The organism is Capnocytophaga canis (genome assembly GCF_043187445.1).
Classification (GTDB): Bacteria; Bacteroidota; Bacteroidia; order Flavobacteriales; family Flavobacteriaceae; genus Capnocytophaga; species Capnocytophaga canis.
The window spans coordinates 574,833-632,503 of sequence record NZ_CP171121.1; the positions used below are offsets into that span (position 1 = coordinate 574,833).

A 57,671-nucleotide genomic window follows, 5' to 3' on the forward strand; every position below is an offset into this window, starting at 1 on the left:
TCTAACCTTTCCATTAACAGGAACGTTTCCTGAATTTTGTTGCGTTCCAATGATTTGCCCCGTAGCAGTGTTTACCAAACGAATAGCAAATATTGGTGGTTTACATGAAGTACAGTGACATAGGTTGTAAACGTACATTTCAAAACGAATTTCCTGATCTGGAATTACATCGTTTACCTCTTTATAGTAAATTGGCTTGTTAAATCCTACACTTCCCACATTCATTGCTAAATACCTTCCTGTAGGATCTGATGGCGAGGTATGGTCTGTTGGAGCTGTCCAACAGCCATTAGCCAACGGACCTGAAGTAGGGTGAGTAATAGTACCCGCTGGCATAACAACATATTGCCCATCAGCTATGGTTGAGGTATATTTGTATGTATAATTAGGATGTACGTTGGGGTTAGGTGTATAACTTCCGTACCCAAAGTCTTCTTTTATCAAAATACTGGGCGTGGGAGCCGTTGGATCAGCATATTTGATAGTAATTGTATGTGTCCCTGGTGGTAATCCTGAAATGGTGGACGAAGTATATGTATTTCCGTTATATTCATAGGTATAAAGAAACCCACTTTGGTTATTGTTAACCGTAATGCTTCCTCGTCCTTCACAGTCATACGCCACAGAAGTCGTAAAATTTGGGGCTACAGGACGGTTTGGCACATTTACTTCCATAGGACCAAACTCACACTCATTGACCTTATCGCGTACAAACACATTATGTGTACCGGCTGGTAACCACGCCTCAGATGTGGTTACCCAAGTTGCTTTATTGTCGAAACTGTATTGGTAGTTGCCTGAGCCTCCTTGCACGTTGGTTACACGCACTTTGGCTTTATCCACATTCACTCCCTGACCGCAACCAATCAACTCGGTTACTCCCGCAAAGGCTGCCGTAATTTTAGCGTTGTTCACAGGTGGTAAAGTTACCGTTGAAGTGAGTGTACAAGTAGCTGAACCTGAAGAAATTACCAAAGAAGGCGTATAAGTTCCTCCCGCCACAAGCCCTGCAAAAGTGTTTGCCACCTGTGATGTAAGTCCTCCGTCTATGCTGTAACGAATTTGGAAATTCGATGGATTGCTCGTCACATTTATCTGCAATGCTACTTTTTGTCCACAATCGGTTAATCGAGATGTGGTGGTAAATGTTGGGTGTGTCAAAGCATTGACGGTAACCGATGTATTAACACTACAATTGTTAGCATCGGTTACTTTAACGTTATAAGTTCCTGTTGCCGTTACCGTAAATTCATAGAATTTACCCGTGTAGTTATACACATAAGTAGTTCCACCATCAATGCTATATCCATAGCTCGTACCAGGTGTTCCTCCCTGTGCTTCCACTCGAATCACCGCCTCACCACACATCAAATGACGTTTCACCGTAGCTGTGGCTTTTAATTCAGGGAGTTTATTAATTGTTATAGCTTGGCTCAATGCACAACCATCGGGAGAAGTTACCTGTACATAATAGTTTCCATCATTCAAATTAGGTACAGTGATGTTGGTGGTATCCGTAGCATTCACTTGGTAGACTACTGCCCCTGAAGCAGATGCATTTCTTACAACATAGGTGTAAGGTGGGAACATATCCGATACGCTAATTTGCAAACTACCTTTGGAATTCTGACATGCCAACGGTGTTGCTGCTACAGCCAGATTCGGATTTTTACGTATAATTGAAGCAGGAAGCTCAAAGATACAGGGAGTGTAAGTCGATCCTGCTGGTAATGCCTGACGAATCAAGACTGTATAAGAATCTGGATTCGTAACAGTAAATTTATTTGAATTCTGATAATTAACTACAATGTTTCCATCACTACCTCGCAAAGCATATTGATAACCTGAAGTTGGATGAGTTACAGTGATTTCACCTTGTTTTGTACAAATGATGTCACGTGTGGTTACCGTAGGGGTAAGCTCCGTTTTAGTTACTCTAAAATAGAATACCTGCACACAACCTCCCGCGTAATTAATTTCAACTCGATAATCTCCCCCTTGTCTAACATTGTAAGAACTTCCTGTGTGTACTGTATTCCATGTACATCCGTAGTTATCCAGTACGGGGCAAGTATCAGGATGCGTGGTAGGAATGGTACAGTTATTGCGTTTCTGCCAATTGTAACTAACTGCTCCTGCGGTGTTTAACTGCAACAGTTTGGTCGCAGAAGTACCACAAAGATAAATTTGCGGATAGTCCGAACCGTCATTACCGCAAGTCAGCACCAAAGAAGCATACTGATTGATTGGATTGGTTGCCTGAGCATCTGAGTGCAAAACTACTTCTATTTCTTCACGCATATCAGCACAACCCGTTTTTTTCTTTAAAACCTTATAAGTACCAGTCTCTGTAACTTTTAACGTTTGTGATGTTCCAATGATTGTTGAGCTACCTTCTTTTGTCCAAGCATAGGTCTCAAAATCTGCACCCGCTACCAAATCAAGCGTTTTCTGACAAAGAGTTTCTTTTCTTTTACTCACACAAGTTTTTAAATCAGCAATGAAAGTTGAAGGTCCTTCAATACCATTTAAACATGTTCCAAAACTGCTTGAACTTTGTGCTTGAAAATCCGAAGGATTATAACTCCCTTTATAAGTTGCCTCTATAATATTTCCGATTCTATTGGAACAAGCATTTCGCAATCCGTTACAATCATTGGGAACCTTAACCTCAAATGAAATTTTATTCCATGTCGTTTGTTCTTTTTTCACAACATGATTTGGAACATTGAATTTAATAGTGTGGTTTGCAGGATTATAAACATAGTCAACCCCCGCTACAGGATTCGAATTCCACCCGAATTTAACAGATGAAATAATGTCTGTATATATTAAATTTTCAGACAGTACGTCTGTAAGCTCCAAATTTTCAGCATCATCATTTCCCGCATTCCTGAATTTGATTTCATAACGTAACTTATCGCCTAAATTAACCGTACCTCCTGTTACATCAGCCTCTCCATTGACTTTATATATTTTCTTTTCTATCAATATTTTGGGAGCAATCACATCAATCCCAAAAGCAAACATATAGGGATAGATTACATCCCTCCCTGTGGTAATTATCAATTGGGTAGCTGTTTGATTATTTGCTAATATGTCATTGTTTGAATTGTCTACCTTGAAAATACCTGCATCATATCCAAACAAGTTAGTACTATTGGGTCTTTTGTGATTATACATTCCGTTAACATCGGTAATTTTACTATTAAAAAAATCATACCGAGTTGACAAACCAATAGCTGTTGGTTCTCTGCTAGGGGCTGTCAATGTACGAACCTGTTGTGCACCATTCACTATTTGGAGTACGTCGTGAGGCTTACGCTCTCCTTCTAATGCACTAAACGCAATTTTAGCATGTACAGGTCCCCTAGGAATTGTTCTAAATCCAGAAATAGGAATGTTAAGAATTCCATTATTTTTAACTACAGAAAAACCATCAAATAAAGTAATATGTTTGCTGGATAAAGTTGAATTTTCATATACTACATACAATGTCCAACCTCCTGCAAATCCTACATCAGAATCTCTTCCATGAGCAGCTCTCAGGTCTGCTACCATATATTCTCCTAAAAAATTTCCCCTAGCTATTTCAGTCTGCTTCAATAATTCTGTTACATCGGCAACGTAAACATAAGCTCGTTGATGATTTCCATCATTAGCATTGTATGACAGTACATCTCCTCCATCATATACCTTTTCTCCTGTAAGTATATGATAACCCGAAGATGAAGGAGTCTTAAACTTTACCTCTTTAAATTTCGCTTTTTGCAACTCAGGTTGCGTTGGAGCTAATTTCTGATTCATATAAACAGCACTCCAATAGAGATATGCCTGTTTCACCTTTGAACAAGGAACAAGTCCACTTTCCAAAACTATAGAAGCTGCACTTGAACTAAACGTTGTAGGATCACTGTCTATATCTATATAGTAAAGTGGTACATTTTCGTTACTCGTTGCAGACCCCGTATAAACTTGATTTGCTTGAGTTGAATTTGTTCCATAATTCAAAATAGAATTCCCTACTACGAGCATGTCTCCATTCAGTGTAACATTATACCTGTAAGGTACAAAACTCTCATAGGACTGAGCTTGTGCAAACACTCTGTTACCACCGACTATTGCCAGTAGTAACATAAGAAAAAAAGATGAATTTCTCATATTTATAAACATAGCTTTTTCACTTTTATATATTTTTCAATTGCTTTATTTTTCTGCCAAATATTCAGATGGGAATTCCCTTTACCCCCTCTGAAACTATCCGTATGAAACACTTGAAAGACCAAATGTAGGAACGACAACGGTTAGAAATCAAAATATACAAACTATTTTAATCTCTAACCATTATCCTCTCTCTCAATTTACGTTATTATCGACTTACCCTCAGAATCCAAATACTTCTGTCGGCAAATTCTGGTCGTCTGAGCGTTTCGGTCATAACCACTCCTGCTTCTCCTTTGCTACTGTACGCCTTGTTAAGGTAAACGTACGTCATTCCATTTTCAGGGTGTACAAAAGTATATGCTGTCAATCCAAGCCCTCTAACATTTTGTAAATATTGGTAAGCTCCTTTAGGATTTCTATAAACTCCCGCGATAACGTAGAATCCTTCTGAAATTTTATCATTTGCAATCTTGTGTTCCTGTACTTTCAGACGTTCTTCCAATCGTTGCATAATTGTTTTCGGTTTCTCCTCTGGCTTCGGAGGAGGCGGTGTTGTTTGAGTGGTTGGCGTCACCACCGCTGGTTTTTTCTTCTCTTCTTTGGCTCTTTCAGCAGCCTTACGTTTGTTTTCTAACTCGACCTCTTTTGCTTTTCTGTCTTTTGCTAATTTTTTAGCCCTTGCTTGACGCTCACCTCCGAAATTATAGGCAAGAGTAATCTCATAAGTCCCCCCTAAATTGCTTACATAGGAACCTATGCCTTGTTCGTAGCCAAATCCTGCACTTAGGTTAGCGTTCACATTGAACCCTAAACCTGCTGATACTCCATATTTTTGATCATATCCAGCATGTACCCAACCTAAAGTAGGCATGTCGAGCATTGCATGTCCACCCATTTGAAAATTATCTGCACTTTTTCGTCCTCTTGCTAACACGGACAAAGTAGCCTCTTCCAAAACTCCACTACCTGCTGTCATCGTATTTCGGTACATTACGTGCCCTGTAAAAGCTTTATCACTAAAAGGTACGGCCATCTCACCTCCAGCTAATGCATAATCAATCAAATTTTCAGCATTCAATCCAAAATGTATCATCCCGAAATTTATATCGAAAGCTGGATTTATATTAAAAATCCCAGTATTGCTAAAATTCGCTAAAAAAGGATCTGATGAATCATTAGCTACAATCTTCCCTTGAGCAATACCACTCATACCAAAAGAGGCATTAATCCCTAATCTCAAATAGCTCTCATCTCCCAAACCTATCTGATGAACATAATTTCCTAAAAAACCTGTATTCTGAAACACTCCAATCTTTTTCTGAAATGCCATAACATTAATCACCTCATTATCAGACCATTTTTTACCATAAGTCCCCATAAAAATACTAAAGTTATTTTGAAAATTCATCCACTGCTGTCTGTGATACAATGCCACATGTGACTCTTTGTACCCAAAAATTGGAAAAGCTGGATTCATCAAAAACGTGTTGTATTTTACAGCTGTATGTCCTGGTAAATCATGTGCTAAATAATAGTTATTCTTTTGCTGTGCCCACGAAAACTGAACTAACAACATCAAAATAACCCATGTAACAGTATTTCTATTCATCATCTTCTTTCTCTATCTGAACAAAGTTATGGTACCTTGCTTATCTACTTTATTATCCACTTCTATTATATACATAAAGATTAAGGCTCTTTTACCCAATTCTTTGTATGTTTCAACATTAGGCCAAGTTTTATTGGTAAATCTTGTACCAGAGAAAACTGCCTTCCCTTCTTGCGAATATATGCTTACTTTAACATTATCCTTATTCAGATACTCCTCAGGAATCTCCCAAAAATCATTACTTCCATCTCCATTAGGCGTTACCACGTTGGGGATTTTAGAAATTTCAAACACTTCTGCTGAAAAACGTAACTCCACCGGTGAACAAGTACCGCCTATAGTAGCTGTCAACACATAATCTCCTGTTTCTTTTATAATAATTTCCTGTGCGAAAACAGAATTACTTGGCGTACTCCACAGATAGTTTTCCGCTTTACTATTCCCTCCAACAACTTTGATTACCTCTCCTTTCGATGCTGTAACGCGACTGCCTGATGGCACTTCCGAAATTTCTACTCCATCACTATTGACGCGTACTAACTTTAGTGAACTAGGATCAAATACAGAAACTTTCACGATGTTAGTCGACTGTTTGGTACAAGCTCCATTAGAAATTCGCAAATAATAATCACCAACTTCTGTTGCTTCATAGGTTGCTTCTACTGCTCCTTCGATAGGAACTGCTCCCTTATACCATTGATAAGAGAATGCCTCCGAATCTATAGGAGCTTTGATAATAGTTGAACCGCCTTCGCAAATTTTAGGACTATCATCATCACTTTCCGAAACTAATGTGATATCCGGAATAGTTGAAAAAGATACATTCAATTTATTTGACGGGTCAATGATCGTTTGGTAAATTGCTAATAGCGAATAACTTCCAGTTAAGGCATCTTCTTTTGTAACAACTAATCCCGTCGGGTCAGATTGTCCCATAATTGGGGCATCGTTTCTGAGCCATTGAAAACTGAAATACTGATAATCAGTCTCATCCCCCTCATTACCTATCAAAACAACCTCACCTCCTTCTAATACAGCTTCTAACTTTTTCAGCTTCAATGTTGTTTGAGTTGCGGTACCATCACAATTTTGAGACTGGACTTCCGCAAATCCTATATTGGGTTTAAGCTCTTTTATCTCTATATAGCTCCGCAAAGGTAATACAATTTTTGAACCTGCACACCCCGAACTTGAACTTTCTACCTCAGCATGATAAGATCCCGGTTCCGTAACGGAATAAGTAGGAGCAGAAACTCCCTGAATTTCAGTCCCATTTCTAAACCATTTGATAGTTGGATTATTCATGTTGTGACTGATTGTCAACACATAGGTTTTACCAGGTATAAAAGCTCTTGGGATTTGTGGCAAAACCCAATTTGCCCTGATTTCTCTTTTAACAAGCACTAATGAATTTGACGTAGCAGGACAAGCCTCTGAAGTTCCAGACATTGCCACGTAATAAGTCCCCATTTGGGTTGCTCCATATTCGTAAACTCCTGCTCCTTCAGATACCTTAACACCATCTTTGTACCAAGTATAAGTGGCATTAACGTCAAGTGGCGAAGCCGTCAAAGTAACTACACCTGCACAAACCTCCAAGCTCGTTTGTCCTCCGTTCAACTGTACTGCATTTGGATCTGTCAACTGTACGGGTAACGAATTAGAACGTTGTATGTTGTTCACCCCCGGGGTAGCTATTTTCAAAGAGTAATTCCCATTTTGAGTAGCCTTATTTAAGGTAAGTTCAAAACCACTGTCATCATCATCGTCATCGTCATCGTTGTCATCGTCATCATCATCCAAAGCCTCATCGTCCTTATACCATTGATAAGTAAATGCACTGTAACTTGATGCCTCTAACAATACTTCTCCTGAAGGAGTGACAGCAATGATTTTTGCTAATCCTAAAGTAGCTTTATCAAACATACAAGGTTGGTAACCCGAGGACTTATATCGAATCTCCACCTTAAATTCATTCGGACTTTCAAGCAATACCTTATTAGAAGTCTGCAAAACTCCCGCACAACTTCCTCCTTGAGTTACCTCAACGGTGTACTCTCCAGGCTGTCTGGCTTGATAAGTAGCTTCTGTAGCTCCTTGTATGGGGGCTCCGTTTAATTTCCATTGATATGAAGGGGATTCGGCTGTAGTAGTAGCCTCTAATTTTTTCGTCCCTCCAGGCAAAATCAGCACATCACCCTGTACCGTAGCTGAAACCGTGAAGTTTTCTCTGAATTTTATTTCAATTTCATTTGTTAATTCCTCACAAGTACTACCTGGAACAGAAATTCCTAGCTTGTAGGAACCAGCAGCCGTGTCATCGGTAGGAGCTGTGTAAGTATGCATACCTGCTCCCTGTTGCACTACGGTTCCGTTACGATACCATTTATATAGATAGTTCGAATCGTTAACACTTGCTGTTAAGGTAAAAGGCTGACCTTTACAAATATTATTACCTGAAATCGAGTTGGTTATAACGACCCCGAGACTTCCCCCCATTACCACCGTCACATTGTTTGAACGTGAATTAGACGAACCCGAGCAATAATTTCCATAATCTACAACGGCATGATACGTCCCAGCCTCTGAAACTCGGAGCGTATGCTTGGTTTCACCAGGAATTAAGGTATTGTTACGGTACCATTTGTAAGCTTTTTCACCTTTTTTGTTTACTGATATTTCTTGCGAATGCCCTGGACAAAGATTAATATTAGATACCCCTCCGTTTAATTCCATAGGGCTATTTACATTTACATAGTAAGCCGAAAATGGGTTACTCGTAATGGAAGATGAGGGATTGGTGCTACTAACACGAATCCTATACGCATCGCCATGCATGGTGTTCGGAAACTGAACGTTTACTGAGTATTCAAACTGTGTATTTTGCCCTGTCAACGTTGCTAATGTTACAGGATTTGAAAAATCACCATTCGCATCGGATAGCTCAATAATATATTGATTCGTAGCATTGGGCAATGGTGGTTGCCATTTGAATGAAACTCCAAAGTTATTATATGAATCCGAAACACAAGCATCACTAAAACCCAGAGAGATAGACTCTATCCTCTGAGCGTGTACATAGCTTACGAACAAAGAGAAAATAAGCAGTACTAAATACTTGTATGAAATATCTATTTTCATTATTTCAAAATCTTTTTTCACGGTTTATTTGTATTAAACACATGCGACAGCATTGCAAAAGTAAACAAATTAATTGGATATAAAACTATCGGATGTTAGTTTTTGCGATTTCAAAAAATAAGAATTAATAATCCTAAATCGTAAATAGCAGTTATCATACAAAAATAAAATAAAAAGAAAAACATTTAACATATTTTTATTACGAAAAAAGCACAAAAACTTCCGTTTTTTCTCTTTTTTGACATTTTTATGTTTTATCTAAAAACAATGTTAATTGTGATTTCTTTAAGAGTAAGCAGTACTTTAAATATCAAAAAATCTGAAGAATTTTGATTTTTCGGTAACAGTTCAAAGCGTATAAAATACGGTAGAATCCTGAAAAGTACCTAATAACAATCAACTTTATACTGTTGTCTGTTTTGGAAATAACTCAACGGTTTTTGTAATTGTTCTTGGCATATACTTTCTAATATCTCAGCCACTCCTCGCTGCATCGCTACTGAACCGCAAATCATCACCACACCTCCACTCTTTAGGAGATTTGCAAAAAACGTAGATTGCTCTAAAACAATATCTTGTACATATTTTTTCGCCCCCATTCTGGAGTAAGCAATTTGTAGATTCGTCAATTTTCCAACTCGAAGTTGCTCTTCCAAAAATGATTTGTAAATAACCAAAGACCTGTCGTTTTTTCCGCCCCAAAATAGCGTTAACGGTTGATGGGCTTCATTGTCAGCTATCATTCCCAAAAAAGGAGCTATACCTGTTCCTGTAGCAATACAAACCACTGGTTTTCCTTTTTTGGGAAAGTGAAATTCTGGATTTTTATATATCGCCGACTTCAAAAGATCACCTGATTTTAAATTATTTAACATATTGGAAATCAACCCTTTTTCATGTCGTTTCACACTCAGTAAAATCTCATTGGAAGCCGTTTTCCCTATGGAATAGAGTCGTTCTCTACCATCAACCTCTGATGTTATACCCAATAAATCTCCTGATGTAAAACGCACATTTTCAATAGTTTGCAATCGCACTAAAAAAGTTTCATCGGATTGAATAGTTGTTTTTTCTATCACTTTGAATGTGTGTTGTTTACCTTTCTTTTTAGCCAACTTGTTAAAGGGTAAATTTAGTGAAAAACCTTGTTGCCTTGCCCATTCATTCACCCAAAGTGAAAAAGACTCAACAGACTGATTATTAATAGTTTGCAAATCTACTATTTTTTTACCTATGGAGGTTTTCGCTAATAGTTCATCTACTTCATAAGCATATTTGCAGTAGTCGGGATATGCCAAAGATCCAAACCCCACTACTGAATAGGTAAATGGTTTTTGGATCGTATTCTTTTGCCATAAAGATTTGAATTTTGTTGCATTAACAGGCTCATTTCCTTTGCCATAGGTACAAGTCATCACTATTAAATGCTCCATTTTAGGATATTCTGACAAGGAGTTCATTTCTGCTAAATACGATTTTTTTCCTTGACGGATAAGCTCATGATGTACCAAATTAGCAAATCCTAAAGTCGTGCCTCCTTCTGATCCTACCAAAATCACGTATTGACAATTATCTTTCGTGTATGGATTACGGATTTTTGATTTCCTGCGTTTCAATGTTATAACGAATCCTGAGTAGATAAAAAACAAAATACTAATACAAGATAAAAACAAAATCACAGCCCATAGCACCGTACCCCTACCGGTATGCAATATCATGCTGTAATAGGTCATTGCCTTTACAGTTGACTTAGGCGATTGTGCCAATACTTCTCCTGTAAACTGATTTATAATGAACTCACTATCAATCAATTCTAAGCGATAAGTTTCTTCTACATCTTCAAATATAGGAAAGGTGAGTTTTTTTACGTTTGAAAGTGGGATGTGAAACACCTCAAAATCTGCAATTGACCTATGAGGTTTTTCGGTAATTTGTTCGTAGTCAATATCTTCAAAATCTATTTTTGGGGAGGTAATCAACGAAAAGCCTTCCAAGGAAAGGTATATTCCTGTAAGAGTAATGACAGCTATAGGAAAGAGTAACAGTCGACCTAAAAAGGTATGGTAGTGGGGAAAAAATCGTTCTTTTACCAATTTATTGAAAAAGCGTTTCCAATTTTTTTGCTTACGAACAATGAGAATCATTCCTGAAAAAGCAATCAAAAACAGTAAAAATGCAGTTACAGCCATCACAATTCTCCCTACTTTTCCCATGAACAAAGAGCGATGTAAAGTAGTGGTAAAACTGAATAATTCAGGTCGTTTGTAAGTTTCACCTACAGTTGCTGCAGTTTTAGGGTCTATATAAAAAATCATTGTATCGCCCTGTTCATCAACAACTTCTGTTTTAACAAACCGATTTTCATCAACCTCAAGAGATAATACCTCTGTGTATTTTTCCTTTAATTGTAGTACAGTTTCGAATAGCTCAACATCTTCAAAATTAGAGCTCTTCAGAGGTTTTAATTGATTTGAAATAGGTTCAAATGCTAAAATCATCCCCGTAAGGGTAGCTATGAGAACAAAAAACGAAGCTACTAAAGCTAATACCAAATGTGCATATCTCCAAATGGACAGAGTCATTTTTACAATTGTTTTTATTAAGACTGATTATACATTTATATCAAAAAAATAAGAGTCCTAACGTATCTTCTGCGTCGTATCTCATGTCAAGACCCAAAATTTAACTAAGATTCTACATTATCAATCTAACATTGCCTGTGCAAATCTGTAAGGTTCGTTATGGTTAAGTAAACTAATTTTATTAACCCCATTTTTACGGAATTTCAAACACAGTCAACTTGATTGGGATGAAAAGCAGAAAGATATTGAATAGGAACTCTACAAATCCAAATCAAATTGTTTAATTTTCCGATAGAGTGTCCGTTCTGAAATTCCCAACTCTTTGGCTGTTTCCTTACGTTTGCCTCCATTTCTCTCTAACGATTTGATTATCAACTCTAATTCTTTATCGTGCAAGGAAAGAGATTCGTCTTTTGGAGCTTCCTCATAAACGTACTCTTCCGCATCGTCAATCACCTCGGTAGGAATTGTCGCCTCAACAGGAATGAATGAAATTTCGGGAGTTACCTCAGAAGTATGTTTCTTATTTTCACCATAAATTCGATGGATCAATCCCTTATTATCCTCTTGAACTTGTTGCGAATTTCCTTTTTGTAATAGCTCCAAAGTCAATTTTTTCAGATCATTGAGATCGCTTTTCATATCGAACAACACCTTATATAATAATTCTCGTTCGTTTGAAAAATCACTTTCACTACGTGTGGTACCGACTACTGTTGGCAGATTAACTCCCTCGTCAGGCAGATAGTTACGCAAAATTGTGGCAGAAATCTCCCTTTTTTGTTCCAAAATAGAGATTCGTTCAGCTACATTACGCAACTGACGTATGTTCCCACTCCAGCGGTAGTTAACCAAAAGATGTACGCCATCATCAGTCAGTTTTATGGGCGGCATTTTGTATTTTTCAGCAAAATCAGAAGCAAACTTTCTGAAAAGTAGGTGAATATCGTCTTTTCGCTCTCGAAGTGCGGGTAAGTGAATCTCAACGGTACTCAACCGATAGTACAAATCCTCACGGAATCGTCCTTTTTTAATTGCTTCGAACATTTTCACATTGGTTGCTGCCACAATGCGTACATTTGTTTTCTGCACTACCGATGACCCTACTTTGATAAACTCTCCATTTTCGAGTACGCGAAGCAATCGCACCTGTGTGGTAAGTGGTAGTTCACCCACCTCATCCAAAAAGATTGTGCCTCCGTCCGCTTCTTCAAAATATCCGTTTCGAGTCGATGTAGCTCCTGTGAAAGCCCCTTTTTCGTGGCCGAATAGCTCGGAATCAATTGTCCCCTCGGGGATGGCTCCACAGTTCACAGCAATGTACTTACCGTGCTTACGCATTGACAATGAATGTATTATCTTCGGAATAGACTCCTTCCCTACTCCACTTTCTCCCGTAACCAATACAGAAACATTAGTGGGAGCTACTTGTGCTGCCTTTTCAACAGCTCGATTGAGTTTAGGGTCATTCCCGATGATTCCAAAACGTTGTTTTATAGTTTGTATGTTTTCCACGAGTTGCAAAATTTAACCGGTCAAATATACGAATTTTAACTCAATGTAACGTCAAAAACAATGTCTAAGATCTATCATTATCTTGTTTTCTACTCGAAAAAAATATTTCGGGCGGCAAATATATAATTTATTTTTTAAAAACAACTATTTTATAAAATGTTGAAAAACAATGCTTTACAAACAAAAATATTTATAATTAACTGAAAAACTGACATTTATCATATTTTATTTTTGTGAAAAATTTTATTTTAGCCGAATAAAAAAACGCTACAAAAATGACAATGATTTCTAACATTCCTCTTTACAACCACACAGCAGGTGTTTTCATCATCGGTGTCTTCGTTTTAGTTTGTATCGCCTTTGTTGTGATGACGGTTATGTTTTTCCGCAGTGGAAAAAAAAAGTAATTCATTGAATCTGAGATAAGTTAGTTTCACTGAAGGAATTTTGATAGGGACGCTATGTATTGCGTCCCTATGCTTACGGTTCACAGTTCTGTTTCTAAAATCCCTTGAGAATGAGAATTTTTCTGCTCAAAAACGAATAAATCCGTATATTTGCCTTTGTGAAATTCACTTTCAATGTTACGATTTTTTAATTACATAACTCAAAAAATTAAGCAAAATCCTATCAAAACTTCTGTTTTTGGAGTTGTTCTGTTGTTGTATTACTTTTCATTGCCAAAAGCACTGTTTCCCGACGATTATTCCACTGTGATTGAAAGTGCTGAAGGAAATTTGTTGGGTGCAAAAATCGCGAATGATGAACAATGGAGGTTTCCTGAGCTTGACAGTGTACCTTATCGATTCAAAAAAGCAATTATATACTTTGAGGATGAATACTTTAGCTACCACTGGGGAGTGAATCCTATTTCGATGACTAAAGCCTTAGTAAATAATTTACAACAAGGAAAAATTGTTCGTGGAGGCAGTACAATCACGCAACAGGTCATCCGTTTATCTCGTGAAAACCAACAACGTACATATTTTGAGAAAATTACTGAATTGATTTTAGCTACGCGTTTAGAATTTCGATATTCTAAGGACAAAATTCTACGGCTTTATGCCTCACACGCTCCTTTTGGCGGAAATGTTGTAGGGTTGGATATGGCAGCATGGCGTTATTTTGGGGTGTCTCCACATCAATTGTCGTGGGCAGAATGTGCAACATTAGCTGTATTACCCAATGCCCCAAGTTTAATTTTTCCAGGAAAAAATCAACAACTTTTATTACAAAAACGTAATCGACTACTCAAAAAACTGCTTGACAATCACGTTATAGACAACGAAACATACGAACTAGCACTTGCCGAGCCTCTACCTCAAAAACCACATCCGTTACCACAGATGGCTCCTCACTTATTGGAACTCATTGCTAAAAAAAATGAAGGTCATCGCATCAAAACGACTATTGATTTCTATTTGCAAGAAAAAGTAAATCAAATTGTTCGTAACTACTATCACCATTATTCTCAATCAGAAGTTTATAATATGTCGGTACTAGTTACGGATGTGAAAACTCGGAATGTGTTAGCATATATTGGAAATACTCCTACAAATGTTGCTCACCAAAAAGATGTGGATATTGTCCATGCCCCTCGCAGTACTGGGAGCGTGTTGAAACCTCTACTGTATGCGGCTATGCTTCAAGAAGGAGATTTATTGCCTCAAATGTTAATCCCAGACATTCCTACACATATTTCTGGATATTCTCCTCAAAATTTTAACAACACCTTCGAGGGAGCTGTTCCTGCAGATATGGCATTAGCAAAATCACTAAACATACCATTTGTATGGCTATTGCAACGCTTTGGAACGTATCGTTTTTACGATATCATCCAAAAAATTTCCCTTACGGACATAAAAAAACATCCTGATCATTATGGTTTATCTATAATTTTAGGAGGAGCTGAAAGTAATCTATGGGATTTAACAAGAGTTTACGTTAATTTAGCTTCCGAATTGAATGTTTTCAACAAACAAAGAGCCTATCGAAGTGCCGAATTTCAGGATTTAAACTATGATTTGTCTAAAAACACTATTGATTTTGGTCATTTTACCACAGAAATTCCTACATTGAGAGCAGGAGCTATATGGCAAATGTTTGAAGCCATGAAAGAAGTAAATCGCCCAACGAGCGATGTAGCGTGGCGATACTATGAGTCGGCTCGAAAAGTAGCATGGAAAACAGGAACCAGCTTCGGAAATAAAGATGCTTGGTCAATTGGTATAACTCCAGAATATGTAGTTAGCGTTTGGGTGGGTAATGCTACAGGCGAAGGTCGTCCTTCGCTAACAGGAGCTTCTTTTGCAGCTCCTATTATGTTCAGTATTTTCAACACCTTGCCTAACTCAACATGGTTTAAGAAGCCTCACGAAGACCTTAGAGAACTCTCTGTGTGTGAAGTTTCTGGATTTTTAGCAAAAGAAGAATGTCCCAAAAAAACGATCTACTCAACCATTAGCAATTCCGACAACGAACAATGTAAATATCATAAAATTGTTCATTTAGACAAAAATGAACAATTTCAAATCAATGCCTCTTGCGAATCTCTTGATAAAATCGTCACAAAATCATGGTTTGTTTTGCCTCCTGTGATGGAGTGGTTTTACAAAAAACAGCATGTTAATTACCAAACTCTCCCTCCTTTTAGAGCTGATTGTCAACATAGTAACACGATAAAATCATTAGACTTTATCTATCCTAAGCACGGAAACATAATTTACACGACTAAAGGATTTGGAGGTGATTTACAACCTTTTACAGCTAAAGTAGCCCACAATGAAGGCGAAGTATTTTGGTATCTGAACAGTTCTTACTTGGGCGTTACCACGCATTTCCACGAAATGGACATCTATGCACCAAAAGGAAAAAATATATTACGGATTATCAACACTAAAGGCGAAGAGCGAGTTATTGAAGTGACTGTAAAATAATCATTTATAAATTCTATAACCTTTAAAATAAGAAATAGGATTTGTGGATGTTGTTTCTTGTCGTATATTTGCAGTTCGGATTTAGCTTCTTTTCATACCATGATTGGAAGCCTTTTTATTCGGTTTTTCACTGAAAATCAACTGATTTATTCGATTAACAAACTACATCTGTCAACATCTTTGACGTAAGACCTCGTTCGATGATTTTACCAAACATACATACCCCCCATGACCTACGTCAATTACCGAGAGAACAATTTTCTTTATTGGCGAAGGAAATACGTGACCTCATTATTGATGTGGTTTCACGACAAGGAGGACATTTGGGAGCTAGTTTAGGAGTAGTAGAACTAACAATTGCTCTGCACTATGTATTTAACACTCCTGATGACAAACTTGTTTGGGATGTAGGACATCAGTGTTACCCCCACAAAATACTTACCGACAGAAAAGAAGCATTTGAAAACATACGTCAATTTGGTGGTATCAGCGGATTTCCAAAAATTGAAGAAAGCGTGTTCGATGCTTTTGGCACAGGACATTCTTCAACTTCTATTTCGGCGGTGCTGGGTATGGCTGTAGCATCGGTTTTACAAGGAAATCGAGACCGGCAACACATTGCCGTAATTGGCGATGCCTCTATCGTCAGTGGTATGGCTTTCGAAGCTTTGAATCATGCTTCTACGACCGATGCAAATGTTATTATCATACTGAATGACAATAACATAGGTATTGACCCATCAATAGGAGCTTTAAAAAACTATTTTGAACAGCAGAAAAAGGAAAAAGGAAAAAACGAGTCTTTTTTTAAATCACTGAATATCAAATACAAAGGAATCATTGATGGACATAATATCCCTGAACTTATCACCTCTTTTGAATCTGCGAAAAAGGAAAAAGGTATCCAGCTACTCCACGTAACCACAATCAAAGGCAAAGGTTTAGAAAAAGCTGAAAATGACCAGATTACCTACCATTCTCCTCGAAAATTTGATAAAATCACGGGTGAACAGTATTCAGAAAGTGTGGAACTTCCTGCTAAATACCAAGATGTTTTTGGACTGACTTTAAAAGAGTTAGCCGAACAGAATCCAAAAATTGTAGCTATCACTCCTGCAATGCCAAGTGGAAGCTCTTTGACTCACATGCAACAATCGTTCCCAAATCGAGTTTTTGATGTAGGAATCGCTGAACAACACGCTGTTACATTCTCTGCTGGATTATCCTTACAAGGAATGATTCCGTTTTGTGTAGTCTATTCAACTTTCTTGCAACGAGCGTATGACCAAATAGTTCATGATGTGGCATTGCAAAATATACCCATAATTTTCTGTATCGACAGAGCGGGATTAGTGGGGGAAGACGGGGCAACCCACCACGGTGTTTTTGACATGGCTTTTCTACGGTCTATTCCTAATCTGATAATCGCCTCTCCACGAAATGCCACAGAGCTTCGAAACCTACTTTACACCGCTCAACTCAATGTAGGACAACCCTTTGCAATTCGATATCCACGAGGCAGATGTTCTCAAACTGATTGGCTACAGCCTTTCCAAAAAGTCGAAATCGGCAAAGGAAGACAACTCAAATCGGGAACCAAATACGCTGTTTTAAGTATCGGAAGCATTGCCGATAATGTAACAAAGGCATTGGATTTGTTAAAAAATAGTGAAGAGTATGCTCATTTTGATATAGGTTTCTTAAAACCTTTGGATGAATCACTTTTACACACTATTTTTGCAACCTATACAATCATTTTTACCGTTGAAGAGGGAATCGAAAAAGGAGGGTTTGGAAGTTCCATTGCTGAATTTGCAAACGTTTACAATTATAAAAACAAACTGAAAATCATAGGTTTACCTGACATTTTCATAACACATGGTAATGTGGAGAGATTACAAAAAATAGTCGGTTTAGATTCCTCCACCTTGGCTGAAAAATTCAGTCTACTGTAGTCAGGAGTTTGTAAGAAACAAGCTCTGCTCTACTCCCTCTCCCAAGGATTGTTCATTGTGGAAGTAAGTAAATAGTTGAAAGTGTTTTGTAAAATCAGTAAAATTGGAGATGAACCCCACCAATTTGGTTACATTCACAAAATTCTACGTACAAACTTCTTCTAAAAAAATGTGTAATCACTAAAAAACAAAACCATTAAAAGTACAATATAGAAATGAAAAAAATCTTACTTACTACCCTTTTGCTTATAAACGCTGTCTCTTTTGCTCAAATCCGAAGGGCGAAAGGAGAGATTCAACCTATAAAAACTTATCCGATCCAGATTATTAAAAATCAAAGAGCTATTGAATTTGCTATTGACCGTTTTAAAAAAGAACAAGAAAAATGGTTTAAATTCAATCGTATCAATTTAAGTATCAGCGAAATGGCTTTCTCAAATTGGAGTGCTGGAGGAGACAATTCGGTAACAGCTTTATTAAATGCTCAGTTCAGACGTCGTTTTTCTGAAACAACCTATTTTTGGGATAATGAATTAGAAATCAACTATGGAGCCAATGCTCAAAAAGGTCGAGGGCCTCGGAAAACGGACGATAAATTTTCGATTACTTCTTCCTTTGGTTATCGTGGAAATTCAAAATCACGTTGGTACTACACCGCTAAATCACAATTTCTGACGCAAATTTACAACGGATATGCCTATCCGAATACGGAAACTGCTATCTCTAAATTCATGGCTCCCGCTCACTTTACGCTGGGGATAGGATTAGAATTTGTACCAGATGCCAAACGTTTTAATATATTCATTTCACCAATAACTCACCGAACGCTTTTTGTTTTAGACAAAACCTTAGCTGACCAAGGTGCCTTTGGTGTCGATAAAGCGGAATATGATGCCAATGGAAATATGATAAAGCCTGGTAAAAAAACTAAATCACAGTTAGGTTTTTATGTATCAGGGAATTGGAGAAAAGAAATTGCTAAAAACATGCAGTTGGAAAATCGTTTCAATTTCTATGGTGACTATCTAAAAAATGTAGGAAATATTGACATAGACTGGGAATCAACCCTTAATTTGAAAGTAAATACCTATGTTCAAGCGCGTATTGGAATACATTTGAAGTATGATGATGACATTAAATTCTATTCATATAAAGGTGCTAATGGTGCTATCCATCAATACGGAGCAAGACCCCAACTAAAACAAATGTTAGCTGCTGGACTTTCTTACACTTTCTAAAAAAAAACGTATTAACTCAAAATCATGTTTTTAGAAAACACCACAAATCATTCAGAAAAATTCGGATGGATAGAGGTCATCTGTGGATCTATGTTTTCGGGGAAAACCGAAGAACTCATCCGTAGGTTGCGACGAGCTCAATTCGCTAAGCAAAAAGTAGAGATTTTCAAACCTGCTCTTGACACTCGTTATGACGAGAGTAAGGTCGTTTCACATAACGCTAACGAAATTCATTCGACCCCTGTACCAACAGCTACTCATATTTTACTACTTGCTGATGGTTGTGATGTAGTGGGAATTGATGAAGCCCAATTTTTTGACAACGAAATAGTAAATGTATGTAATGATCTAGCTAACAGAGGAGTACGGGTTATTGTTGCAGGGTTAGATATGGATTTCAAAGGCAATCCTTTTGGTCCAATGCCTGCACTGATGGCTACGGCTGAATATGTTACAAAAGTCCACGCTGTTTGTACTCGTACAGGAAATTTAGCTCACTTTAGTTTCCGAACTACTGACAATGATGGTTTATTTGTGTTAGGAGAGAAAGAAAGTTACGAACCTCTGAGCCGAGCCGCTTTTTTTAAGGCTATGAAAACAAAAAAAGACAATCTCGTTGAAAATACCGAAAAATAACTAAATTTGCCGAAAAAATTAGTATCACATACCTATGGAAATTTTATTTACCGCCGATGCTTTAATCGCATTTTTGACCCTGACATTCTTAGAAATTGTCTTAGGAATTGATAACGTGATTTTTATCTCAATCGTTACGGGAAAATTACCTGAAGAAAAACGCAAAAGAGCTACCCAAATCGGATTATTCTTGGCTATGTTCATGCGTATTGCCTTACTGTTTGCCATCACATGGCTTACCAAAATGAAAAGTACACTTTTTACCATTGACTGGGGGTGGTTTACTGCCCACATTAACGGACAAGCATTAATTTTACTCAGTGGGGGTATCTTCCTAATTTACAAATCAACCAAAGAAATCCATGAAAAAGTAAATCATATTGAACACATTACTGACTCAAAAGGGGCAGGACAAAAACGTTCTGTATCTTTTTCCTCTGTTATCTTTCAAATTTTAATGATTGACCTTATTTTCTCTGTGGATAGTATTTTGACTGCTGTGGGAATGACCAATGGTTTATACCCTGCAGAAGTTGAAATATGGGGAATGCGTCCTGAGTTATTCATCATGATTGCGGGAGTAATTGTTTCTGTGATTGTTATGATGAGCTTTGCTGTTCCTGTGGGTAAATTTGTTAATCGCAACCCTTCTATCCAAATTTTGGCATTGTCATTCTTAATTTTGATTGGATTCATGCTAACCACGGAAGCTTTGCACCTTTCAGATGCTGTTTTGGCAGGAGAAACTATCGGAGCTGTTCCAAAAGGATATCTATATTTCGCTATTGCATTCTCTTTAGGAGTAGAGTTTCTAAATATGCGTATGCGAAAAAAAACAAGCTAATAACTGACAAATCTAAGACCAATGAACTTTGGCAAACATTTTGAGTATAGAAAAAAGATAATTTTTAATTTTTTTAATCACTATGATGGGATATTACCTTATTATTGGAGCATTAACTTTGGTTAGTTGGCTGGTTAGTTGGCAGTTAAAACGTAAATTCAAGCACTATTCCCAAGTGCATTTACGCAATAACATGTCAGGTGCGGAAATTGCCGAAAAGATGTTACACGACAATGGGATTTATGATGTGAAAGTTATTTCAACACCTGGAATGCTTACTGACCACTACAACCCAATGAACAAAACCGTAAACTTAAGTGAAGGGGTTTACAATCAACGCAATGCGGCTGCAGCGGCAGTAGCTGCTCACGAAGTGGGACATGCCGTACAACACGCTCAAGCATACAAATGGCTGACTATGCGTTCTAAGTTAGTACCCATTGCAAGTGTTTCCTCTAACTTTTCTACTTATTTGATTATGGGTGGATTAATTTTGTCCACAATGTCAAGTTTTGGAATATATGTTGCCATCGCTGGACTGATTATGTCAGCTCTGGCAACGCTATTCACGATCATCACTCTTCCTGTGGAATATGATGCGAGTAACCGAGCTTTGGCATGGCTGAAAAACAAGAATATGTTAGCCCCTCAAGAATATGCAGGTGCTGAAGACTCTTTAAAATGGGCTGCAAGAACCTACTTGGTAGCTGCTTTAGGGTCATTGGCTATGCTTGTTTATTGGGCCTTGAAAATCGCAGCCGCTTCAAGAGAATAAATTTTAAGAGTATTATTTAAACAATCAAATCCCGATTTTGGAAAAACCAACTTCGGGATTTGTTATTTTTTAGGAAAAAGTTTCTAATTTTCGCCACTGTTCTCGAGAAACTTTAATGGATAAGTCGTTTTCCATAAAGACATAGGGCTTTACTATTGTTTTAATAAAAACTTTATTAATAACAGATTTTCGATTATGAGCCACGAAATAGTCAATCTGAGATTCCTCTAACAAAGTAAAGATTTCTTCCCAAGTTTGTTTCAGTTCGTACGAACAATTATTCTTCAAATATAACATTTTCGAACGTGTTCCTTCCTGTTGTAAAACGGCAATAAATTCCGACATAAAAATACGTACCTTTCCCAAAGATGTGTCTATCAAAATACCCTCAGATTCTTTGCTTTCTGCTGAGCTTCCTTTTTTGGAAACCGATTTGATAGCTTGTTTTTCGGCTTCTCGAACATAGCTTTGTAGATGATTCGTTAGGTTTTCATATATGGGTTTAACGATGTATTTATTAACTATTGGAAAATCGTTGATGATTCGTTGAGGGATTTCAGGATTTTCTGACTGATATCCTGTAAAAAATATAACATAAGGATTATAATTTTCAATTGTTGAAATGTAATTCAAAATCTGATATGCATTACCTCCACGAATGCTCCAGTCTGAAAAAATCATTTCTGGAAGATGTTGCGTAATTTTTTCAATCGCATCGGTCAATTCCGATGAAAACTCCAAGGCCTCCCATTGCGGATAGCTTTGCATACGAATACGGATATTTTCCCAAACATTGGTATCGTCCTCAACGACAATATATCGAAATTTCATGATTAATATTTTTTTAATATTTTATCAATTTAATTGAGTTTTATTTATATAAAATAGCCTTTCCTTCTCTTTTTATAGGGGGGGGGGGGGGGGGGGGGGGAAATATATTTTTAAAATTCATATCTTTTCGCATCCGAATAGAAACTATTGTACCAGGATACTCCTGGTCATCAGGATTAAATTTATTAATTCTTATGCTGAAAGCTCGTTCTATCTTGGTATTGATAATTTCTATCATTGCAGCAATATTATTCAGACCTGTACCTCTTCGTTCAAATTCATAGAATTTTTTAGAATGTTCCATCCCTACCCCATTGTCTGAAATCGTGATATAGTAGAAAAAATCATCTTGAGTAAAATCAATCTCTAACAAAAATGGAGCTACTTTTCGATGTCGAACACCATGAAGAAGTGCATTTTCTACCACCATTTGAAGCGTCCCAATGGGCAGACGATAATCCAAGGGAACTACTTCTACATGAGAAATTTTAATATGTAATTCTTTGACATACAACTCTTTGTAGATATCAATAGTATTGAGTGCTAATTTCCATTCTTGAGCGAATGAAATACAAGGTTGATTCTCTTTTGAAAATAAGTGAATAATGTTAATATTTTCGCCTATGCGGCTAATAATTCGCTCGGCGTGAGGCTTGTCGTACAAAGACGCTCCTAAACTGTTGAGAACGTTCAACATGAAATGAGGACGAAATTGTTTACCAAGGCTAAGCATATTCAACTGAGTTATTTCCTTTTGTTGACGTTCCATTCTTTGTTGGATTCTAACCTGTTTAATTACAATCAACGTTGGGAACAAAAGCAACAAGAACCAAAACCACCACTGTTGCCAGATGAATTTAGTAATCGTGATGGGATATTCATGCACCGAATAGCTACCGTCTTGCTGACAAATTAATACTTGAAAAATATATTGTCCAGGAGATAGATTCTGAAAATTATAGTTTTTTTGTATAGCTATATCTTCTATTTTAGGAGTTTCGCCCTTCTTAACCAAGTGTGAACGCATATACCGAGGCATATTGTCCTTTCCTTGGTAGGTAACTTGAATTTCGAAGGAAGTTTTTGACGGAGAAATCTTTAATGCTTCATCCGTTTTTAAATCTATTGAGGATTCTCCTTCATAAAGTTGCACACGTGGGGTTACATGAAAAGTAGGTAATTTCAACCATTTTTCGATATCCCATTGGTAAAGCATATCGCTTGTAGCAAACCACAGCGATTGATCTCTGAAATCGGTCAATACGGTATTTTGCTCGGTCACACTTTCTATTTTACATTCCATTGGATTTAGATACCGAACTAAAATTTTCCGATCCTTATGCCAAGTAGCTATGTTGAACAAAAGTACCTTATCTTTAGCTCCCAATACCAACCAATCATTCCACTGATGGATGAAAGTAATCATCTTTCCTTTTACTAACAGAGGGTGCTCAATCCGTACGAAACTTTCAAATCTAAAATCATCTTTATGCTTTCCATTCCAGTAGAAAAGTTCCCCCTGAGAGGTTCCAAACCACAAGGTATCATAAGTATCTTTGAGCATCGCTATAGAACCAAATGGAATGTCTTTTTCCTTAGCATAAAGCGAAACAGCTTGGTTTTTATCTTCTTGAAAAACAGCTAATTGACCTCCAGCACCTGTCCAAATATTCCCGAATTTGTCCTCGGCAACCGTCAGGCACGATTGGAGTTTCATCCCTTTATCTTTACCTACAAACTTCCATTTAACAGATTTGTTTTCAAGGTCTTTCAAAGGTTTATACATCAACCCGTAATTAAAAGTCCCTGTGAAAAACATACCTTTACTACTCACAAAACTGAAATATCCACCAACAGTATCATTCAAAATAGTATATTTGTTTTCATTCTCGTAAAGGAACGTTTGTGCAGGGGCATCAACATAGACCAGCATTTTGTTTCCGACCGACATAGCTCCAGGCAAAATACGTTTTCTTTGTTTGGACTGTACTATTTTACGATCGTCAATAACAGAAAAATTATTCCCATATGACCCGACCCAAATCTTACCATCTGGAGATTGTGTGATACTGTGAATGGATTCGGAATTGTCTCCATCAAAAATACGAGGATATTTCTTGATATACGGAAAAAGCCTCCCCAAATGCTGTGGAGTCGACACATAGAAACTGTGACTTTCAGGTGAATAAGAGTTCAGATAACGCAACTTTATATCCGAGCTGACAGCCATAAGCTGTGGTGGAGTTTGTGACAAATCATAAATGCGATATGCCTCTTTCTTTTGCTCTCCATAAAACTTATTTTTTAAATAATGGTCGGACATAATTCCTTCAAAAACAGGAGTTGAAACCCCATCTTTGTAGTGATACAAAATAGTATTAGAATTTTCAAAATAAAAATCATCAGGTGAAATAATATAACCTATCGCCGAAGTAATAAATGGGTAAGTTTTTACCAATTTAAAATTGTCAATAACATCATAAATAAACGTTTTCCCTTCCTCAGAAACTATAAAATAAATGGTTTTATCATTAGATATTAAACGATTTAGGTTATTAAATTCGGTTTTTATATTTTTAAACTGTTTATTTTCAATATCATAAACGTACAACCTTATTTTATTTCGTTGAGTTATATGAATGACAGTGAAATAGATATGTTTTTCATGCTCGACTACGTGGCTAATAAGAAAATCCTCTTCAACATCAAAAGGAAGTCGCTCAATTTTTTCACCACGTTGGCTGTAAATTGATTTTTCAAAGAAAAAATAGGTCACACTATCTTTTTCGATTATACCTGAATATTCGTAGTTTCCATCAAACTTATCACTGATTGTACTAACCGTATTACTTTCCAATCGCTTCAATTTCTTGCCATAAGGGGCTAAATATACGCTTCCTTCTGAGTTTATATGTATAGGTCTAATAGCATTAATGAAATCGTCACCAAAGTTATATTTATTGTAAATGAAAGTATTAGACTCACATATAGGCAATTCTTGTCCATGGATATAACACATCCCAACGAGCAAAGCGCATATTTTAATAAAGGTTTTCATTTAAACAATTTTTAGTACGACATCTTCCTTTTTTAGATGGAAGTATACAAAATCACAAAAGTAGGGGTATTAAGAATTATGTAGGGATAAACTCCGTGATGCTGAATGAAAAAACTCAATCAATCGGATTTGATTCGTTTCGTTCTTTAGTTTTTTTAATTTCCTCGACATCGTTTTCTTCAGGAGTTTTAAATGCTTCAATGGGTTTAGGAGCTATTTTCTGTGCCTCCTCACTAAAAATTTCATTCTGATGGCTGATGCGTTCTTTACCTCGCCAAATGAATTCTTTAAAAAGTCGTTCTTCTTTGGATAATTTTTCTTCAGGGTACAAATTTCCGATAGGTTGTGTGATAAATACCACTTGTGCAATCTGTTGATTTTCATCCAATCTCAATTTTATGTGACTACAGGTAAGTTTATTGATACCGACCAATTCATTTTTTTCGGTGTAGACGTACTGAATAGATTCCGTATTTTGAATGAAGTCAATTTGTTTTAATCTATTTTTTTTAAATTTCCCATATAAAACCCTACCTTTCACTTGGTTATATCCATCGCCTAAACTATCTTTTTCTACTACCAAGGCATTGTTAAACACCTTGAGGGAGTCCATTTGTTGAGTTCTTTTATCAGCAATCAGATGTATGTTCTCTCCTGTTATTTGACTTTCTCCTGTCCAAGCTACTGGATTTCCAATGAGCTGTGTAAGCCCGTTTTCTTCATTCGAATGAATGGAATCACATTTGGCTTGTAGGTCAGTTTTGTAGATTCGTGCGTCGTGAAATACCCGTATGTTTCGCTTACCTTCCTTGCCTGTAACCAGTATCTTTTTTCCATGCATATACATCGAATCTCTTTCTACCAAAGTGATTATCAATGGTTTTTTAGTAATAAACATCGAATCCCTTGCCTTGTGTACCTCGCCATAATGTCCCTTTACGGTGGTTTTATTTAGGGTATCCAAAATAATTATGTTGTTAGTTGCGGAAGCAAATTGTCGTTTTTTATCGAAATAAAGACTATCTCCTTTGATTGTTTTTAGGTCATAATCAATTTTAGCATTCTGCTTGAAGTAGCCTTCCTCACTACGTGTGTCGTAAAATCCTTTTTCGCTGTATGTTTTATAATCCTTCCCTACGATGGTAGTAGCTCCGTAAAAATAAGCATTCCCCGAATTATGGAAATAGTCCAAGACCTGAGAATCTACCGTAAAATCCTTATTTACAATCTTCACAGCATTAGTAAATTGATTTTTTTTAGTTTCAATGAAATATTTTCCGACCTTACTGGTTAGCTCGTTTTCAATATCCGTAATTTTCCCAAAATTGTTGTAGTAAGCCACCTGAGTATTCCTATCAAGGAACAGCTCTTCCGTTTCTAAGGTCATTGTTTCATTTTTCAGTACCACCTCTTCCTTAGCAACTGCAGTTTTTAGGTTTCCGTTGTAGGAAATATATTTGCTGTTCATTTGCAAGGTGTCCCCTTGTTGTAAAAGCACATCTCCATAGGCAATTACCTCATTCCGAGCCTCATAAAGCACTGCCAAATCACACCAAACATCCAACCCTTGATGATGAAACTGCACTCGCCTACCGTCAGATTTGAAGATTGTTGCTCCTGGATATTTCACATTGTCAATGGTAAACTCCCCTCCATAGATAATCTCAATACGTCTTTTTTTCCCTTCCTCTTGTTGAGCAAAAAGACTGAAAGTAGCTACTAAAAAACTGACTATTAAACAGATATACTTTATCATTTGCAAATAATATTTTCTTTGAGTCGGTCACCCCCCGACAACTTTTCCTAACGTAGATTTGGTTATTGTACTTCCACAGAAGAACTAAAAAATATTTTATTAAAATCTGACCTGCACCGACAGACCAAATTGAGGCTGTGCAGTAAATTCATTGATCTCTATAAACGGCTCAAAGCTCAATTTCTCATCAACATTGAACTGTTTTAGATGTGCATCCACATTAGCATCGACAATATTCAGTGCATATAACCCAATGGTTATCAACAAGGAAAGTTCTTGATTTCGACGATAAAACTGTTGAGCTCTCCTCAGTCCATCAGTACTCAATCTTGGCTGTCCATCGGGACGATTACCATAAAATTCATCATCCGTAAACCCCGCAGCACGTCGTTTGTAGGCAGCTTGATAGCGGTTAAATTCGCGTGTGTTAGCGATATAAAAATAAATAGGTGTGCCGATAGCCACATAGACTATCGGCATTTTCCAGTAACTTTTATTGTAGGCTTGTCCTAACCCAGGAAGTATAGCTGCATAAAAAGCTGCTCTTGCTGGTGAAAGAGGATCCGTATTCCACGTAACCTGCCTCACTTCCTTTTTATCCTCGACAGTGCTAATTTTGAGTGTATCAGATAAATTGGTTTGCTGGGCCTTGGCTACATATCCTCCCAAAAATAATAGTATCAAAAAAAATCTATTCATTCCCTATTTAATAACCGTTGAATTCGTCTGAAATCTTCTTCCGAACTGAATGGAATGATCAACGTTCCTTTACCGTTTTTGGCTACTTTTACGCTTACTTTTGTACCAAAGAAGCGATCGAACGTATCCATACTTTCAAGCACATAACTAGGAGTAGTTCCTTTGTTGTTTTCTATCTGAGGTTTAGGTATTTCTATTCCAACGATATTATTTTCTGTGGTATTTATTTCCGGATTTTGCAATTTACGTACCAAATCCTCTGTTTCTCGAACTGATAAATTATCGGAGATAATGCGTTGATATATCTCGGCTTGAACTTCCGGATTCTCAATGGTAATAATGGCTCTTCCATGTCCCATTGAAATAAAGCCATCACGAATACCTGTTTGAATGATAGGAGCTAACTTCAACAATCTTAAATAGTTAGTAATTGTCGAGCGTTTTTTCCCTACTCGTTTACTCATTTGGTCTTGCGTTAGGTTGATTTCTTCAATCAAACGTTGATAAGACAATGCTATCTCGATAGGATCCAAATCCTGACGCTGTATGTTTTCGACCAGTGCCATGGTAAGAGATTCATTGTCGTCAGCAATACGAACATAAGCTGGAATGGTTTGCAATCCTGCTAACTTTGATGCTCTGAAACGACGCTCTCCAGACACAAGTTGGAATTTATTTACGCCAATCTTACGTACTGTAATAGGCTGAATAACACCCAACTCCTCAATAGAAGAAGCTAATCCTTGCAATTCTTCCTCATTGAAAGATGTACGTGGTTGAAACGGATTTACCTCAATACTATCTAACTCCAACTCAATGATGTTCCCCACCACTTTCTCAGCGTTCTTATCAGCGATTGAATTAATGTCATTTTCAGGACTATTGCCGAAAATAGCAGAAACTCCTCTCCCTAACGCTTGTTTTTTAAATGCTTTTGCCATTAACGTTGTCTATGCTTTATTTTTTTCGATGATTTCTTGTGCTAAATTCAAATGGTTGGTAGCTCCTTTACTTCCTGCGTCATAGTTGATAATAGTTTCTCCGAAACTTGGTGCCTCACTCAAACGAACGTTACGTTGAATAATCGTTTTGAAAACCATATCGCTAAAGTGCTTCTGAACTTCTTCCACTACTTGATTTGACAAACGTAAACGTGCATCATACATAGTTAACAACAAGCCTTCAATGTCCAAACTTGGATTGAATACTTTTTGAACACTTTTGATGGTGTTCAACAGTTTTCCTAGTCCTTCCAAAGCGAAATACTCACACTGAATAGGAACTATTACGGAATTTGCTGCCGTTAGCGCATTTAGGGTAATCAATCCTAATGAGGGTGCACAGTCTATCAAAATATAATCGTACTGGTCTCTGATAGGCTCTAACGCTTTTTTGAGCATATACTCACGTTGCTCTTTGTCGACCAACTCAATTTCAATCGCCACTAAATCAATGTGAGCAGCAATCAAATCCAAATTCGGTGATTCAGTTTTGATGATCATATCTTTAGCAGGAATCGTATGCTCTAATAATTCATAGGTTCCGTGTTCAACAGATTCTACATCCACCCCCAATCCTGAAGTTGCATTCGCCTGAGGATCAGCGTCAATCAACAATACTTTTTTCTCGAGTACGCCCAATGAAGCTGCTAAATTTACGGAAGTTGTAGTTTTTCCAACGCCTCCCTTTTGGTTTGCAATAGCGATTATTTTGCCCATAATTATTTTTTTATGCTATATTTACCTTATTTAATTTCAATTTTCTGAGTATTTAAACGAACTTTGAGCCATTTTTCTAAAGCTTCAAGCTCCTTTTTCTTCGTACTTTCATCAACATCTTTTTCCCATTCAAAACGAAACACTGGGATAGTATCCGTTTTTTTAAAGTTACTACGCAATTCGTTAGCAAACGAAACTGAAGCTATCAAATCACTTTTAGCAGCAATCTCCTTACTAATTTGATCAAATTTCGAGGCTTCACGCATATATTTGTTTAAAGACTCTAATTTGCTTTGCAATAGTTTTATTTCTCCTTGACTTGAAGCAAGTTGTTCTTTATTGGTATTGTAAAGTTCTGCTATGTAACCACTTTGATCTTTATTTTCACTATCACTCAAAATTCGTAACTGCGTGTTTTGTAGATAGCTATAACTGTTCTTTTGATTCTCCCAAAGAACTCTGACCTCAGGTGATATGCTTACATCTCCAAAAAAAACTAACTCAATATACGGATTTCCATCATTATAATTTGCCTTTGAGAAATCTTTAAGAAAATAGCCTTTTTCACCAAAATCGTAGACTTCTATGCTATTTTTGATGAAACGATTGGCATCTATCTCAAATTTTGATTCTTTCCATACTCCATAAAACGTATATCCTGCAGGAATCATCATCAATGTGGAAACAAAATACGCCATCTGCGAAATACGTTTTCTTTTGGATGAATTGGCATAGACTACCATTGGAATTTTGATAATACGAAGTATCAAAAATGTAGCCAAAGCAATAAAAAACGTATTAATTAAGAACAAATACAACGCTCCCGAAGCTAATTTAAAATCCCCGATTGACAAAAAATAACCTACCGTACAAAGCGGTGGCATCAAGGCTGTAGCAATGGCAACCCCAAAAATAACGCTTGCCATGGTTCCTTTTTTGGCTCTCGCAATCACAAGTGCCAAACCACCAAAGAAGGCTATCAACACATCGCGTATGTCAGGTGCAGTACGTGCTAAAAGTTCAGACGAGGTATTGCTTAATGGAAAAATGTAGAAGAATGTAAAAGCAGAAACCACACTCAAAACTACCATCACTCCAAAGTTTTTCAAAGCTCTTTTCAATAAGTCGACATCGTTCATAGCCAACGCTAATGCCATCCCCAAGATAGGTCCCATCAATGGGGAAATAAGCATCGCACCGATGATAACCGCCGTTGAATTTGCATTTAATCCTAACGACGCAATAATAATGGCACAAATCAAAATCCACGAAGTATGTCCTTTCAGCGAAATATCGGCCTTAATACTTTCTATAGTAGCCTCTTTATCAGTCTGCTCGTGAATGTTCATCAAATCTGCCAAAAAATCTTTTATCTGAACAAAAATACTTTTTGGACTCTCTTTAAGCGTATGTTCGTTATTTTGGTTATTTTCCATCATTTAAAATTTAGATGTATGAAACTTTTCTGTTTTTAAAACAACCCTGGTATGTTTGGCAATCCTTGCTTTGCAACAGCTGCCAACTCGGTTTCGTTAATTTGGGTAGCTTTTTCAATGGCTTTGTTCAGCGTAAGTACCAAATAATCCTCCAATTGCTCTCTGTCCTCTAAAAGACTATCGCTAATTTCCAACGATTTAATCTCCCTGTTAGCGGTAATCGTCACTTTAATACTTCCGTCGGACGAGGTCTCGTCAATCAGTACGTGATTTAATCGTTGTTTTGTTTCTTCTATTTTTTGCTGGGTTTCTTTAAGTTTGCCCATCATCCCCATAAGGTCTCCAAACATAGTTCTTATTATTATTTTTTATGTGGACAAAAGTAAGAATTTTTTTTGAAGTAGCAAGTTTAGAGATTTGTTAAAAAAGCCACCGCTAAAGTTAAGTTCTATTTTTCTTTTCGGAAGTATATTGTACGTTATTTTCAATAGCTAAATTGATAATTATATGTAGGTTAAGTAAGTTTTTGAAGTCCTGAACAAGTCAAAATCAATTATTAATCAACAAAGTACGACCTACTATGTAATAGACCTTCCTTTGAAGAAAATTAACGTAAAGGTTGATATCTATTTTTTTAGGATTTCCTCTGTAAATCTAAGATTTTCCAAAAGGTAGCTTCTTCGGTTTTATCAATGAAGACAGTTTCGATGGGGAGATAAAAAATATCCGACAAGCGACTTTCTAAACGTACATAATCCTTTTCTGTGGTAAGTACACGAGGGGATTGTTTGAGTTTTTCGATTTCGGTTTCTGAAAAATGATGATGATCAGCAAAATTCAAATGCTCAAAAGTTGCTCCACATTTATTCAAAAAATTGAGAAGAGGAATGGGATTTGCAATGCCCGTTACCAAGAGAAAAGGTAATTTAATAAATTCTTCTAAATAAACAGATTGATTAGCTGAAATCACTTTTTCTCCATAAGCAATGGTTGCAAAAACCACGGATTGATGTTCTTTCTGGCGTATCTGCGTAGCAATTTTTTTTCGCTCCTGCTGACTGATATGGGGTGAGCATTTAGTAACTACAATGACGTCCGCCTGTTGTACTCGTGAAACAACATCTCGCAAATTTCCAGTAGGTAAAAGCCAATCATCGGTAAATAAATTTCCATAGGCAGTCAAAACCACATTGATTTTCGCTTCTACTTTGCGATGTTGAAAAGCATCATCAAGCAGGATTACTTCAGGAGGCTGTGGTAAATCCAACAGATGGGATATGCCTGAAGCTCTGTCTGCATTTACCACCAAACTAATTTTAGGATATTTTTTCCAAAATTGAAATGGCTCATCCCCTAAATCGTACACGGTAGAAGTAGTATCAGCCATGACTAATCCCTTTGTTTTCCTCTTGTAACCTCTACTAACTACTCCTATCTTATAGTTTTCCTGTAGATTGCGGATTAAATATTCAACCATAGGCGTTTTTCCTGTACCTCCAACACTGACATTTCCAACACAAATGGTCGGTATTTCAAATTGTACACTCTTCAGAACACGTTTATCATATGCCAGATGGCGTACCCGCACAACGATGCCGTACAACACTGCAAACGGAAAAAGCATATACCGCAATAACTGTATCATTTTTTAATATCAAAATAAACTTGGAAAGCACAAAAGTACGCAATTCTTAGAAATTATTAGGCATTGAAAAAAAAATGATTGTCCGTTTTTTTCTCGTAGAACAGTTACAAATCCTTCTTAAGATAATGTACATAGCTTTAATAACTGAGCAATTTACAGATAATAAAAAAACAAAAACTTGTAATAAAAGAACTAATACAGTATTTGAATCCAACAAGTTATTGGTAATGAAACATATCATTAAACAATTATTCTGAAAATTGCCACCCGACTAATGTCCTGTTTGCCCATTTCAATTTATTCCGTACCTTTGCCTCCTTATGAGTCTAAAAAACAAAAATATCATATTCGAAAACGTTGAAGTAATTGATGCAGGGGCTAAAGGAAAAAGCGTGGCAAAAGCTCCTGATGGACGCGTTATATTCTTGTCGGATGCTATTCCTGGAGATGTTGTTGATGTACAAACCACCAAGAAAAGAACTGCTTATTTTGAGGGATTTGTTATCAAGTTTCATAAAAAATCGGACAAACGCACTGAGCCGGTCTGTTCGCATTTTGGTTATTGTGGTGGATGCAAATGGCAGAATATGAGCTATCAACATCAACTATTCTACAAACAAAAGGAGGTAGAAAACAATCTGAAACGTTTAGGACGCATTGAAATTCCTGAAATGCAACCTATTTTAGGGGTTGAAAATCCGTATTTTTACCGTAATAAAATGGAATTCTCTTTTTCTGACACTCGTTGGCTGACCCCTGGAGAAATCAAAAAAGTGGAAACGATTGACAATCGCAACGGATTAGGATTTCATATCTCAGGTGCATGGGACAAAATTTTGGATATTGACACATGTTACCTGCAAGAAGACCCTTCCAATGACATCAGACTAAAAATAAAACAGTTTGCTATTGAAAACGAGATGCCTTTTTACAGCCCTCGTCAGCAAACAGGTTTTTTGCGTTCAATGATGATTCGCATTACTTCGATTGGGGAAATTATGCTCGTTATTCAGTTTTTCGAAGAAAACAGGAAAATGCGAGAGCAATTGTTAGACTTCATAATTGAAAGTTTCCCACAAATCACCTCCTTGCAGTATATCATTAACGGAAAGCAAAACGATTCAATTTATGACCAAGAGGTGATATGCTATAAAGGTCGTGATTGCATCTACGAAGAAATGGAAGGATTGCGATTCAAAATCAATGCTAAATCGTTTTATCAGACCAATTCGAAACAGGCATATAACCTCTACAAAGTAGCACGTGATTTTGCGGAATTGAAAGGTAATGAATTGGTGTATGATTTGTACACTGGTACGGGAACCATTGCTTTGTTTGTTGCCCAAAAAGCAAAAAAAGTGATTGGTGTTGAAGCTGTTCCAGAAGCGATTGCCGACGCTAAAGATAATGCTAAAAACAACAATATTAGCAATGTTTCATTTTTTGTGGGAGATATGAAAAATGTTTTTAACGAAGCATTTATAGCGGAAAATGGCACACCCGATGTTATTATCACCGATCCACCACGTGATGGAATGCACAAAGATGTTGTTACTCAAATTTTAAGCATTGCACCTCCAAAAGTGGTGTATGTAAGTTGCAATAGTGCAACCCAAGCTCGTGATTTAGCCCTAATGGATGCAATGTACAAAGTAACTAAAGTACAAGCAGTGGATATGTTCCCTCAAACGCATCATGTTGAAAATGTCGTTCTATTGGAAAAAAGAATATAGTTTATAATTCACATACTTTTGGAGATTCGTGATTAAACCTTTATGAAAAAAAATAAAATGGCATTAGTAAAATTTTTGTGGTGACCTTTCAAAAAAATAGTCCTTATAATTTTAGTGATTTTAGTTTATTGAAAGCATATTTGTGAAAATTTGTGTGTATTTGTGGTTTGAATTTGACCACAAATGTACAGAATGAACACAAATTTTTAAAAATCAAAAAATACAGATTTAATAATCTTCACAAAAATTTTAGTATAGCCAATAAAATAAGAGTATTCAGCCTATTTTACCTTGCACAAAAGTTTTCGGTTATTTAATCCAATCATTAACCCGATTAGCATCCAAGCGAAGAAATATAAACAAAAGAATAGTAAATGCCCATAACCCTGAACCTCCATAGCTAAAAAAAGGTAATGGAATACCTATGGTAGGTATCAATCCAATCACCATACCTATATTTATACAGTAATGCATGAACAAAATTGATGCCACACAATAACCATAAATTCGGCTAAATTTGGAGCGTTGTCGTTCCGCTAAAAAAATCAAACGAAGAAGCAAAAAAGTAAAAATTACAATCACTGTGAGCGTACCTACCAGTCCCCATTCCTCGCCCAAAGTGGTAAAGATATAATCCGTATGTTGCTCTGGTACAAAACTCCCCTTAGTACGAGTACCTTCTAAAAATCCTTTTCCAAAGATTCCTCCTGAAGTAATTGCCGATTCGGACATGTAGGTATTATAGCCAAAGTCACGACGCATCTCACTGATTTTCTGAGGGTCTTGCTCCATACGTAACCATAAACTCAACCTGTTTCGGTGGTGCTGTTTCAAAACCGAATCAAATACAATCGATGTGGAAAACGATGTGAGCAAACAAACCGACAAAAGGATAAATATATTCTGAAAAGGAATTCTATTGGTTCTTCTTTTATACCAAAATCCGTAGAAACCAATCATCAATAAGCAGATGATTACAGCGAAAAGCACACCAAATTTCAAAGTTATAATAAAAACTATGGCTACCAACACCATGTAGAACAACAAAGCAACGTGCATACCTTCACGGAACAGCACAAATGTTAAGGAAAAAAAAACCAGTAAACTCCCTACATCAGGTTGCAGAAGAATTAAAATAGCGGGTAATGCCAGAATAAGTATTGCCTTAAAAAGATCTTTAAAATTCTGTATGTTAGTATGAATATCACTCAAAAACTTTGAGAAAAACAATGCTGTGGCTACTTTAGCAAACTCACTGGGCTGCACAGTGATAGACCCAATAGCATACCACGATAAAGCTCCGTTGGTTTTCTTTCCTAAAACAAATAGTCCCGCTAATAAAGCTAATGAAATAAGATAAAATACAAAAGAAAAATTTTCGTAAAATTTTGAATCTATTGCCAGAATAAAAACAATAAGCAATAGTCCAAGCCCAATAAAAAGCGTTTGTTTTCCGTAGAATTGATCAAGGTCAAAAATAGAAGTTACCTCAGCCTCATTATAAGTAGTTGAAAAAATGGCTATCCAACCAATACTAACCAATAATATATAACAAAAAACGGATAACCAATCTAAATTTTTTATAAGGCTTTGTTTCATAAAATCTAATTTGAAAGTTGTTTTGTTTTTCTAAATAATAGATTTGCGTTTTTATCGGACATACATTGAATCTGTGTCTGGTTTTATCCTATTTTTACACAAAGTAATCCGCTATATAATTGAAAAACATAAATTCACTTAGTATTTTCATCGTTACCTTTTATTTGAATTCCATATGAATACCACGATACAGTTTGCGCAAAAAAATAGAAGAATATGACTTTGATTGAAATATGAACAATATTTTCTAAAATTACCTTTATAACGATGAGGTTCCGACTACATATCCGAAAGGAATGTAATTGAAACCTCAAATTTTTAACTCTTTATATAATTACTTTTTTTTGAAAAAATAGTACAAAGCATAGTTCAGAATAAGACCAAACCAACGACTTTTTGGTTTGAAAAAGCTCCCTCCTACGTTTGAAAAAGCACTAGCCATCAAATTCTTAGGAGCTAAGCTATCCGTAAAATTTGAAGTACTGTTCTTCAACTGCAACCAGTCAATTTCTTTTTTGAGTCTCAAGATTTTTAAATCACTTTCAATTTCCTCAAAAGATTGATAAATTCTATTTCTCTTCATCTTCTTCTCCCGCTTTAAAGTATACCTCTGAAAGAGTCCTCAATAAAGGCCTTTCAATCATTTTCTTTCTGAAAAGATAGGCAATACACATCACCAAACAATAAAAAAGTGCCATAACAACAAACCCTAAGGCAATGTTATCAATCCAAGCCCCTATGGCGTAGGCAAATGCAAACGAGAGTGAAAACAACACTAACAGACTTATCATTCCCAACACTAAAATGGATAATAGCCCATAAGAAGTTTTCGCTATAAATCTGAAAACAAACAGCTTGTAGTAAGAAACATTTGTTTCTAATACTTCATTTCCTCTATCGGGGAGTTCTTTAAAAGCCTCTTTTATGTTATTCATCAACTTATTTTATTTTTGCAACTTAGCGTTTGCCTCTTTCAAAGCTGCTAATTTTTTTTCTAAAAAAGTAATCACATCTTCAGCTTTGTAACTCGATTTGGACAAGACTCTGTCCATATTTTCCTCCAAAGAACCTTTGATTTCAGTTGTTTTTAACTTCACCTCCTGCGTTAAATGATCAATTTTTTCCTTCAACTTGTGCGTTGTCTCATCTACTGAATCTTTGATTTTTTTACGAGTATTTTTCCCTTTGTCAGGTGCAAAAAGAATTCCCACTCCTGCTCCAATAGCTACTCCTGTAACTAATGCTAATAATACGTTTCCTGTTTTTGCCATAATAATTTAATTTTTTAAAGGTTTAACATTCTATTTTTTGTGGCTTATAGCCAAATAATTGCTTTTCTTTGATGATTTCGGAAACCCCACCTGGCAGTAATTCCTCCCAATTGGGTTCGCCTTTCTCAATCATTGATAGGATTTCCCTTGAGAATATGTTGAGATGTGCCTCGTCATATCCCTCTATATCCACCACCTTTCCGTTGAATTTGAAAAACTTATACAGTTCTTTCATACGCGGATGCACACGCAAATTCTCACTGGTAATGATTTGCCCCGTTTCTGGGTCTTTCATTGGAAATAAATATATCTTAATATCACGATAGAACAATTTTCCGAATGCCTCCAAAATACCTCCGCTGAGATGTCGGTAATATTTCTCATCGAAAATTGCAATCAAATTATTCACTCCCATTGCCAATCCCATTCGCATTCGGGTGTAATTTGAAAAATATTCAACCACTCGGTAATATTCTTTAAAATTAGAAATCAACACTTTCTGACCTAAGGAACACAATAACTTGGCTCTGTCCATAAAATCCTGTTCATCAATTTGCCCTTCGGCTATCAAATTCGACAGTGTAATTTCAAAAATTACCTCAGTGCGAGACGGATTGACTTTATTTTCTGCCAAAAACATCTCCAAAGATTTTTGATACATATCCATATTGACCTTGGTCACGGGTCTGAAACTTCCTCGCAAAGTCAGCACATTTTTTTTGTAAAGATGTTCCGCAGGAAGGATATTATTCCCGTCAGGTCCGAACATCACCGCTTCTGTCATTCCATTTCTGATAAGTTGCAAACTCATCAATCGATTATCTACATCCTCAAAATCAGGGCCTGAGAAATTTATCATATCAATTTCTATCAAATCCTTATCAATATGGTCGTATAAATATTTCAATATTTTTTTAGGCTTTGAGGTCTTATAAAAAGCTCCATAAATGAGATTTACTCCCAAAATTCCTAAGGTTTCTTGCTGTGCTCTGGCTTCAGTTTGGTGAAAACGCACATGCAAAATGATTTCGTTATACGCTCCATGAGGCTTGGTTTGGAAACGTAAACCCACCCAACCATGTCCTTTATAACGCTTTGAAAAATCAATAGTTGCGACGGTGTTGGCATAAGAGAAAAACACCTTGTTGGGGTGATTATTTCTGGTCAAACGCGTTTCGATGAGTTTGATTTCATAGTCCAACATTTTTTTAAGTCGGCTTTCAGTTACGTAACGTCCATCTTCTTCCACTCCGTACACAGCATCGCTCACCTCCTTGTCATAGGCACTCATTGCCTTAGCAATAGTCCCCGAAGCTGCTCCTGCTCTAAAAAAATGGCGTACCGTTTCCTGACCCGCTCCAATTTCAGCAAAAGTTCCGTAAATATTTTCATTCAAATTAATACGCAATGCCTTGGCTAAAGTCGAAGGTACATCTTCAATGGCTATATCCTTATCTCCTTGAATTATGACGCTCATTTTTTTATGCTTTTATTTTTTCAGGTTAATATCACCTCTATTTCCTAAATACTTTAATTTCTTTTATATAAAACACGGCACACACCCTCTTTAAAACAGAGGATTAGCCTCATTTAAAAAACTATTTGCACAAAAATAGGAAATTCTATTGAAAATTCCTATTTTTGTCGTAAATTTTTTTGCTTTGAAAATTATTTTTTTAGGAACAGGCACATCACAGGGGATTCCCGTCATTGGAAGTAATCACCCTGTAGGATTAAGTAAAAACCACAAAGACAAGCGATTACGAACTTCTGCTCTTATCTCTTGGGACAACATAAATCTGTTAATTGACTGTGGCCCTGATTTTCGGCAACAAATGCTCACACACAAGATAAACCATCTGGAAGCAATTCTGTTCACACACGAACATGCCGACCACACCGCAGGACTTGACGACATCCGCCCTTTTGTGTATCAACAGGGTGACATGCCAATATATGCCCTACCACGTGTTATTTCTGAATTGCGACAACGTTTTAACTATATTTTTTCCACCGAAAATCGGTATGCAGGAGCTCCATCAGTAGCTGTCAATGAGGTAAACAATGAGTCATTTGAGTTTTATGGAAAAACTATTCAGCCAATTCATGTGATGCATGGTGATTTACCAATTTTAGGCTATAGAATTGAAAATATCGCTTATATTACGGATGCTAAAAAAATAATAAACAACGAATTAGACAAACTTCACGGACTGGATCTTTTGGTGCTAAATTGCCTACGTGAGGAGATTCACCCCACACATTTAAACTTGGATGAAGCTTTGGAAATTATCCGTATTGTACAACCAAAAAAGACCTATTTCACCCATATCAGTCAAACGTTTGGATTTCATGACGAGGTGTCTAAAAAACTACCAGAAAACGTTTTTTTGGCCTATGACAATCTGATTTTAAACAATATATAAGTATTTAAAATCTAAAAAATCCGTCGGGAGTAGCACAGTAATCCAAAGGAATATCAGTCGAGAAAACCCCTTCAATTTTTAATTCAGGGAGAAAAAATGATAGACCTACCTTTAAAGTAGTTACAGGACAATCGGCTAAAAAACGGTCGTAAAATCCACCGCCATACCCTACTCTATTCCCTTTTTGATCGTAAGCCAACAACGGAACAAACACCACATCTATTTGAGCAGATTGCACCTCAAATCCGTTGGAAGGCTCTGTAATTCCTAAATGATTTTGTCGCAAAATAGTTTGCTCTGTGAGTAAAATATGCTTTAATAAACCTACATTTCCATCCATTTTAGGCAATATAATGTTTTTATCTTTTCCATGGAGAATATGCAAGATATATTCTGTGTTGATTTCAAACAATCTGGTTATCGGAAGAAAAATATGGTAATTTTCCCTATGCCAAATAGGCATTTTCAATAATTGATTGGCTATTTGTAAACTTTTTTGCTCACGCTCTTCTTCTGAAAGACCTGCTCGAAGTTGTTTGTAATAATTCCTTAACTCTTTTTTGTCCATAAAACATGTTTTTGGAATTAGCAAATATACAAAAAAAGCAAATAATTTCATTAATTAGTTAAAAATAGGACATTAAAGACACGAAAATTATGAACCTTTAATTCGTTTACTCGAACCTTTTTTGAACTTGAAAGTTAGTAAAAAAACATTAAGTTTCCGTAAATTAAATTTTAAACCACATAGAGACATAGAATTAACACTATGTCTCTATGTGGTTTAAATATAATAGCTCTAAAAATATTATTTGATGTGTTTAACCTACAAAAACACTCCTACCTTTAATCGAAGAAAATATCAATAATCAGACTCTTTTATAATCTACTGAATAATAAACCTATTGCCTAAACTCTCCAAATAACATACATTATTTTTTAATTTCAGAAACTCTTCTGCTCAAATTAGAGAGAAAATCATGCAAGTTTGGATTAAACTTCAAAAAAACGAAAATATGTTTTTTTACTTGTTTCGCCCCATTTCTTCGGGATAAAGCTCAAAAACAGGATTGCTTTGCCAAAATTCCTTGGTATTGATATCCATCACTGTAATACGCCCTTTAAACGCCGCTCCCGTATCAATATTCCATACATTGTTAGCAGACATAGGTTTGTCGGTTTCGAAACGAACAGTAGGTGTATGTCCTATAAAAATTTCGGAATAGAGTTTCAATCTATTTGGATAACGAATTTGTTCAGGCGACATTTCTACCGAAATAGCTAATTCCCAAAGAGTTCTATCCCAATAGAATGCCTTGGGAAAATATTCATACTCTACTCCTCTCAAATTAGTGAACCCTGCGTGAACAAACAATCTATTTTGGCTATCTAACTGATAGTTAGACAACTTTTTCAAAAAATCGATATGTTTTTGCTTGGTTTCTTCAGGGATGGATTCGTAGGCTTTTTCGGTAGCATCTCCTCCGTGGAAATACCACATCTTTTCCATTGATTTTCCAGACAAAAAATCTAAACACAAATCATCATGATTCCCTCTGAGAAAAGTGCAATCGTATTTTTTACCAAAATCTATCAGAAAATCAATAACTTGAGGTGTCTGACTCCATCCATCAGCATAATCTCCTAAAAATATGAATTTGTCTTGATCTTGAATATTCACTCGTTCAAGTACTTGAATCAATGCCTTATATGCTCCGTGAATATCACCTATTACTAATGTTCTCATCTGTGAGTATTGTATTTTAATTTACGCATAATGCGAAGTGTCCGCTTTAAAGCGGGGTAGGATTCCCTATCTATTTCTCTGTATTTGAACCGAGTTTCTTCTAATAACTCTTTGGCCTGTATGTAACCACTTAAATAACACGTCAAAAAAGTGGATGGTAGCAGTTTTAATTTATTCAAACTACTGTTATTCAAATCATTCCCCTCTATTATATTTTTAACTATGGGCATATACTCGTCCCATAAAAGAGCCGATTTTTCAAGATTATACGCAGGAGGAATAAAGACCAACTTTTGATGTATTTTGTATGTTCCATTATTAAAAAACTCGATGGTGAGTGTTTCCAATGGGTGGTATTTTTGTGAAAAATCAGTTGCTAATTCGATATATTCCGTAATTTGGAATGAATTTGCTTGAATATGGATTTCAACCAAATCCAAGGCAGAAAAAAACAGTTGTACTTGTTCGTTAATCAGCTCAATATCAACTCTTGAATAAAATAATTTTCCATCAACACGCTCTGGTTTCCCTGCGTAACATAGCACAAATTGTTCTCTGAAAACGTGATAAAAAGCCTGTAAATCCTTGTGTCGGTGATTTAAAAAATGGATTGTGGCATCAAGAGTATGTTGAATATTATTACTTGAAAGTTTTTCTATTTGCCGAACTGTTTTTAGGTTTACATCGCTTATTTTAAAGGTTTTATCAACAATTTTACTGTTACTACCCTCTCGTTTGAAAATGGTTCCTTTCGGGTATTTCCACACACCTTTTGATAAAGAACATATTTTTTGAGATGATCGTACTGTAACCAAACCAACCACTTTATTTTCAGCAATATCTGGAAAAATAATATTTTCATACATTACTGATGGGGGATTTTCTAAATAGGAATTGACCAGATTTTGAATATGGCTGTCATCGAAAAAATCCACCCCAAAAATTAAGCGTGATTCATCTTCAACACCAACAATTATAAACGCATTATTATAGGGATTCGAATTGGCTAAAGCACAAACTATTTTCAAAAACTTAGCCTTTCCTTCACGATCACTCAAATTGATGAAACGCTTACGATCATAGAAACTGTTTTCGTCGCTATGAGCTAATAGGTTCTTAATTAGTAAGCGCTTATTTATCATATTAGTGTTACTTTATTTTGAGATACTTTACAACATACTTATTTCCAAATCATTACGATCAGGAGCAAATTCTTTTAAAATTTCGATATTTCCGTTAGCCAACCAACGGTGCTTCGGCTTTTCAGTGGCATCATTTAACAATTGATTTTGACTGAGTATGTTTTTAGTTTGTCTAGCAACGGCATATCCAGAATCAATCACTTGAATATTTTCGGGGATAAGTTGCTTAATTTGAGGTAATAAATACGGATAGTGAGTACATCCCAACACCAGATAGTCTATTCCTTCTTCTACCATTGGATACAAATATTTTTTGAGCAAAATCGTCATTTCAGGACTATTAATTTTGCCTGACTCTATGAGTTTTACCAAACCTTCTCCTACCCTTTCAATAAATTCAATACCGTTATTTTGTGCTAAACTATTGCTATTTTTCTGAAATAATTCACTCGTCAACGTTCCTTGAGTAGCTAACACTCCTATTTTTTTGGTGACACTTCCCAAGGCTGCAGGTTTAATAGCTGGTTCAATACCTATGAAAGGTATATGTCTATATTTTTCACGAAGATAGGAAATAGCGTTAGTCGTACCCGTATTACAGGCTAAAACAATGATTTTCACATCATTATTGAGCAAACACTCTGTATTTCTTTCGCATAAAGCAATGATTTCATCCTTCGTTTTTCCGCCGTAAGGAGCATTTTTATTGTCTGCTAAGAATAGGGTGTTCTCATTGGGCATCAATGCTACGACCTCTTTCCAAATGGTGGTTCCTCCAACACCCGAATCAAATAATCCAATAGGAGCTTGTTTTTTCATAACACAAAAGTAACACTTTTTACTTGAAAAACGAAATAAAGAGTTTTCGTTTTACTTATTCTCTCTTGAAAAGTAGTAGAAATCTTTAGAGGACTTTCTGTTCAGCGTCAACAGAAAACCATAATACAAAAAGATGATTTCGGTCTGTTCATCATTCTTTTGCTGTTGAGTGAGACCTCTGAGTAATAGCATATTGACTGTCTCGCCTATTACGCCTTTGTGAAAAGCATGACCTTGTTTTAAAAATTCTATAATAGACTCAATTACTACTCTTTTCTTATGTACCGAGTTGAATTTTACCCTTGTATAACTCTGTATCTTTTTAGAAGTATATAATAAATTTGGTATAATCAATGAACTATAAAGTCTTGAGAAAGAAAAAAGTGTTTTTTCCTTCTGAAGCAGTCCTTAATGATCTCACTAAGTTAATTCTATTCCTATTGTAAATGCTTTATCTCTCCTTAATTCGATTCGAAAGAATCAATTCAGCCGTTTTTTGACTTGCCCCACTTCCCCCTAATTGATTTCGTAAATCCATATAGTCTTGCAGCAACTTATCGCGATGTGTTGGAGTTAAGAGTTTATCTATTTCAAAACGTAAATTTTTGGTATTCAACTCCTCTTGAATAAGTTCTGTAACTACAGGTTTATCCATAATAAGATTTACTAACGAAATATACTTCAAATTAATCACTCGCTTTGCAATTTGATATGACAGCCAATTACCACGATAACAAACCACTTCTGGGACATTAAACAAAGCTGTTTCCAAAGTAGCTGTTCCACTGGTCACCAATGCACAAGTGGCTATGGATAATAAATCGTAAGTTTTTCCACTAACAAAATATACATTATTATTTTTGATAAATTGCTGATAAAAACCATAATCTTGTGATGGAGCTCCTGCAATAACAAATTGATAATTAGGATAATAATCCACTACTGAAAGCATCACTGAAAGCATTTTGGCGATTTCTTGTTTTCGACTTCCGGGAAGTAAAGCGATAATGGGTCGTTGGTCTAGATTATTTGCTACCTTAAACGCATGCGGATCTATTGGTTCACGATTAGCTATAGCATCTAAAAGCGGATGTCCTACAAAATGAACAGGATAAGCATGTTTTTTTTCATAGAAATCTTTTTCAAAAGGCAATATCACATACATAAAATCTATATCGCGCTTAATGGCTTTTATACGATTTTCTTTCCACGCCCAAATTTGAGGCGAAATATAGTAATGTGTTTGAAAACCTTGCTTCTTCGCCCACGTAGCGATACGCATATTAAAACCCGGATAATCAATGAAAATCAGTACATCTGGTTGGAAATCCTGAATATCTTTTTTGCAAAAAGCAATATTCTTTAAAATAGTTTTTAGATTTGTGATAACTTCCCAAAAGCCCATGAAAGCCAAATCTCGATAGTGCTTGACAAGGGTTCCTGCAACGGATTTCATTTTATCTCCTCCCCAAAAACGTATATCGGCACTGGAGTCTTTGGCAATAAGTGCTTTCATCAGATTAGCTCCATGTAAATCACCCGATGCTTCACCTGCTATGATGTAGTATTTCATCTCTTGTTGGATTGTTGTTTACGTTTGAGGAAATCAAACAATTTATGTAATTTTTCAAATTGAAATAACCCTTTATCCGTAGTAACACGAATGGTTAGATATATTCCTAAAGGAAGTAAAATCAACGTAGAAAACCATGGTGCAATGACAGGGCTTACCGTGTTATTTTCTGCTATATTCTTAACAAACAAACTTATAAAGTAATAAGATAAAAACAGAACCATTGCCACTACAAAGGGCAAACCCAATCCTCCTTTACGAATGAATGCACCTAACGGTGCCGCCACAAAAAACAATACAAAACAAGAAAATGTCAAAGCAAATTTATCACTCAAATTCAGAATATGAAGGTTTAATGTTTTGTAACGATATTCAATGTCACGCTGCCTGAAATCTAAATTATCATACTGACTTTGAGCATTGCTAACAGCCATATCCCATATCTGCCGTTTTTTGTGAGCTTCGAATAGGTTTAGCAGTTCTGAAATATCCTCAACATTGTTATTCTCAGAAGTTTTTATATTTTTTTCAGGTAGAAAAATACCTGTACGACGCATCATACTCCCCCCATGATCAGCTATATGTTGTTTAAAGTCATTCCGCAATGAATCTATAGCGTAGTTCAATTGTCCAACATTCATCATTCGATAAGTAGTAATATTGGTTTTCTCATTAAAATCAACATTATTCAAATGGGAAAGATCAATATTGATGACATATTTATCAAAATGTACTTTCGCAAAAGGGAAACGCTGTTGTTGGGCATAAGTTTGAGTCTTGATATCTTCGTAATAATTACCATCTTCCAAGATAAGTTGCAAAAAATCACTGTTTTTAACATTTTTTAACTCACCTCGTTCTGCAATAATTACAGTCCTGTTCACACGGTCAGGTGATTTTTTATGAATAACCACCTTTTCTAAAAATTCATCATTTTTACCTGATTTTTTATCAACTTTGATACTGATATCATCACCTATATCTGAAAAAATTCCTTCAGCAATTGCCATGGCAGGCTTCACTTTGGCGATGTTTCGGCGTAGGTCAAACAATTCAGTATAAGACACTGGAATTACTACATTTACTAAAAAAAAAGTAAATAAACTCAGAAATCCCATAAAAACCAACAAAGGTCGCATGGCTCGTTGCACCGAAATTCCTGATGCTTTCATTGCTGCAAACTCGTAATTTTCAGCAAATGCTCCAAAGGTCATAATGGAAGAAACCACCACCGCCAACGGCAAAATGATCGGAATCAATTGCGGAATGAAAAATATTAAAAACTTAGCTATAATCCACATCTCCAAACCTCTACCCGCTAAATCGTCGATATATGTCCACAAAGTATGGAACATAAATATCAGAATTAAAACGAAAAGAGTTCCTAAAAAATTCTTTAGGAACTGTGTCAAAATATATCGATCTAATATTTTCATTTTGCGTATGTTAATACTTGTCTTGGATTTTCTCCTCTGAATATTGCGATTAACTTCTCAAATGGAAACTACAATTCAGAGATGTAATATCCTTCTTTTTTATACTTTTCTTTATCAAATTTAAATAAATTAGCCGGAATTGGTTGATTGGTTTTGAACGTGTTAACTGTAATGGTAGTTTTCGTATTGTTTTTCCCTATTTCAATTAGGTTATAAATATGCTTTGTTTGAACATCAATTCCCAACAAAATTTGTTTTACGTCCGATGCTTTCTGTGGTTTAAGTTCAACATACTGAATCTTTCTGCCACGTACATTTTGTTCAATATCCCACTTGTAGGTATATCCCTTTCTATAAAATGTTAACATTTTTGAAGGCGTAATTGAAGTTTCCTCTTCCGATGTTGATTCGATTACAACTTCCTCATTTTCAGGAATTATAGTATACGATTTATTACCATCATATATTTTTGTGGCTCCCATATAATTCAAAACATATTTATCCTTAGCTAAAGTCACATTTCCTTTGATTTCTTGATTAATATTTTCGGAAATATTATCTAAATTATATCGAAATTCAATATAAATATTATCATAGCTAATCATCTTGTTATATACCTCATCCAATAAAGTCTTTGCTTTATTCGCGTTCTGAGCTTGAGCTACAAAACTACATAAAGTGATAATCGAAATTATTATTTTTTTCATTTTTTTGATGTTTTTCATAATTATTACTATAATGTGCATTCATACGTAAGATACTCCGAAAGAACCGTTTCATATCAAACCACAAAAAAATCTCATTAATAAATTATTAATCCTTCTCTATGGCCGAGTACAAAATTACGTAAAACGATGCTCTTTAACGACTTACTACCATGAATACCAATTTCCGTTCCAAAATTAACGTCCATTCAACAAATTTTCGAGCGATACGATGTCAGAAACAAGTACCTTTCGGGCTTTACTTCCATCAAAAGGCCCCACAATTCCTGCGTGTTCCAACTGATCAATAATACGTCCTGCTCGATTATATCCTAAACTCAATTTACGCTGTAGGAGCGATGCCGAACCTTGCTGTGCATTAACAATGATTTCAGCCGCTTCTCTAAATAATTTATCACGGTCAGCAGGATCAAAATCCAACTCCGTAGCTTCACTTTCACTACCTACATATTCAGGCAATAAGTAAGCATCGGGATAAGCCTTCTGAGCTCCAATATATTCAGTAATATGATTGATTTCAGGGGTATCTACAAAAGCACATTGGATACGAATAGGCTCATTCCCTTGAGTATAAAGCATATCTCCACGACCTATTAACTGCTCAGCCCCCGAACCATCTAAAATCGTTTTTGAATCTATCTTCGAAGTTACACGAAACGCAATTCGAGCAGGGAAATTTGCCTTAATAATCCCTGTGATAACGTTCACCGATGGACGTTGCGTTGCAATAATCAAGTGAATACCAATGGCTCGTGCCAATTGAGCCAATCGCGCAATGGGCAACTCCACTTCTTTACCTGCCGTCATAATCAAATCGGCAAACTCATCAACCACCAAGACTATATACGGCAAAAATCGGTGTCCTTCATTCGGGTTTAGTTGCCGTGCTTTGAATTTTGCGTTGTACTCTTTGATGTTACGAACCATTGCATTTTTCAACAGCTCATAACGATTGTCCATTTCAATACAAAGAGAATTCAACGTATTGACTACCTTTTTGTTATCCGTAATAATAGCTTCCTCACTATCAGGAAGTTTTGCTAAAAAGTGGCGTTCAATAGTGTTGAACAAAGTCAGTTCTACCTTCTTCGGATCTACTAATACAAATTTCACCTCGGCAGGATGTTTCTTGTAAAGTAAAGATGTGAGTACAACATTAAGCCCCACAGATTTACCTTGCCCTGTAGCACCAGCCATCAGTAGATGGGGCATCTTAGTGAGGTCAGCTACAAAGGTTTCGTTGCTAATGGTCTTTCCGAATGCTACAGGAAGCTCCATCTCCGAGTGTTGAAACTTGGGCGAAGTAATCATGGAACGCATAAAAACAGTGGTCGGTTTCTTATTCGGAACCTCAATACCAATAGTCCCCTTTCCTGGAATCGGTGCAATAATACGAATACCCAAAGCCGCTAAGGACAAAGCTATGTCATCTTCTAAATTTTTAATTTTCGAAATGCGAATCCCCGCAGCAGGGACAATCTCATAGAGCGTAACCGTTGGACCAATGGTAGCCTTTATCTGTGATATTTCAATTTTGTAATCTCTAAGGGTCTGAACAATTGTATTTTTATTCTCCTCCAATTCCTCCTGATTGATAATAATACCACTTTCTTTGGGCTCGTTCAAAAGTTCGATGGTAGGAAAACGATAGTCACTCAAATCCAAACGTGGATCGTATTCTCCGTAGTTTTCAACCAATTTTTTAGCTAATAATTCAGGATCAACTTCCTCACTTTGCTTTGGTTTTTCTACTTGCAGATCCAACTCTTCAGAAGGAGTATTGGTTATAAAGAAATTTTCTTCATTCTCTTCATTTGTCAAGAAAGGGATTTCTTTTTTATGAGTGAATACATCTAATTTTTCGTCAGGTTTATTATTGTCAATAAAGATCTTTTCATTATTAACATCTGTTGACTTCAAAAAATCATCATTATTTTCCTCAGGATTCGCTGGAACAGCTACTTTCTTTACTAGTTTAGAGGGACTTAAAGTATCCGAGATTTTGACTTGATTGATTTTAGTGAAAACTGTCTGAAACATTTTGCTCACTTTTTCGGGCGTAAGTTCAGCTTTCAAAATAGCATAAAGTAATAGAAATAAGATGAGTAGTAACGCTGTCCCAAACACCCCAATGTAATCTTGAACAAAATGATTGATTTCGTAACCTGAAATACCTCCCAAAATACTAGCTTTGCCTGAAAAAAAACCGAAAAAAGTAGCAATAAAAATCATCCACAAAATTCCCCAAAACCATCGATTGAAAAGAGGCATTCGCAATCCGAATGAAAGTTTTAAACCTGTCAAAAAAGCCAATACTGCAGGAATAAACATCGCAATTCCAAATCCTTTATAGATAAAAAAATGTCCCAAAAAAGCTCCAATTTTACTCACCAAATTCTGAGCTTCTTGCTGTCTATCCCCTAAAGCCAACCAAACACTTTGATCGGTTTGCCAAGTAAAAAGATAAGACACAAAAGCTACAATAAGCATCAGTGAAACAAAAGTAAGGACAACACCGAAAATTAATTTCCGTTGTTTGCCTTTATCCGTCTTTGTTTTAGTTTTTTTATCGGAGTCCTTTTGTTTTTTTTGTGACATTTTTTTAGTTTAATAGGTAGCAAATTGAAAAGTTAAATCATCACGCAAAAGCCTACAAAAGCTACGTGAGATTTTTCAACTTGATGACACTTATGTTTGTTCTACATGTTATATTTAAAACTACAATTTTGCCAAAGCAGCTGCGTAATTTGGCTCGTTAGCTGTTTCTGCAACTTGTTCGTTGTGGATAACATGCCCTTTTTCATCAATAACAACGATACAACGCGAAAGCAAACCTTTGAGAGGGCCATCAGTAAATGTTACGTGATAGTTTTGAGAAAATTCACCTCTGAAATCGGAAAGCATTACCAAATCATCAATACCCTCAGCTGCACAGAATCTGCTGAAAGCAAAAGGTAAATCTTTTGAAATACAAGCTATTACAACATTATCCAATGCAGCAACCTCTTGATGAAATCTACGTGCAGAAGCGGCACAAACTCCCGTATCTATACTTGGAAATATGTTTAAAACCAGTTTTTTACCATTAAAATCTTGTAAAGAAACCTCTGATAAGTCTGTTTTTACTGCTTTGAAATCAGGAGCTACTGCCCCTACTTGTGGAAGTTCACCTTGTGTATGAACCGCTCCTCCCTTAAAAGTGATTGTAGCCATAATAATTATTCTGTTTTTTAATCCGTAACCGCAAAGGTACGTAAAAAAAAACAAAAACCAAACTTTAATTTTAGAACGGATTTAAGTTCCTATTGTATTTTTTATTTCACAAGACATTAAAAAACAATTGATTACATAGCTATTCTTGCATTTCATATCAACTTACAATAAACAGAAATAGCAAAACTACATACTATTCAAACCCTAAATCCGTTCCTGTTTCGTAATGCTCTAAAAGTATAAATCTTTTCTCGGATTGTGAAAACCCGAGAAAAGAATATAAAAATAGTATGATTAAAAGTTTTGTTTTCATTGTTAGAAATGTCTAAGAGTTATTGCCTTTCAGGAAAAAGTTCTTTTGCCCACATAATGTCATATCTAATGACTCGCTTGAAACCATCTTCTGTTCGGTCGAAATAAAAATCATACGAACCTCCTACAATTCCTTTGCCTTCAATATATGCAAATCGGTCAATACCTCGATGGTAACTATAATTGCCTATTTCTTTCCTGATTTTTTTGTTTGAAGTATAATGATTTTCTTTTCTCCAGTCATCAAAAGTCCAAAAATAATATATTTTTTCATTATCTTTTTGTTCTATTTGTGAAAGATAAATAGCACTCATAGCTTTATTGATGTAAATAGTTCCCATATATCCAGAAAAACCCTCCATAGGAGAATATTCGTCAAATTGTGGAATATATTCTTTTTTTACATCTTGATAGGTCATTATATTTTGTTTGATGTTGATTATATTACTTCCTGAAAATTGCAGAGAAGTGTTGAAATCAAAACGTTTAAATATCTCCAATAAAGTGTTTTTAGTTACATAGAATTTATTATTTTCTTCTTTAATTATCCTATATTTTCTAAAAACTTTGGTGCTATTTAGTTTAGACATATTATTTTTTACATCTTGTATTGATACTATTTTGTCTTCAATAAAGAAAAATGGAATTTCTTCCCAAATATTATCTCCGTCTAAATCAGGCAATATTGTAAGAAGTAAAAGGTTTCCTGATTCCAAAATATTATATATTTCTATTTCAGCTTCAATGCCGTACATTTTTTTTGTATTAAGAGTGTATTTTTTTACTTTGTTTTGGGATATCAGTTCATTCAATAAAATGTAATTTTTCTCGGATTGTGAAAACCCAAGAAAAGAACATAAAAATAGTGTGATTAAAAGTTTTGTTTTCATTGTTACAAATCTAAAAGTTATTGCCTTTTAGGAAAAAGTTCTTTTGCCCACATAATTTTTTCTTGTAGGCGATTTTCTTCCCATTGTTCAGGAGTGAGTTTTATATAAATATGATTTTTACTTGTATATTTAGGAACAAACTTAAAGTAAAAATCATACGAACCTCCCACGATGCCTTTTCCTTCAATATACGCAAAGCGGTCAATACCACGATGTTCGTTGTAATAATCACTGACTTGCCACCCATCAAAAGTCCAAAAACGATATATTTTTTCATTTCCGTGATTTTCAATTTGAGAAAGATAAATATTTCGCAAATGATGAGGGATAAAAAAACTTTCTTTGTCCTTTCCCTCCATAAAATCAATACGTTTGATAGGCTTTTGCCCTAAATTAAGAATGTAATTCTTAATTTGTGAAACATTTATATAACTCTTAAATTCAACAACATAAAACCATTCAAATAATGAAAATTTTGCTACATAATATTTCTCATTTTCCTTTTTTACCAATGAAAATTTATTGAACTCTTTGGATTCTAACATATAATCACTCGCCTCATAAGGACTAATTATGTTTATGATTCTTCGGGTTATTTTTTCAGGAGAAATAATATTATTTTCGATTTCTTGCCATTGTATTTCTTTCCATTGGGGTTGATTATTATATAAATTTGGCAAAACAGAAATTAATAAAATGATTTCTCCTCGTAAAATATTATACATTTCCACTTCTGTATGGACTCCGTAGAGTTTATTTGTGTTAAGTGTATATTTATTTACTTGATATTTTGAAGCAAGGCTATCTAACAAAACATAACTTTTCTCGGATTGTGAAAACCCGAGAAAAGAATATAAAAATAGTATGATTAGAAGTTTTGTTTTCATTGTTTTTGGATTTATTAAAAATGACACTATCCCTCTAAGTGTGTAAGTTAAAAAGTTGGGGTTAAGTTTTTATAGTTTGAGTCTTTGTGCAAATATAAGCATAAATTGGTTTAAGACAATCCCCCAATTTTGGATAGGCATACTCCACTTTTTGGTAGCTTCTCTCAAAGCCAAGAAAACGGACTTTTGCACAGCTTCGTCTGTTGGGAAAGACAGCTTGTTTTTGGTGTATTTCCGAATCTTACCATTCAGATTCTCAATAAGATTGGTTGTGTAAATAATTTTTCTTATCTCTAACGGAAAATCGAAAAATACGGTCAATTCGTCCCAATTGTCATACCAAGATTTGATAGCATAGCCGTATTTTGACTCCCATTTTTGGGCAAAATCCTCCAAAGCAACCTTGGCAGCTTCCTTGTTAGGGGCAGTATAAATGTGTTTCATATCGGCTGTAAATTCTTTTCTGTCTTTGTAAACCACATACTTACAAGCATTCCTAATCTGATGAACCACACATATTTGCGTTTGTGATTGGGGAAAAACCGTGCGAATGGTTTGCGTAAATCCGTTTAAATTATCGGTGGCAGTAATGAGAATATCTTCCACTCCACGAGCCTTTAAATCAGTGAGAACGCTCATCCAAAAGGCGGAACTTTCATTCTTTCCGAGCCACATTCCTAAAACTTCCTTTTTTCCCTCTCGATTCAAGCCCACAGCAAGGTAAATGGTTTTGTTGACAACTTTTGAGTTCTCACGAACTTTAAAAACGATGCCGTCCATCCAAACAATCAGATACAGCTCGTCCAACGGGCGGTTCTGCCAAGCGACCATTTCATTGGTAACCGCATTGGTAATCCTTGATATTGTGGAAGTTGATACTTCAAAGCCGTACATTTCTTGGATTTGTTCTTCGATGTCGCTCACGCTCATTCCTTTGGCATAGAACGATACGATGATGTTTTCCAAACCATCGATAACGTTCTTGCGTTTAGGGACTAACATTGGGTTAAAACTACCGTCTCTATCCCTAGGAACTTGGATTTGTTCTTCGCCAAAGGAAGTTTTTATCTTCTTGGAAGTGTGTCCGTTACGATAATTTCCATCTTTAGTTTTGTCGTGTTTTTCGTTGTCCAAGTGAACCTCGAGTTCGGCATTGAGCATATGTTCCACCGCTTTTTTGTGGAGCTCTTTAAAGAAACCTGTCAAGTCCTCAGCAGTCTTAAATGACTTGTAAAATTCTTTGCTGTTGAGCAATTCTTCCTTGTTAATCATATCTGTTTAAATTATGGGTCAAAAATAGTTAAAAAGTTATTTCCGAAATTTTTTTTGAGCTTTTAAGGGCTCAAAAAATTTCAGAATAACTTTTCAACTTACACAGATTATGGGATACTCCTTTAAAAATTTCTCTCTCAAAATATTGAGAGAAAAAATTAAATTACTCAAAAGAATTTTTGTAAAAACTTTTATCCATTTTTTTGAATTTTAGAACAACTCCGTTGAATTGTTGTAATTCAAGATAATCTTTCTTGTTTTTTAGGACTTTGTATTTTTGGGTAACAAATTTAATTGGAGTAGCTTCTCCATATGTTGAAGTTTTTTTTAAATAAACGTCAATATTGTAATTGTATGCCCCATAAATCTGTACGTCATACCTATCATATTCAATAGATGAGAAAAATATCTTTTTATAATTATTTTCTCTTTTGAGTTTTATTGCTCCAGAATTGAAATTCTCAAGAATCAGCCCAACTCTGTCTGTGGAGCTTCCCACATTTAATCCTTTAGCTATACTATTATCAGCAGTAATAATACGGAATTTTATTTCTATGGAATCTTTATAATTTTCATAAAAGGTATATTTATGGTAAGTGGACTCTGTAAGCTCTGTTAAGTCATAATTCAAAATTAACGAGTCTTTAACGAATGAATAATGTCCTTTTCCGTAATTAATCACAGCCACGTCACCCGAATAAGTGTATTCAAAAGTTCCGTTTTTAGAAAACTTATACATGTATCCAAACTCACCTTCTACCTCTGTCATATAAAAGTTTCCCCCAATTGTTTCTTGTGGTAAAACATAAAAATGAATCCCTAAAAACGTAAAAAATAATATTTTACTAGCATTTACTACCTTTTGCTTTCCTATTGTTAGTTTGCTCATTTTTTATAATTTTTTTAATATTATTTCTATCTTTTTCCTCAGGAACTAAAGTTTTAAAAGAATCAGTATCTTCATATATAGGATTTCCATCACCATCTGTTATCTCATTTCCGTCTTTATCTGTTTTTTTATATACTAAACCTCCAAACGACAATGCTTTATAATATTCAAAACCTAAATCACTACCTGTACCATAACGCATATCCCATTGTTGTAAAGAAACAGCCATTGCTTCTACGTATGTCCCATAAACTTTTATAAAATTTTCTCTCCCAAATTATTTAGGAGAGAAAATTAAATCACTCAAAAGGGTCATCACTATAAAAACCTTTTTCAACTTTTTTGAGTTTTAAAATAGTTCCGTCGGGTTGTTGCAATTCAAGATAATCTTTTTTATGTTTGGTTATTTTGAATTTCTGAATTTCATTTTTTATTGCCTTTCCCCTATCAAAAGGTTCTGTAAATGCTTTTTTTGTAAGATAAACATCTATTTCATAGTTTAAAAACAAATAAACTTCTGGTATTTTGTGCATACATTCGCCATAACTTACCAAAATAAAACTCAACTCTTCTTCTTTCGCTAAGGTTAATTTTGCAAAACCATTTTTGTCTGTATATACATTTTTTGCACCTCCTTTTCCTTTGGAGATAAAAATTTCTGTATTAGGTAGAGGAACTTTATAAAAATCGTATACTACGAATTTTATATCAATAGAATCTTTTGAATTGACGTACGATTTGGTAATGTGATACCCTGAGAAAGGGATTTCTGTCAAATCATATTTTAAAATTAAGCTATCTTTGGTTAAGGTGTAATGCCCCCTTCCTTCCTTTTTTATTCCTAACTCTCCTACATCAGCATAGTCAAATGTATTGTCAGTATGAAATTGATACCAATTTGTATTACCAACAAACCTTCCTTCTAATGCTTTTTGTGAAAACATTGAATTACTTATTCCTAATAGGAAAAATAAAAACAAAATTCTATTTACATTTTGTACCTTTTGCATTTCGAGTGTTATTTTGTTCGTTTAAAATTTTATCTGCAATATCTTGTCTGTCTTCTGGCTTAGGAACAAGCTCTTTAAAACCATCGGTTTCGGTGGTAATTGTTCCGTTTGTGTCTGTTTGAAACAGACCACCAAACGACAATGCTTTATAGTATTCAAAGCCTAAATCTCTGCGAGTTCCATATTGTATATCCCATTGTTGTAAAGAAACAGCCATTGCACTACGTACGTCTCATAAACTTTTATAAAATTTTCTCTCCCAAATTATTTAGGAGAGAAAATTAAATCACTCAAAAGGGTCATCACTATAAAAACCTTTTTCAACTTTTTTGAATTGTAAAATGGTTCCGTTAGGTTGTTGTAATTCAAGATAATTTTTTTTACGCTTTACAATTTTATATTTTTGAATTGTATTTTTAATTGCATTACCTGATCCTTCTATCTTATTTAATAAGAAAACTTCTATCTCATAGCAAAAACTTAATGAAATATTGTCAATAGAATACATCGCATCATATTCATTATTTATTATAACTAAATCATTAAAAGCATCCTCCTCCTTGATATTTAATAGAGCTTTTCCTTTATTATCTGTTAGTGTTTTAGCCCAAATCTCTTTTGGAATAAAAACTTGTGTGTTAGGTAATGCGTTTTTATCTGTGTCATAGACTATTACATCAATCTGTATAGAATCTTTTAAATTTAAATAGGGTTTTAAAATATGATACCCCGCATATTTAATTTCTGTTAAATCATAATTTAGAATTAAACTGTCTTTTGTTAATATATAATGTCCTTTTCCATATTCAGAAACACCTACATCCATTCCAGATTCGTAATTAAAATAGCCATCCTTTGATAACTCTAATCTTGCCCAAAACTCTCCTGTTCCATCAACGTAAGAGTATATTCCTTCTATTGTTTTTTGTGAAAACATTGAAGTACTTATGCTTAATAGTAATATAAAAAACATTATTTTACCTACATTTTGTACCTTTTGCATTTCCATTATTATTTTGTTCATTCAAAATTTTATTTGCAATATCTTGTCTGTCTTCTGGCTTAGGAACAAGCTCTTTAAAACCATCAGTTTCGGTGGTTATTGTTCCATTTTCATCTGTTTGAAACAGACCTCCAAACGATAATGCTTTATAGTATTCAAAGCCTAAATCTCTGCGAGTTCCATATTGTATATCCCATTGTTGTAAAGAAAATGCCATTGCTTCTACATATTGCTTCATAAATTCGTGATGCAATCTATTTGCACCCTTATACTTACTTTTATTTTTCTTAAAATAATCATCTAATAAAAACCAAAAAGGTTTATTTTCAAAACCAGAATAATTTCTATATGTAGCATTCAAATAAGCGTGTACCATCTCGTGAATTATGGTTCGTGCAATAGCAAGTTGGGTAGCTGTTTGTAAATAATTGTTGTTTAAGGTTATCGTAGTGCCTGAAGTACTTCCATTTGCCCCATTTTTAGTTGTTCCATTTGTAAAAGTTAAATGGGTTTGTGAGCTTTTTTCAAACAAATCAATAATCATTTGCGAAAAATTGTGTTGCCTCTTTATTTCAGGGGTCATTAGGTTTGCTATATTAATACGTCCCGTATCAAGACGCATTTGGTTTAAAATTCGTTTCGCACAAGGGTTTTTCAATTCATCAATAATGTGGTCTTTTGAATCTAATTTTCTTTTGGCAATATACCCTCTGATGATAGTACCTCCTACCCCCGATAAATTTCGATTGTTTTCAAAAGCATCCGCTTGATGGTGATTTTGAGTTGCTCGTGTATATATTTGATTTATGAAAAGTAAATCTTTATCCCCAAAAGGATCCCATCTCTCTGCTGTAACCGTAACTTCATATAATTCATTTACTCCATCAAAAGTGAAAGGATTAGGCCCCCAAGGATTGTTACCTCCACCACCTCTATTACAACCTATTTCCCAATCATCTATTTCAGAAACAATTTTCTTATGTATACGCCCACACTCGGATACTCCGCGAGCAGTTAAACCTTTCTGTTGGGTAACTCCCCATCTTTTTGTAATTATTTGATTTTCCATTTTGTAGGCATCAACTAACTCTCCTGTTGTTTCAAAAAAGTACAAGCGGGCATTGTATATCTCTCCCTTAGCACTTACGCTGTCAATTCGTGTCATAAACAAAAATTGCTTAATACT

At 35.5% G+C, this 57,671-nt stretch carries 46 protein-coding genes (2 of these 46 cut by a window edge); 9 read left to right on the forward strand and 37 right to left on the reverse strand.

Annotated elements, in window-relative coordinates; translation table 11 throughout:
- The 5 genes from ACF3OB_RS02585 to ACF3OB_RS02605 form a co-directional block, all read right to left on the reverse strand.
- Positions 1 to 4,161, reverse strand: partial view of a T9SS type B sorting domain-containing protein gene (locus ACF3OB_RS02585; RefSeq protein WP_392448224.1) — the start only. The gene continues 11,604 nt to the left of window position 1, outside the view; the window shows 4,161 of its 15,765 coding nt (coding positions 1–4,161); its start codon is at positions 4,159 to 4,161; the stop codon falls past the left edge of the window.
- Positions 4,162 to 4,369: 208 nt separating this feature from the next.
- On the reverse strand, positions 4,370 to 5,776 hold the full coding sequence (locus ACF3OB_RS02590) for a PorP/SprF family type IX secretion system membrane protein (RefSeq protein ID WP_392448227.1): 1,407 nt from the start codon (positions 5,774 to 5,776) through the stop codon (positions 4,370 to 4,372).
- A gap of 9 nt (positions 5,777 to 5,785) precedes the next feature.
- A complete protein-coding gene (locus ACF3OB_RS02595) occupies positions 5,786 to 8,914 on the reverse strand; it encodes a gliding motility-associated C-terminal domain-containing protein (RefSeq protein ID WP_392448228.1) in 3,129 nt (1,042 codons plus the stop codon).
- A 386-nt stretch (positions 8,915 to 9,300) separates the two neighbouring features.
- Complete coding sequence (locus tag ACF3OB_RS02600; RefSeq protein WP_392420895.1) at positions 9,301 to 11,496, reverse strand: PepSY domain-containing protein; 2,196 nt, start codon at positions 11,494 to 11,496, stop codon at positions 9,301 to 9,303.
- Between the two features lie 258 nt (positions 11,497 to 11,754).
- Complete coding sequence (locus ACF3OB_RS02605; RefSeq protein WP_042345009.1) at positions 11,755 to 13,011, reverse strand: sigma-54 interaction domain-containing protein; 1,257 nt, start codon at positions 13,009 to 13,011, stop codon at positions 11,755 to 11,757.
- Positions 13,012 to 13,286: 275 nt separating this feature from the next.
- Here ACF3OB_RS02605 and ACF3OB_RS02610 point away from each other — a divergent pair, with 275 nt between their 5' ends.
- The 7 genes from ACF3OB_RS02610 to ACF3OB_RS02640 all read left to right on the forward strand — a co-directional run bounded on the left by ACF3OB_RS02610 (position 13,287) and on the right by ACF3OB_RS02640 (position 21,395).
- Entirely contained in the window at positions 13,287 to 13,418 is a 132-nt protein-coding gene (locus ACF3OB_RS02610) for a hypothetical protein (protein ID WP_255318343.1), read from the forward strand.
- Positions 13,419 to 13,592: 174 nt separating this feature from the next.
- Entirely contained in the window at positions 13,593 to 15,947 is a 2,355-nt protein-coding gene (pbpC, locus tag ACF3OB_RS02615; protein ID WP_392448230.1) for a penicillin-binding protein 1C, read from the forward strand.
- Positions 15,948 to 16,147: 200 nt separating this feature from the next.
- Entirely contained in the window at positions 16,148 to 17,902 is a 1,755-nt protein-coding gene (locus ACF3OB_RS02620) for a 1-deoxy-D-xylulose-5-phosphate synthase (protein WP_082024977.1), read from the forward strand.
- A 215-nt stretch (positions 17,903 to 18,117) separates the two neighbouring features.
- Complete coding sequence (locus ACF3OB_RS02625; protein WP_095912500.1) at positions 18,118 to 19,140, forward strand: DUF3078 domain-containing protein; 1,023 nt, start codon at positions 18,118 to 18,120, stop codon at positions 19,138 to 19,140.
- A gap of 24 nt (positions 19,141 to 19,164) precedes the next feature.
- Positions 19,165 to 19,776: a thymidine kinase gene (locus ACF3OB_RS02630; protein ID WP_095894226.1), complete on the forward strand. Its 612-nt coding sequence runs from the start codon at positions 19,165 to 19,167 to the stop codon at positions 19,774 to 19,776.
- Positions 19,777 to 19,810: 34 nt separating this feature from the next.
- Positions 19,811 to 20,620, forward strand: coding sequence for a TerC family protein (locus tag ACF3OB_RS02635; RefSeq protein WP_042008825.1), 810 nt, complete (start codon positions 19,811 to 19,813; stop codon positions 20,618 to 20,620).
- Between the two features lie 82 nt (positions 20,621 to 20,702).
- On the forward strand, positions 20,703 to 21,395 hold the full coding sequence (locus tag ACF3OB_RS02640; protein WP_392448232.1) for a zinc metallopeptidase: 693 nt from the start codon (positions 20,703 to 20,705) through the stop codon (positions 21,393 to 21,395).
- A 69-nt stretch (positions 21,396 to 21,464) separates the two neighbouring features.
- Here the strand turns inward: ACF3OB_RS02640 and ACF3OB_RS02645 are convergent, their stop codons facing one another.
- From ACF3OB_RS02645 to lpxK, 9 genes are all read right to left on the reverse strand, one after another.
- A complete protein-coding gene (locus tag ACF3OB_RS02645) occupies positions 21,465 to 22,226 on the reverse strand; it encodes a response regulator (RefSeq protein WP_095894224.1) in 762 nt (253 codons plus the stop codon).
- Between the two features lie 40 nt (positions 22,227 to 22,266).
- Positions 22,267 to 25,284 carry a two-component regulator propeller domain-containing protein gene (locus tag ACF3OB_RS02650; RefSeq protein WP_392448234.1) on the reverse strand — a complete coding sequence of 1,006 codons (3,018 nt, stop codon included), beginning with the start codon at positions 25,282 to 25,284 and terminating at the stop codon, positions 22,267 to 22,269.
- 115 nt (positions 25,285 to 25,399) lie between these two features.
- Positions 25,400 to 27,040, reverse strand: a complete 1,641-nt coding sequence (locus ACF3OB_RS02655) for an OstA-like protein (protein WP_392448235.1) — start codon at positions 27,038 to 27,040, stop codon at positions 25,400 to 25,402.
- A gap of 99 nt (positions 27,041 to 27,139) precedes the next feature.
- Positions 27,140 to 27,739 carry a DUF5683 domain-containing protein gene (locus ACF3OB_RS02660; RefSeq protein WP_042010013.1) on the reverse strand — a complete coding sequence of 200 codons (600 nt, stop codon included), beginning with the start codon at positions 27,737 to 27,739 and terminating at the stop codon, positions 27,140 to 27,142.
- Positions 27,736 to 28,680, reverse strand: a complete 945-nt coding sequence (locus tag ACF3OB_RS02665) for a ParB/RepB/Spo0J family partition protein (protein WP_095894221.1) — start codon at positions 28,678 to 28,680, stop codon at positions 27,736 to 27,738. Before ACF3OB_RS02665 ends, ACF3OB_RS02660 begins: the two co-directional genes overlap by 4 nt.
- A gap of 9 nt (positions 28,681 to 28,689) precedes the next feature.
- The gene (locus tag ACF3OB_RS02670) at positions 28,690 to 29,457 is read right to left on the reverse strand and encodes a ParA family protein (RefSeq protein ID WP_042010018.1); all 768 of its coding nucleotides are present in this window, start codon (positions 29,455 to 29,457) and stop codon (positions 28,690 to 28,692) included.
- Positions 29,458 to 29,483: 26 nt separating this feature from the next.
- Complete coding sequence (locus ACF3OB_RS02675) at positions 29,484 to 30,896, reverse strand: DUF389 domain-containing protein (RefSeq protein WP_095894220.1); 1,413 nt, start codon at positions 30,894 to 30,896, stop codon at positions 29,484 to 29,486.
- 32 nt (positions 30,897 to 30,928) lie between these two features.
- Entirely contained in the window at positions 30,929 to 31,243 is a 315-nt protein-coding gene (locus ACF3OB_RS02680) for a YbaB/EbfC family nucleoid-associated protein (RefSeq protein ID WP_042010021.1), read from the reverse strand.
- 284 nt (positions 31,244 to 31,527) lie between these two features.
- Positions 31,528 to 32,538 carry a tetraacyldisaccharide 4'-kinase gene (gene lpxK, locus ACF3OB_RS02685; RefSeq protein ID WP_212895846.1) on the reverse strand — a complete coding sequence of 337 codons (1,011 nt, stop codon included), beginning with the start codon at positions 32,536 to 32,538 and terminating at the stop codon, positions 31,528 to 31,530.
- 320 nt (positions 32,539 to 32,858) lie between these two features.
- On the opposite strand from lpxK, the gene rlmD reads away from it, so the two are divergent.
- On the forward strand, positions 32,859 to 34,271 hold the full coding sequence (rlmD, locus tag ACF3OB_RS02690) for a 23S rRNA (uracil(1939)-C(5))-methyltransferase RlmD (RefSeq protein WP_392448236.1): 1,413 nt from the start codon (positions 32,859 to 32,861) through the stop codon (positions 34,269 to 34,271).
- A gap of 309 nt (positions 34,272 to 34,580) precedes the next feature.
- On the opposite strand, the gene rodA is transcribed toward rlmD, so the two are convergent.
- From rodA to ACF3OB_RS02715, 5 genes are all read right to left on the reverse strand, one after another.
- Positions 34,581 to 35,870, reverse strand: a complete 1,290-nt coding sequence (rodA, locus tag ACF3OB_RS02695) for a rod shape-determining protein RodA (protein ID WP_095894217.1) — start codon at positions 35,868 to 35,870, stop codon at positions 34,581 to 34,583.
- Between the two features lie 334 nt (positions 35,871 to 36,204).
- Complete coding sequence (locus ACF3OB_RS02700; protein ID WP_095912493.1) at positions 36,205 to 36,453, reverse strand: DUF6327 family protein; 249 nt, start codon at positions 36,451 to 36,453, stop codon at positions 36,205 to 36,207.
- The gene (locus ACF3OB_RS02705) at positions 36,440 to 36,805 is read right to left on the reverse strand and encodes a hypothetical protein (RefSeq protein WP_172919530.1); all 366 of its coding nucleotides are present in this window, start codon (positions 36,803 to 36,805) and stop codon (positions 36,440 to 36,442) included. The genes ACF3OB_RS02700 and ACF3OB_RS02705 overlap by 14 nt, the downstream gene beginning before the upstream one ends.
- Before the next feature lie 9 nt (positions 36,806 to 36,814).
- The gene (locus ACF3OB_RS02710; protein ID WP_095894216.1) at positions 36,815 to 37,141 is read right to left on the reverse strand and encodes a YtxH domain-containing protein; all 327 of its coding nucleotides are present in this window, start codon (positions 37,139 to 37,141) and stop codon (positions 36,815 to 36,817) included.
- A 22-nt stretch (positions 37,142 to 37,163) separates the two neighbouring features.
- Complete coding sequence (locus tag ACF3OB_RS02715) at positions 37,164 to 38,618, reverse strand: TonB-dependent receptor (RefSeq protein ID WP_392448239.1); 1,455 nt, start codon at positions 38,616 to 38,618, stop codon at positions 37,164 to 37,166.
- Positions 38,619 to 38,802: 184 nt separating this feature from the next.
- Between ACF3OB_RS02715 and ACF3OB_RS02720 the strand changes: the two genes are divergently transcribed.
- Entirely contained in the window at positions 38,803 to 39,567 is a 765-nt protein-coding gene (locus tag ACF3OB_RS02720) for an MBL fold metallo-hydrolase (RefSeq protein WP_392448240.1), read from the forward strand.
- A gap of 4 nt (positions 39,568 to 39,571) precedes the next feature.
- On the opposite strand, the gene ACF3OB_RS02725 is transcribed toward ACF3OB_RS02720, so the two are convergent.
- The 18 genes from ACF3OB_RS02725 to ACF3OB_RS02810 all read right to left on the reverse strand — a co-directional run.
- Positions 39,572 to 40,135, reverse strand: coding sequence for a 5-formyltetrahydrofolate cyclo-ligase (locus tag ACF3OB_RS02725; protein WP_392448242.1), 564 nt, complete (start codon positions 40,133 to 40,135; stop codon positions 39,572 to 39,574).
- Between the two features lie 456 nt (positions 40,136 to 40,591).
- Entirely contained in the window at positions 40,592 to 41,314 is a 723-nt protein-coding gene (locus ACF3OB_RS02730; RefSeq protein WP_042010041.1) for a metallophosphoesterase family protein, read from the reverse strand.
- Positions 41,311 to 42,456: a DUF5929 domain-containing protein gene (locus tag ACF3OB_RS02735; RefSeq protein ID WP_095912491.1), complete on the reverse strand. Its 1,146-nt coding sequence runs from the start codon at positions 42,454 to 42,456 to the stop codon at positions 41,311 to 41,313. The genes ACF3OB_RS02730 and ACF3OB_RS02735 overlap by 4 nt, the downstream gene beginning before the upstream one ends.
- 27 nt (positions 42,457 to 42,483) lie before the next feature.
- Positions 42,484 to 43,275 (reverse strand): glutamate racemase, encoded by a 792-nt coding sequence (gene murI, locus ACF3OB_RS02740; RefSeq protein WP_042010047.1) that lies wholly within the window; start codon positions 43,273 to 43,275, stop codon positions 42,484 to 42,486.
- A gap of 451 nt (positions 43,276 to 43,726) precedes the next feature.
- Entirely contained in the window at positions 43,727 to 44,848 is a 1,122-nt protein-coding gene (gene lpxB / locus ACF3OB_RS02745) for a lipid-A-disaccharide synthase (protein WP_392420928.1), read from the reverse strand.
- A complete protein-coding gene (locus ACF3OB_RS02750) occupies positions 44,845 to 46,284 on the reverse strand; it encodes an LptF/LptG family permease (RefSeq protein ID WP_042010055.1) in 1,440 nt (479 codons plus the stop codon). The genes lpxB and ACF3OB_RS02750 overlap by 4 nt, the downstream gene beginning before the upstream one ends.
- A gap of 68 nt (positions 46,285 to 46,352) precedes the next feature.
- Complete coding sequence (locus tag ACF3OB_RS02755) at positions 46,353 to 46,991, reverse strand: outer membrane lipoprotein carrier protein LolA (protein WP_042010073.1); 639 nt, start codon at positions 46,989 to 46,991, stop codon at positions 46,353 to 46,355.
- 195 nt (positions 46,992 to 47,186) lie between these two features.
- A complete protein-coding gene (locus ACF3OB_RS02760) occupies positions 47,187 to 49,607 on the reverse strand; it encodes a DNA translocase FtsK (RefSeq protein ID WP_042010057.1) in 2,421 nt (806 codons plus the stop codon).
- A 120-nt stretch (positions 49,608 to 49,727) separates the two neighbouring features.
- Complete coding sequence (gene tpx / locus ACF3OB_RS02765; RefSeq protein ID WP_172919537.1) at positions 49,728 to 50,222, reverse strand: thiol peroxidase; 495 nt, start codon at positions 50,220 to 50,222, stop codon at positions 49,728 to 49,730.
- A gap of 332 nt (positions 50,223 to 50,554) precedes the next feature.
- On the reverse strand, positions 50,555 to 51,289 hold the full coding sequence (locus ACF3OB_RS02770; RefSeq protein WP_392448247.1) for a hypothetical protein: 735 nt from the start codon (positions 51,287 to 51,289) through the stop codon (positions 50,555 to 50,557).
- Positions 51,290 to 51,441: 152 nt separating this feature from the next.
- Positions 51,442 to 52,311, reverse strand: a complete 870-nt coding sequence (locus ACF3OB_RS02775) for a hypothetical protein (RefSeq protein WP_392448248.1) — start codon at positions 52,309 to 52,311, stop codon at positions 51,442 to 51,444.
- Positions 52,312 to 52,380: 69 nt separating this feature from the next.
- The gene (locus ACF3OB_RS02780; RefSeq protein WP_095893403.1) at positions 52,381 to 53,583 is read right to left on the reverse strand and encodes an IS256 family transposase; all 1,203 of its coding nucleotides are present in this window, start codon (positions 53,581 to 53,583) and stop codon (positions 52,381 to 52,383) included.
- Positions 53,584 to 53,746: 163 nt separating this feature from the next.
- A complete protein-coding gene (locus ACF3OB_RS02785; protein ID WP_392448250.1) occupies positions 53,747 to 54,472 on the reverse strand; it encodes a hypothetical protein in 726 nt (241 codons plus the stop codon).
- Positions 54,429 to 54,701, reverse strand: a complete 273-nt coding sequence (locus ACF3OB_RS02790) for a hypothetical protein (RefSeq protein WP_392448251.1) — start codon at positions 54,699 to 54,701, stop codon at positions 54,429 to 54,431. The genes ACF3OB_RS02785 and ACF3OB_RS02790 overlap by 44 nt, the downstream gene beginning before the upstream one ends.
- A gap of 70 nt (positions 54,702 to 54,771) precedes the next feature.
- Positions 54,772 to 55,482, reverse strand: coding sequence for a hypothetical protein (locus tag ACF3OB_RS02795; RefSeq protein WP_052457353.1), 711 nt, complete (start codon positions 55,480 to 55,482; stop codon positions 54,772 to 54,774).
- Complete coding sequence (locus tag ACF3OB_RS02800; protein ID WP_392448254.1) at positions 55,457 to 55,699, reverse strand: hypothetical protein; 243 nt, start codon at positions 55,697 to 55,699, stop codon at positions 55,457 to 55,459. The genes ACF3OB_RS02795 and ACF3OB_RS02800 overlap by 26 nt, the downstream gene beginning before the upstream one ends.
- A 69-nt stretch (positions 55,700 to 55,768) precedes the next feature.
- Positions 55,769 to 56,506 (reverse strand): hypothetical protein, encoded by a 738-nt coding sequence (locus ACF3OB_RS02805; protein WP_392448255.1) that lies wholly within the window; start codon positions 56,504 to 56,506, stop codon positions 55,769 to 55,771.
- Positions 56,460 to 57,671, reverse strand: the 3' portion of a protein-coding gene (locus ACF3OB_RS02810; RefSeq protein ID WP_392448257.1) for a SprT-like domain-containing protein. 219 nt of this gene lie beyond the right edge of the window; the window shows 1,212 of its 1,431 coding nt (coding positions 220–1,431); its start codon lies beyond the right edge, outside the window; it ends in the stop codon at positions 56,460 to 56,462. Before ACF3OB_RS02810 ends, ACF3OB_RS02805 begins: the two co-directional genes overlap by 47 nt.

Bases quoted from the DNA above. Each gene is read 5' to 3' on its own strand.
- ACF3OB_RS02590 (WP_392448227.1), bottom strand. From the start codon at position 5,776: ATGATGAATAGAAATACTGTTACATGGGTTATTTTGATGTTGTTAGTT.
- ACF3OB_RS02595 (WP_392448228.1), bottom strand. From the start codon at position 8,914: ATGAAAATAGATATTTCATACAAGTATTTAGTACTGCTTATTTTCTCT.
- ACF3OB_RS02600 (WP_392420895.1), bottom strand. From the start codon at position 11,496: ATGACTCTGTCCATTTGGAGATATGCACATTTGGTATTAGCTTTAGTA.
- ACF3OB_RS02610 (WP_255318343.1), top strand. From the start codon at position 13,287: ATGACAATGATTTCTAACATTCCTCTTTACAACCACACAGCAGGTGTT.
- pbpC (WP_392448230.1), top strand. From the start codon at position 13,593: ATGTTACGATTTTTTAATTACATAACTCAAAAAATTAAGCAAAATCCT.
- ACF3OB_RS02620 (WP_082024977.1), top strand. From the start codon at position 16,148: ATGATTTTACCAAACATACATACCCCCCATGACCTACGTCAATTACCG.
- ACF3OB_RS02625 (WP_095912500.1), top strand. From the start codon at position 18,118: ATGAAAAAAATCTTACTTACTACCCTTTTGCTTATAAACGCTGTCTCT.
- ACF3OB_RS02630 (WP_095894226.1), top strand. From the start codon at position 19,165: ATGTTTTTAGAAAACACCACAAATCATTCAGAAAAATTCGGATGGATA.
- ACF3OB_RS02635 (WP_042008825.1), top strand. From the start codon at position 19,811: ATGGAAATTTTATTTACCGCCGATGCTTTAATCGCATTTTTGACCCTG.
- ACF3OB_RS02640 (WP_392448232.1), top strand. From the start codon at position 20,703: ATGATGGGATATTACCTTATTATTGGAGCATTAACTTTGGTTAGTTGG.
- ACF3OB_RS02645 (WP_095894224.1), bottom strand. From the start codon at position 22,226: ATGAAATTTCGATATATTGTCGTTGAGGACGATACCAATGTTTGGGAA.
- ACF3OB_RS02650 (WP_392448234.1), bottom strand. From the start codon at position 25,284: ATGAAAACCTTTATTAAAATATGCGCTTTGCTCGTTGGGATGTGTTAT.
- ACF3OB_RS02655 (WP_392448235.1), bottom strand. From the start codon at position 27,040: ATGATAAAGTATATCTGTTTAATAGTCAGTTTTTTAGTAGCTACTTTC.
- ACF3OB_RS02660 (WP_042010013.1), bottom strand. From the start codon at position 27,739: ATGAATAGATTTTTTTTGATACTATTATTTTTGGGAGGATATGTAGCC.
- ACF3OB_RS02665 (WP_095894221.1), bottom strand. From the start codon at position 28,680: ATGGCAAAAGCATTTAAAAAACAAGCGTTAGGGAGAGGAGTTTCTGCT.
- ACF3OB_RS02670 (WP_042010018.1), bottom strand. From the start codon at position 29,457: ATGGGCAAAATAATCGCTATTGCAAACCAAAAGGGAGGCGTTGGAAAA.
- ACF3OB_RS02675 (WP_095894220.1), bottom strand. From the start codon at position 30,896: ATGATGGAAAATAACCAAAATAACGAACATACGCTTAAAGAGAGTCCA.
- ACF3OB_RS02680 (WP_042010021.1), bottom strand. From the start codon at position 31,243: ATGTTTGGAGACCTTATGGGGATGATGGGCAAACTTAAAGAAACCCAG.
- lpxK (WP_212895846.1), bottom strand. From the start codon at position 32,538: ATGATACAGTTATTGCGGTATATGCTTTTTCCGTTTGCAGTGTTGTAC.
- rlmD (WP_392448236.1), top strand. From the start codon at position 32,859: ATGAGTCTAAAAAACAAAAATATCATATTCGAAAACGTTGAAGTAATT.
- rodA (WP_095894217.1), bottom strand. From the start codon at position 35,870: ATGAAACAAAGCCTTATAAAAAATTTAGATTGGTTATCCGTTTTTTGT.
- ACF3OB_RS02700 (WP_095912493.1), bottom strand. From the start codon at position 36,453: ATGAAGAGAAATAGAATTTATCAATCTTTTGAGGAAATTGAAAGTGAT.
- ACF3OB_RS02705 (WP_172919530.1), bottom strand. From the start codon at position 36,805: ATGAATAACATAAAAGAGGCTTTTAAAGAACTCCCCGATAGAGGAAAT.
- ACF3OB_RS02710 (WP_095894216.1), bottom strand. From the start codon at position 37,141: ATGGCAAAAACAGGAAACGTATTATTAGCATTAGTTACAGGAGTAGCT.
- ACF3OB_RS02715 (WP_392448239.1), bottom strand. From the start codon at position 38,618: ATGAGCGTCATAATTCAAGGAGATAAGGATATAGCCATTGAAGATGTA.
- ACF3OB_RS02725 (WP_392448242.1), bottom strand. From the start codon at position 40,135: ATGGACAAAAAAGAGTTAAGGAATTATTACAAACAACTTCGAGCAGGT.
- ACF3OB_RS02730 (WP_042010041.1), bottom strand. From the start codon at position 41,314: ATGAGAACATTAGTAATAGGTGATATTCACGGAGCATATAAGGCATTG.
- ACF3OB_RS02735 (WP_095912491.1), bottom strand. From the start codon at position 42,456: ATGATAAATAAGCGCTTACTAATTAAGAACCTATTAGCTCATAGCGAC.
- murI (WP_042010047.1), bottom strand. From the start codon at position 43,275: ATGAAAAAACAAGCTCCTATTGGATTATTTGATTCGGGTGTTGGAGGA.
- lpxB (WP_392420928.1), bottom strand. From the start codon at position 44,848: ATGAAATACTACATCATAGCAGGTGAAGCATCGGGTGATTTACATGGA.
- ACF3OB_RS02750 (WP_042010055.1), bottom strand. From the start codon at position 46,284: ATGAAAATATTAGATCGATATATTTTGACACAGTTCCTAAAGAATTTT.
- ACF3OB_RS02755 (WP_042010073.1), bottom strand. From the start codon at position 46,991: ATGAAAAAAATAATAATTTCGATTATCACTTTATGTAGTTTTGTAGCT.
- ACF3OB_RS02760 (WP_042010057.1), bottom strand. From the start codon at position 49,607: ATGTCACAAAAAAAACAAAAGGACTCCGATAAAAAAACTAAAACAAAG.
- tpx (WP_172919537.1), bottom strand. From the start codon at position 50,222: ATGGCTACAATCACTTTTAAGGGAGGAGCGGTTCATACACAAGGTGAA.
- ACF3OB_RS02770 (WP_392448247.1), bottom strand. From the start codon at position 51,289: ATGTACGGCATTGAAGCTGAAATAGAAATATATAATATTTTGGAATCA.
- ACF3OB_RS02775 (WP_392448248.1), bottom strand. From the start codon at position 52,311: ATGAAAACAAAACTTCTAATCATACTATTTTTATATTCTTTTCTCGGG.
- ACF3OB_RS02780 (WP_095893403.1), bottom strand. From the start codon at position 53,583: ATGATTAACAAGGAAGAATTGCTCAACAGCAAAGAATTTTACAAGTCA.
- ACF3OB_RS02785 (WP_392448250.1), bottom strand. From the start codon at position 54,472: ATGAGCAAACTAACAATAGGAAAGCAAAAGGTAGTAAATGCTAGTAAA.
- ACF3OB_RS02790 (WP_392448251.1), bottom strand. From the start codon at position 54,701: ATGGCTGTTTCTTTACAACAATGGGATATGCGTTATGGTACAGGTAGT.
- ACF3OB_RS02795 (WP_052457353.1), bottom strand. From the start codon at position 55,482: ATGCAAAAGGTACAAAATGTAAATAGAATTTTGTTTTTATTTTTCCTA.
- ACF3OB_RS02800 (WP_392448254.1), bottom strand. From the start codon at position 55,699: ATGGCTGTTTCTTTACAACAATGGGATATACAATATGGAACTCGCAGA.
- ACF3OB_RS02805 (WP_392448255.1), bottom strand. From the start codon at position 56,506: ATGAACAAAATAATAATGGAAATGCAAAAGGTACAAAATGTAGGTAAA.